This is a genomic window from Olsenella sp. HMSC062G07 (assembly GCF_001811895.1).
GTDB classification, from domain to species: Bacteria; Actinomycetota; Coriobacteriia; order Coriobacteriales; family Atopobiaceae; genus Olsenella_F; species Olsenella_F massiliensis.
In genome coordinates this window covers 97,344-147,869 of the sequence record NZ_KV806951.1, presented here as the reverse complement: position 1 = coordinate 147,869, position 50,526 = coordinate 97,344, and the positions used below count along the sequence as shown (strand labels likewise).

At 68.3% G+C, this 50,526-nt stretch carries 44 protein-coding genes, 1 tRNA gene and 1 riboswitch (1 of these 46 cut by a window edge); of the genes, 12 read left to right on the top strand and 33 right to left on the bottom strand.

Annotation, left to right across the window (positions count from 1 at the left end; translation table 11 throughout):
• Window positions 1-65: transfer RNA gene (locus HMPREF2826_RS09560), tRNA-Met, on the bottom strand (it extends 134 nt beyond the left edge of the window).
• Window positions 66-242: 177 nt separating this feature from the next.
• Here HMPREF2826_RS09560 and HMPREF2826_RS03850 point away from each other — a divergent pair.
• On the top strand, window positions 243-929 hold the full coding sequence (locus tag HMPREF2826_RS03850; RefSeq protein ID WP_070639365.1) for a glycerol-3-phosphate acyltransferase: 687 nt from the start codon (window positions 243-245) through the stop codon (window positions 927-929).
• A 101-nt stretch (window positions 930-1,030) separates the two neighbouring features.
• On the opposite strand, the gene HMPREF2826_RS03845 is transcribed toward HMPREF2826_RS03850, so the two are convergent.
• The 17 genes from HMPREF2826_RS03845 to HMPREF2826_RS03765 all read right to left on the bottom strand — a co-directional run bounded on the left by HMPREF2826_RS03845 (window position 1,031) and on the right by HMPREF2826_RS03765 (window position 21,001).
• On the bottom strand, window positions 1,031-1,573 hold the full coding sequence (locus HMPREF2826_RS03845) for a hypothetical protein (protein ID WP_070639363.1): 543 nt from the start codon (window positions 1,571-1,573) through the stop codon (window positions 1,031-1,033).
• 240 nt (window positions 1,574-1,813) lie between these two features.
• The gene (locus tag HMPREF2826_RS03840; RefSeq protein WP_070639361.1) at window positions 1,814-2,665 is read right to left on the bottom strand and encodes a tyrosine-protein phosphatase; all 852 of its coding nucleotides are present in this window, start codon (window positions 2,663-2,665) and stop codon (window positions 1,814-1,816) included.
• Between the two features lie 380 nt (window positions 2,666-3,045).
• Window positions 3,046-4,200: a 3-isopropylmalate dehydrogenase gene (leuB, locus tag HMPREF2826_RS03835; protein ID WP_070639359.1), complete on the bottom strand. Its 1,155-nt coding sequence runs from the start codon at window positions 4,198-4,200 to the stop codon at window positions 3,046-3,048.
• A 1-nt stretch (window position 4,201) separates the two neighbouring features.
• Window positions 4,202-4,729, bottom strand: coding sequence for a 3-isopropylmalate dehydratase small subunit (locus HMPREF2826_RS03830; protein ID WP_070639358.1), 528 nt, complete (start codon window positions 4,727-4,729; stop codon window positions 4,202-4,204).
• Window positions 4,730-4,995: 266 nt separating this feature from the next.
• Window positions 4,996-5,562, bottom strand: a complete 567-nt coding sequence (hxlB, locus tag HMPREF2826_RS03825) for a 6-phospho-3-hexuloisomerase (protein WP_070639356.1) — start codon at window positions 5,560-5,562, stop codon at window positions 4,996-4,998.
• A 2-nt stretch (window positions 5,563-5,564) separates the two neighbouring features.
• Entirely contained in the window at window positions 5,565-6,194 is a 630-nt protein-coding gene (gene hxlA, locus HMPREF2826_RS03820) for a 3-hexulose-6-phosphate synthase (RefSeq protein WP_070639354.1), read from the bottom strand.
• A gap of 283 nt (window positions 6,195-6,477) precedes the next feature.
• A complete protein-coding gene (gene leuC / locus HMPREF2826_RS03815; protein ID WP_070639352.1) occupies window positions 6,478-7,743 on the bottom strand; it encodes a 3-isopropylmalate dehydratase large subunit in 1,266 nt (421 codons plus the stop codon).
• Window positions 7,744-7,777: 34 nt separating this feature from the next.
• Window positions 7,778-9,004, bottom strand: a complete 1,227-nt coding sequence (locus HMPREF2826_RS03810) for an ATP-binding protein (RefSeq protein ID WP_070639350.1) — start codon at window positions 9,002-9,004, stop codon at window positions 7,778-7,780.
• Window positions 9,005-9,041: 37 nt separating this feature from the next.
• On the bottom strand, window positions 9,042-10,697 hold the full coding sequence (gene ilvD / locus HMPREF2826_RS03805) for a dihydroxy-acid dehydratase (protein ID WP_070641094.1): 1,656 nt from the start codon (window positions 10,695-10,697) through the stop codon (window positions 9,042-9,044).
• A 91-nt stretch (window positions 10,698-10,788) separates the two neighbouring features.
• The gene (ilvA, locus tag HMPREF2826_RS03800) at window positions 10,789-11,985 is read right to left on the bottom strand and encodes a threonine ammonia-lyase (RefSeq protein WP_070639348.1); all 1,197 of its coding nucleotides are present in this window, start codon (window positions 11,983-11,985) and stop codon (window positions 10,789-10,791) included.
• Window positions 11,986-12,059: 74 nt separating this feature from the next.
• On the bottom strand, window positions 12,060-13,763 hold the full coding sequence (gene ilvB / locus HMPREF2826_RS03795; RefSeq protein WP_070639345.1) for a biosynthetic-type acetolactate synthase large subunit: 1,704 nt from the start codon (window positions 13,761-13,763) through the stop codon (window positions 12,060-12,062).
• 95 nt (window positions 13,764-13,858) lie between these two features.
• Window positions 13,859-14,878, bottom strand: a complete 1,020-nt coding sequence (gene ilvC, locus HMPREF2826_RS03790) for a ketol-acid reductoisomerase (RefSeq protein WP_070639343.1) — start codon at window positions 14,876-14,878, stop codon at window positions 13,859-13,861.
• Between the two features lie 85 nt (window positions 14,879-14,963).
• Window positions 14,964-15,470: an acetolactate synthase small subunit gene (gene ilvN / locus HMPREF2826_RS03785; RefSeq protein WP_058270649.1), complete on the bottom strand. Its 507-nt coding sequence runs from the start codon at window positions 15,468-15,470 to the stop codon at window positions 14,964-14,966.
• A 5-nt stretch (window positions 15,471-15,475) separates the two neighbouring features.
• A complete protein-coding gene (gene ilvB / locus HMPREF2826_RS03780) occupies window positions 15,476-17,188 on the bottom strand; it encodes a biosynthetic-type acetolactate synthase large subunit (RefSeq protein ID WP_070639341.1) in 1,713 nt (570 codons plus the stop codon).
• Window positions 17,189-17,190: 2 nt separating this feature from the next.
• Window positions 17,191-18,726, bottom strand: a complete 1,536-nt coding sequence (locus HMPREF2826_RS03775) for a 2-isopropylmalate synthase (protein ID WP_070639339.1) — start codon at window positions 18,724-18,726, stop codon at window positions 17,191-17,193.
• Window positions 18,727-19,144: 418 nt separating this feature from the next.
• On the bottom strand, window positions 19,145-19,816 hold the full coding sequence (locus HMPREF2826_RS03770) for a phosphoribosylanthranilate isomerase (RefSeq protein ID WP_083307233.1): 672 nt from the start codon (window positions 19,814-19,816) through the stop codon (window positions 19,145-19,147).
• Window positions 19,817-19,840: 24 nt separating this feature from the next.
• Entirely contained in the window at window positions 19,841-21,001 is a 1,161-nt protein-coding gene (locus HMPREF2826_RS03765; RefSeq protein WP_070639337.1) for a pyridoxal phosphate-dependent aminotransferase, read from the bottom strand.
• 297 nt (window positions 21,002-21,298) lie between these two features.
• Here HMPREF2826_RS03765 and HMPREF2826_RS03760 point away from each other — a divergent pair, with 297 nt between their 5' ends.
• The 4 genes from HMPREF2826_RS03760 to HMPREF2826_RS03745 all read left to right on the top strand — a co-directional run bounded on the left by HMPREF2826_RS03760 (window position 21,299) and on the right by HMPREF2826_RS03745 (window position 26,183).
• On the top strand, window positions 21,299-22,339 hold the full coding sequence (locus tag HMPREF2826_RS03760; protein ID WP_070639335.1) for an aldose epimerase family protein: 1,041 nt from the start codon (window positions 21,299-21,301) through the stop codon (window positions 22,337-22,339).
• Between the two features lie 118 nt (window positions 22,340-22,457).
• Window positions 22,458-23,822, top strand: coding sequence for a PFL family protein (locus tag HMPREF2826_RS03755; RefSeq protein WP_070639333.1), 1,365 nt, complete (start codon window positions 22,458-22,460; stop codon window positions 23,820-23,822).
• A gap of 7 nt (window positions 23,823-23,829) precedes the next feature.
• Complete coding sequence (locus tag HMPREF2826_RS03750; protein ID WP_148138324.1) at window positions 23,830-24,972, top strand: serine hydrolase; 1,143 nt, start codon at window positions 23,830-23,832, stop codon at window positions 24,970-24,972.
• 95 nt (window positions 24,973-25,067) lie between these two features.
• Window positions 25,068-26,183: a serine hydrolase gene (locus HMPREF2826_RS03745; RefSeq protein WP_070639330.1), complete on the top strand. Its 1,116-nt coding sequence runs from the start codon at window positions 25,068-25,070 to the stop codon at window positions 26,181-26,183.
• Window positions 26,184-26,640: 457 nt separating this feature from the next.
• Here HMPREF2826_RS03745 and murB read toward each other — a convergent pair whose 3' ends face one another.
• Window positions 26,641-27,588, bottom strand: coding sequence for a UDP-N-acetylmuramate dehydrogenase (gene murB, locus HMPREF2826_RS03740; protein WP_070639328.1), 948 nt, complete (start codon window positions 27,586-27,588; stop codon window positions 26,641-26,643).
• Between the two features lie 245 nt (window positions 27,589-27,833).
• A riboswitch (FMN riboswitch) is annotated at window positions 27,834-27,982 on the top strand.
• A 5-nt stretch (window positions 27,983-27,987) separates the two neighbouring features.
• On the opposite strand from murB, the gene HMPREF2826_RS03735 reads away from it, so the two are divergent.
• From HMPREF2826_RS03735 to HMPREF2826_RS03715, 5 genes are all read left to right on the top strand, one after another.
• A complete protein-coding gene (locus HMPREF2826_RS03735) occupies window positions 27,988-28,572 on the top strand; it encodes an ECF transporter S component (RefSeq protein ID WP_070641090.1) in 585 nt (194 codons plus the stop codon).
• 44 nt (window positions 28,573-28,616) lie between these two features.
• Entirely contained in the window at window positions 28,617-30,422 is a 1,806-nt protein-coding gene (locus HMPREF2826_RS03730) for an ABC transporter ATP-binding protein (protein WP_070639326.1), read from the top strand.
• Window positions 30,422-31,225, top strand: coding sequence for an energy-coupling factor transporter transmembrane component T family protein (locus tag HMPREF2826_RS03725; protein ID WP_070639324.1), 804 nt, complete (start codon window positions 30,422-30,424; stop codon window positions 31,223-31,225). Before HMPREF2826_RS03730 ends, HMPREF2826_RS03725 begins: the two co-directional genes overlap by 1 nt.
• A gap of 202 nt (window positions 31,226-31,427) precedes the next feature.
• Window positions 31,428-35,159, top strand: coding sequence for a phosphoribosylformylglycinamidine synthase (locus HMPREF2826_RS03720; RefSeq protein ID WP_070639322.1), 3,732 nt, complete (start codon window positions 31,428-31,430; stop codon window positions 35,157-35,159).
• Between the two features lie 93 nt (window positions 35,160-35,252).
• Window positions 35,253-35,783 (top strand): hypothetical protein, encoded by a 531-nt coding sequence (locus HMPREF2826_RS03715; RefSeq protein WP_070639320.1) that lies wholly within the window; start codon window positions 35,253-35,255, stop codon window positions 35,781-35,783.
• Window positions 35,784-35,846: 63 nt separating this feature from the next.
• On the opposite strand, the gene HMPREF2826_RS03710 is transcribed toward HMPREF2826_RS03715, so the two are convergent.
• A complete protein-coding gene (locus tag HMPREF2826_RS03710; protein WP_070639318.1) occupies window positions 35,847-36,722 on the bottom strand; it encodes a PPK2 family polyphosphate kinase in 876 nt (291 codons plus the stop codon).
• Between the two features lie 420 nt (window positions 36,723-37,142).
• On the opposite strand from HMPREF2826_RS03710, the gene HMPREF2826_RS03705 reads away from it, so the two are divergent.
• Entirely contained in the window at window positions 37,143-37,361 is a 219-nt protein-coding gene (locus tag HMPREF2826_RS03705) for a hypothetical protein (protein ID WP_058270633.1), read from the top strand.
• A 63-nt stretch (window positions 37,362-37,424) separates the two neighbouring features.
• Here HMPREF2826_RS03705 and HMPREF2826_RS03700 read toward each other — a convergent pair whose 3' ends face one another.
• From HMPREF2826_RS03700 to yedF, 13 genes are all read right to left on the bottom strand, one after another.
• Window positions 37,425-38,105 (bottom strand): MogA/MoaB family molybdenum cofactor biosynthesis protein, encoded by a 681-nt coding sequence (locus HMPREF2826_RS03700; RefSeq protein ID WP_246824680.1) that lies wholly within the window; start codon window positions 38,103-38,105, stop codon window positions 37,425-37,427.
• A 2-nt stretch (window positions 38,106-38,107) separates the two neighbouring features.
• Complete coding sequence (locus HMPREF2826_RS03695; protein WP_070639315.1) at window positions 38,108-39,172, bottom strand: molybdopterin-binding protein; 1,065 nt, start codon at window positions 39,170-39,172, stop codon at window positions 38,108-38,110.
• 24 nt (window positions 39,173-39,196) lie between these two features.
• On the bottom strand, window positions 39,197-40,165 hold the full coding sequence (gene moaC, locus HMPREF2826_RS09775) for a cyclic pyranopterin monophosphate synthase MoaC (RefSeq protein ID WP_070639314.1): 969 nt from the start codon (window positions 40,163-40,165) through the stop codon (window positions 39,197-39,199).
• Between the two features lie 3 nt (window positions 40,166-40,168).
• A complete protein-coding gene (moaA, locus tag HMPREF2826_RS03685; RefSeq protein WP_070639312.1) occupies window positions 40,169-41,134 on the bottom strand; it encodes a GTP 3',8-cyclase MoaA in 966 nt (321 codons plus the stop codon).
• Entirely contained in the window at window positions 41,127-42,239 is a 1,113-nt protein-coding gene (locus HMPREF2826_RS03680; RefSeq protein WP_070639311.1) for a sulfate/molybdate ABC transporter ATP-binding protein, read from the bottom strand. The genes moaA and HMPREF2826_RS03680 overlap by 8 nt, the downstream gene beginning before the upstream one ends.
• The gene (gene modB, locus HMPREF2826_RS03675) at window positions 42,239-42,916 is read right to left on the bottom strand and encodes a molybdate ABC transporter permease subunit (protein ID WP_070639309.1); all 678 of its coding nucleotides are present in this window, start codon (window positions 42,914-42,916) and stop codon (window positions 42,239-42,241) included. Before modB ends, HMPREF2826_RS03680 begins: the two co-directional genes overlap by 1 nt.
• Window positions 42,917-42,929: 13 nt before the next feature.
• Window positions 42,930-43,802 (bottom strand): molybdate ABC transporter substrate-binding protein, encoded by an 873-nt coding sequence (modA, locus tag HMPREF2826_RS03670; protein WP_070639307.1) that lies wholly within the window; start codon window positions 43,800-43,802, stop codon window positions 42,930-42,932.
• A gap of 102 nt (window positions 43,803-43,904) precedes the next feature.
• Entirely contained in the window at window positions 43,905-44,957 is a 1,053-nt protein-coding gene (locus HMPREF2826_RS03665; protein ID WP_246824679.1) for an XdhC family protein, read from the bottom strand.
• Window positions 44,954-46,012 (bottom strand): selenide, water dikinase SelD, encoded by a 1,059-nt coding sequence (gene selD / locus HMPREF2826_RS03660; RefSeq protein WP_070639305.1) that lies wholly within the window; start codon window positions 46,010-46,012, stop codon window positions 44,954-44,956. Before selD ends, HMPREF2826_RS03665 begins: the two co-directional genes overlap by 4 nt.
• A 4-nt stretch (window positions 46,013-46,016) precedes the next feature.
• Complete coding sequence (gene yqeB / locus HMPREF2826_RS03655; protein WP_070639303.1) at window positions 46,017-46,823, bottom strand: selenium-dependent molybdenum cofactor biosynthesis protein YqeB; 807 nt, start codon at window positions 46,821-46,823, stop codon at window positions 46,017-46,019.
• 13 nt (window positions 46,824-46,836) lie between these two features.
• Complete coding sequence (locus HMPREF2826_RS03650) at window positions 46,837-47,073, bottom strand: putative Se/S carrier protein (protein ID WP_070639301.1); 237 nt, start codon at window positions 47,071-47,073, stop codon at window positions 46,837-46,839.
• A gap of 4 nt (window positions 47,074-47,077) precedes the next feature.
• A complete protein-coding gene (locus HMPREF2826_RS03645; protein WP_070639299.1) occupies window positions 47,078-48,274 on the bottom strand; it encodes an aminotransferase class V-fold PLP-dependent enzyme in 1,197 nt (398 codons plus the stop codon).
• A gap of 19 nt (window positions 48,275-48,293) precedes the next feature.
• Window positions 48,294-48,905, bottom strand: coding sequence for a sulfurtransferase-like selenium metabolism protein YedF (yedF, locus tag HMPREF2826_RS03640; protein ID WP_070639297.1), 612 nt, complete (start codon window positions 48,903-48,905; stop codon window positions 48,294-48,296).
• Between the two features lie 120 nt (window positions 48,906-49,025).
• Here yedF and yqeC point away from each other — a divergent pair, with 120 nt between their 5' ends.
• Complete coding sequence (gene yqeC, locus HMPREF2826_RS03635; protein WP_070639295.1) at window positions 49,026-49,721, top strand: selenium cofactor biosynthesis protein YqeC; 696 nt, start codon at window positions 49,026-49,028, stop codon at window positions 49,719-49,721.
• Window positions 49,722-50,526 lie beyond the last annotated feature (805 nt).

Here is a 50,526-nt window from a genome sequence, read left to right as displayed (position 1 = left end):
CAGGATTTGAACCTACGACCTCCGGGTTATGAGCCCGGCGAGCTACCAGACTGCTCCACCCCGCAATATCTGGGCACCTTTCGGCGCAAGAAAGTAATATACGGGTAGATGCCAAAAAAGTCAAACGTCGTCACTCAGCTATGAATCTGTCTTCACAATAGCGGCAGACACGCACGTCCGAACGAGGCTCTCGTTCTCGTCCGCCGCCATGTCGCCCCAACCCGCGCTGTAAGGAGCCTGCCATGACCCTGCCCGTGTCCCCCCTGACCGTCGCCTGTGCGAGCCTGCTTATGGGCTATGTCTGCGGCAGCTTCCTGACGGCCGACGTCGTCTCGCGCGCCGTGGCAAGAAAATCAGCCTTTGACCTGGGGGTCGGTAACCCCGGCATGGCAAACGTGGGCCATGAGCTGGGCACGAGGGCGGCGCTCGTCGTGCTGGCGGGCGACGTCCTCAAGTGCGTGCTTGCCTGGACGTTGGCACGCTGGCTCTTTACGCCCCAGGCAGAGCTCGCCGGGCTCATGGCGGGACTGGGCTGCACGCTGGGACACAACTACCCCCTGTGGCACGGCTTTACGGGCGGAAAGGGCGTCACCACCACCTGCTCGGCCATCATTCTGGCAACGCCCCTCTGGGGCGTCCTTGCCTGCCTCACGGGCTTTGCGGCCGTGCTGGCCTCGGGATATCTGTGCGTGGGCGCCGTCGTGATAGCGGGAGCCTATCTTATCCTGACGCTCGTCTTGCACGGGCCCGGATTGGAGGCGCTCGTTGCTCTGGCGCTGGCGCTTCTCATGACGCGCGCGCACTGGTCGGCGCTCGTGGCCACCGCCCGCGGGACCCAGCGTCCCGCAAACCTGGCCATAAAGCTGCGTGCACGCCTGGGCATGCCGCCCCTCAGGGGCGGACGAGGACAAAACGGCGCGGCTAGCTAGCCGCGCGAAGGCCCTGACGCTCACAGCCTGCGGGCGGCCGCGAACGTGGTCGCCCGCTTTATCACCCTCGCCGGTCTCCCCGTCCCTCGCCCGCTCCCTCGTTACCCTCGCCTGCGGTCCAGCGCATCGAAGCGATTGATGCGCGAGAGAATCTGCTCAAGGTCGAGCATGCCCCAGATGGTCACGGGACGCGACTGACGCCGCGCCCTCACCCGAATGTTGTCGAATCCCACGGCCATGCTTGACCCTCTCCACTCCATGTGCGTGATGTCCTCGTAGCGGATGGTCCGCATGCCTCCCACGAGCGGACGGACGCGCAGGTAGCTGTCATAGGTTGCCACCTCGTGGCGGTGCAGCATTATCCAAAGCGCCAGCACGACACAGATAAACGACCCAAAGAAGCCCAGGACGACGGGGGCGCCCACGTCAAACGCGCCGACGTCGCAGAGCCACACCAGCAACGACCCCAAGATTCCCATGAAGAGCAAGAGAATGACCATCGTGTGCGTGAGCGAGTTGGAGATGCGGTACGTGTCATGATGACGATGATGTCGCTCGGCGATGTCATCGAGCAGGGCGCTCTCAAGGGCGGCAACGACTATGGGCGTGCCCAGCATGGGGACAACAAAAATCAGGCTACCCATACAGGCTCGCATCAAGCTGACGACCCGCCGTGGTGGCGGATGCCTTCGACGGGCGCCGCGAGCAGGCGAGATGATGCGTCGTCATGACGTTCTCGCAGATCCTGGCTCTGCAGCTTTTGGCTCTGACCATCACGACGCGTCCCGTCTTTTTCTCGCGCACGGGCGCCTGCCCTGCGCCCCCGCAATCATGCCTACCGGAAAAGTATCCTATACCTGAGGCTCTTTCATACCAATACCTCACTACGCGCCGACAAGGTGATGACGAACGGTGTCCAGCTCACGAGCGTCACACCCACAGGCAAGCAGGTAGCCGCGCACGCTGCCGTACCGCCGCAGCAACCAGTCGATGACCGCGTCCATGACGCCCGCGAGCATAGCGGCCCCCCAGTCATCCTCCTCCTGAGACGGCTCTTCGCCCCGCACAAGCCTCTCGACGAGCGACGGCGGCGCAAAGGAGTAGAGATAGTCGCGCAACAGGTCTTCTCGACTCACCTCGCAAAGCCCCAGAAGCAGGAGTGAGACGACGCCCGTGCGGTCCATGCCGGCGGCGCAGTGGAAAAGGACGCACTCGTCCTCGTCGGCAGACGCGAAGAACGACATGAGCTCGCGGACGGCTGAGTGATTCTTCAGCATCGCAAGGTACCCGCGCATCAGGTAGCCGCGCTCGTCATCGGGCAGGTCCGGTTCGCCCTCCCGCAGGTTGTACGCGTGAAGCTGCACGTTGCGGTAGCGGACGCGCGGTTGGGAGCCCAGCAGGTCAGGCGCGTGCTCAAGCTCCCAGGAGCTGCGAAGGTCCGCGTCAGCCGCGACCCCGTAGGCGCACAGACGCCGTGCGTCATCCGCGCTGACGGCACAGGTGTCGCCGGCGCGAAGGAAGCGGTGAAAGCGCGTGGGGCCGAATGGCGTGTCATAGCCCCCCAGCTCACGGACGTTGGCGCAGGTGGCAATCGTCAGAGCGTGCGTGGCGGGGTCGGGCGGGCCGATGGGGTCGAGGCTGGCGGTCCCGTGACCAGGGACGGCGGCCCCGCGACCAGGCGCGGCGCCAGAATCCAAGCCGCTGACGGCCTCGAGGGCAGGGTCCTGCGCGTCCACGACCTGCGGGGGTGCAGCCTGCGCGCCCTCAGCCGACGAATTCGCAGCCTGCGCGCCCTGTTCAGCCCCAGGCCGCTTTGTCGCTGACGCGCAAGACGACGCCCGCCCCAGACAAGCGTCACGCAGCGCCCTCAGACATCTCCACGTCATGATCGCGGCACCCTTCCCTCGCTCCGGCACATCGCAGACGGCGCCGTTACAATGGGCCGGATGTTCGGCACCCTCCGCCTAAAGTGTACGTTGCGAAGGCTACCTTTTGCGTTTGCCCAGGACTCGTTTTTTACGACCCGTCCAAACGTACACTTTGAGACGACACCCGGCGCCATGCGAGCAATCTTGGACCCCGCGAGCTGGGCCTCTGCGAGCTGGGCCCCGCAATCTTAGGCCCCCAGCGCGCCCGCCCGCAGCGCGAAGGCCTCCAGGATCTTGTCCCCCATGGCGGCGGTGCCCAGCAGACGCGAGGCGTCCGTCGTCTCGTCGGCGAGGTCGGCCGTGCGCCAACCGGCGGCAAGGACGTCCTCGACCGCGCCCGCCACAGCGTCGGCCGCCCCATCCATCTGGAAGCTGTAGCGCAGCATGAGCTCGACCGAGAGAATCTGCGCGATGGGGTTGGCGACGCCCTTGCCCGCGATGTCAGGGGCGGAGCCGTGGCTGGGCTCGTAAAGCGCCGTCCCGTCGCCCAGCGACGCCGACGCGAGCATGCCCAGCGATCCCGTGAGCATGGAGGCCTCATCCGAGAGGATGTCGCCAAAGGTGTTCTCCGTCACGAGCACGTCAAACTGGGCCGGGTTGGCCACCAGCTGCATGGCGCAGTTGTCGACGAGCATGTCCTCGCCCTCGACGTCCTCGAACTCGGCGTTGAGGCGATGGTTGACCTCGCGCCACAAGCGGGAGGTCTCGAGGACGTTCGCCTTGTCGACCGACGTGACCACCTTGCTGCGGCGGGCGGCGGCCTCATAGGCCCAGCGCAGCACGCGCTCTATCTCGAACTCCGCGTATTCGAGGGTGTCGATCGCCGTCTGCCCCTTCGTCCCGTCCCTGCCGGCGCCCTCCACATCGACCTGGCGCTCGTGCCTGCCAAAGTAGAGGCCGCCCGTCAGCTCGCGGACGATGAGGAGGTCCACGCCGTCGAGCCGCTCGGGACGCAGGGGCGAGGCGCCGCGCAGCGCGTCGTAGATGCGGACGGGGCGCAGGTTGAGGTACAGCCCCAGATTCTTGCGGATGGCAAGAAGGCCCTGCTCGGGGCGGACGGCGCCCGGCGTCGGATCGTCCCATCGTGGCCCGCCGACGGCGGCGAGGAGCACGGCGTCGGCCGCCTGGGCCGCCGAGAGCGTCGCGGGGGGTAGGGCCGTCACCCTCTCGCCGGCCGCGCGCGTCGCGTCGATGGCGGCCCCGCCGATGAGCTGGCGCTCGCAGTCGAACGTGACCCCAAAGGCCTTGCCCACGGCATCGAGCAGACGCTCGGCCTGCTCCATGATCTCGGGGCCGATGCCGTCGCCCGGCAGGGTGCAGATGCGGTACGTGGTCTCTGACATGCTAGTCCCCCTCACCCGTGCCGGCCGCTGCCGAGCGCCCCGCCATGACGCGCCTCGTACGGGCGACGAGGCCGCCGTCGCTGATGATCTCCTGGATGAACGGGGGAAAGGGCTGCGCCTGGAAGCTCGCGCCCGTGGTCTCGTCCGTGATGAGGCCCGCGTCGGCGTCGACGGACACGACGTCGCCGTCCCTGATGGCGTCGACGGCCTCGGCGCACTCCATGATGGGCAGGCCGATGTTGATGGCGTTGCGATAGAAGATGCGCGCAAAGCTCTTGGCCACGACCACGCTCACGCCGGCAGCCTTGATGGCCACGGGGGCGTGCTCGCGCGAGGACCCGCAGCCAAAGTTCTCGTCGGCGACAATGATGTCGCCGGGACGCACGCGATCGACGAAGCTCGCGTCAAGGTCCTCGAGGCAGTGACGCGCGAGCTCGGCGGGATCCGAGGTGTTGAGGTAGCGGGCCGGAATGATGACGTCGGTGTCAATGTCGCGGCCATAGCGGAAGACGGTGCCCTTGAACTGCACGGCGGAGTCCCTTCCTAAAATGGTGAGCGGACGGTCCCATCGTAGCTCAGGTGAGGGGCCACGCCTGCCTCCGTGCCCAAAGCCGGAAGGCTTGTTGCCTAATCGCAACACTCCCCCTCGTGCCACAGATGCCCTGGCATGCCCTCGAGGCACCTCGGGGCACCTGGCTGTTTCGTATGCTGCGAGAAGCGCGTCCAGCAGGCCGGATTGAAGATGTTGACAGCCGCCTGGGCGTCCTGGACGCCTTCCGCGTTTTCCTGCGTTCCCTACTCCATGTTGGCGTGCCGATAGTCCATCTGATCCTGGCTCTGGTCGAGCGCCCTCTTGAGGTCAACGACCATGGCATCGTAGACGAGCCAGGTGAGCTGCTCGAACGAGCTGCCGTTAGGCTGTATCGAGGGAGCCTTCTCGACAGTTCGTTTGCCGCTGCGCGACGAGGAGCCAGGGATGGTGATGTGAGCGTCCGCCATGCTGCCGATCGTTGCCTCGGGGCTGATGGTCACCGTGGCAATCTTCGCACCCTCGCGCTTGGCGATCTTGACATCGTTGACCATTCCCTTCGTCGTCCCGGAGCCCGATCCCACGATGAGCAGGTCGCCCTCGCGGATGGAAGGGGTGGTGGGGTCGCCCACAAAGTGGACGTCAAGTCCCAGGTGCATGAGCCGGTTCGAGAAGGCCCTTGCCACAAAGCCCGAACGGCCGGCCCCTGCCACGAACACCCGCCGCGCCTCAAGGATGAGGCCCTCGACCCTCTCGACCTCCTCCTGGCTCACGAGGCCGGCGTCAAAGGTGAGCTCCTCCAGGATGGCTGCGAGATTCTTGCACGGCTCCATGGTTATGCCTCCATTGCCTTCTTGATCGCCTTCGCCTCCGCCACGGGGTCGTCCGCGTGGGCAATGGCGCCGCCGCAGATGACGATGCCCGGACCAAGGGCAACATACTGGTCGATGGTCTTGCTGGTTATGCCACCGGCGACGGCCACCTCGGCGCGACGCGCCGTCGCCGTCATAACCTTGAGATCGTCAAGGGGGGTGCGCCCGAGAGCCTGGGCGTCCGTCCCCACGTGCACGGCCAGGACGTGGACGCCCATCTTTTCGCATTCCCTGACGCGACCAGCAAGGTCGGGGACGCAGATCATGTCGACGACGCTCTTGGTGCCGTGCGCGTTGGCAGACTCGACGGCGCCCTTGATGGTGGCGTCGTCAGTCACGCCGAGCACGGTGCAGTAGGCGGCGCCGGCGTCATAGACCATGTCCGACTCGAACCTGCCGCCGTCCATGATCTTGACGTCGCACAGGATCTCCTTCTCGGGGAAGGCGGCGACAAAGCGGCGGATGGCCTCAAGGCCGTAGCGCAGCATGAAGGGGGTCCCCATCTCGATGATATCGATGGAGTCGCGGACCTTGTCCGCGACGGCGAGGGCCTCGTCGAGCTCGAACTCGTCAAGTGCCAGCTGAAGCTTCATAAGCTGATCTCCCTTTTCCTGTGCCCCTGTGGTACGGCCGGCAGTGTGGGGCGGCGCACTTTCAAAGATGGCGCCGGCGTCGCGCCTAGGACGTACTGTACGCCTGGGCGAGCTCGGCGGTCAGCTCGTCGTCACGCGAAAGTCCGGTGTAGGTGACGATGGCGTCCTCGATGCCATGTTCCTTGACGTGGGCCACGAGCCCGGGTCCCTGCGCATCCTCGGGCTCGTCGCCAGAATCTTGTCCTCCCGCGGCAAGGGCACCCCTGAACTGCGCGCAAGCCTCCTAGCTCAGGTCCGACGGCAGGGCGATGTGGCCGGCGACGGCCGACGCGGCGGCGACGGCCGGCGAGGCGAGGTAGACCTCGGACGTGGGGTCGCCCATGCGCCCGACGAAGTTGCGGTTGGTGGTGCTCACGCAGCGCTCTCCCGCGGCGAGGATGCCCATGTAGCCGCCCAGGCAGGGACCGCAGGTGGGAGTGGAGACCACGCAGTGCGCACCCACGAACACGTCCATGAGCCCCTCATGGACGCACTGAAGCCACACGCCCTGCGTGGCGGGAATCACGATGCAGCGCACGCCGTCGGCAACGGTGCGGCCGCGCAGGACCTCGGCGGCGGCACGCATGTCCTCGATCCGCCCGTTGGTGCAGGAGCCAATGACCACCTGGTCAATGCCAATGTGGCGGCTCTCGCTCACCGGGTGGGTGTTGCTGGGAAGGTGCGGCCAGGACACCGTGGGCACCACGTTAGCGGCATCGATATGAACGGTGCGCCGGTAGCTGGCCTCGGCATCAGGATGATATTCGACGATGGGACGCGTGCTGCGACGGCTCACGTACTCGCGGCAGACATCGTCCACCTCGAAGAGGCCTGCCTTGCCCCCCGCCTCGATGGCCATGTTGGCGATGGTGAGGCGCCCCTCGACGGACAGGTCGCGGATGGTGCTTCCCGTGAACTCCAGGGCGCAGTACAGGGCGCCGTCCACGCCGATGAGGCCAATGAGGTGCAGGATGAGGTCCTTGGCGCTTGAGCCTGCGGGCAACGTGCCCTCCACCTCGACCCGCAGCGTCTCGGGCACCTTGAACCAGGCTCGGCCCGTGGCCATGCCCACGCCGGCGTCCGTGGACCCCACGCCCGTGGAGAAGGCCCCGATGCCCCCGTAGGTGCAGGTGTGAGAGTCGGCGCCGATGATGAGGTCGCCCGGGACCACGACGCCGAGCTCGGGCAAAAGCGCGTGCTCGATGCCCATGCAGCCCTGCTCAAAGTAGTGCGTGATGCCCATCTCGCGGGCAAAGTCGCGCGTCACCTTGGTCTGCTCGGCGCTCTTGATGTCCTTGTTGGGCGAGTAGTGGTCAGGGACCAGGATGACGCGGTCGGGGTCCCACACGCCCGCGCCGATCTTGCGCACCGTCTTGATGGCGATGGGGGCCGTGATGTCGTTGGCGAGCACCCCGTCGAGGTCACATTCGATGAGCTGTCCCGGGGCGACCTCGTCGAGTCCCGCGTGGGCGGCAAGTATCTTCTCTGCCATGGTCATGGGTCGTGTCATGATGTGCGTCTTTCCTCTCCTGTCGTGTGGGGCGCTAGGCGCCCCGGGCGACCAACGAGTCAACGAACTGCCGGGCGCCGCGGGCGGACCTGCCCGCCCGCCTCGTCGCAAAGCGCTCGGCCAGAAGGTCGAGCTCGCCCTCGTCCATCGTGACGCCCGCGTCGTGGGCGAGCTTGCGAACGATGTCAAGGTAGGTGGCACGGTCGGGCTTGGTGAACGTGACGTGCAGGCCAAAGCGGTCGCTCAGCGAGATGATCTCCTGCATGGTGTCGTTAAGGTGCACGTCGTCGCCGTCGCGGTCCGAGAAGCTCTCCCGCACCAGGTGCCGGCGGTTGGAGGTCGCGTAGATGGCGACGTTGTCGCTCTTGGCCGAGACCGAGCCCTCCAGGATGGCCTTGAGGGCGGCAAAGTTGTCGTCGTCGCACGAGAACGACAGGTCGTCAATGAAGATGACGAACTTGAGCGGGTTGCGCGTGAGCTCCTCGAGAATCTGGGGGATGTCCCTCAGCTGCTCCTTGCGGACCTCCAGGATGCGCAGACCCCGGGGCGCGAGCTCGTTGGCGACTGCCTTGATCGTGGAGCTCTTGCCCGTGCCGGCATCCCCCGTGAGCAGGATGTTGGCCGCGGGCCTGCCCGCGAGGAGCGCCATGGTGTTGTCAAGGATCTGCGCGCGCTCGCGCTCGTAGTCCACGAGGTCCTCAAGGCGGATGGGGTCGGGATAGCGCACCGGCTCGATCTGGCCTCCGTCGCCCACCGCAAACACGTGGTAGCGGGCGTAGATGCCAAAGCCCTGGGTGCCCAGGCGGGCCCTGCGCGCCGCATAGGCGTCCGACAGGCCCCTCCCTGCCGCATCGCCGGGCTCGAAGGAGGGAAGGAGCCCCCCATCGACCCCTGCGGGAAGCTCCCCCACAAGGTCCGCGGGAGCAAGGCGGCACACGCGCTCAAGCGTCCTGAGCTCCGCACGGAGGGCCGCCTCCATGCTGGGAGCCACCTCCTCGCCCGCGCCGACGAGCCTCAGGTAGGCGTTCTCGTCCTCGAGCGTCGCGTTTCGCACGTGCGCGGCCAGACAGCACGACCCCGTCTTATACAGGCGGCTCACGAGCTCGCCGTAGCGAGAGACCCTCAGGTCCCAGCTGGCCCCCGACGTCACGGCCTCCAGGCAGGTCGTGACGCCCGCCACCACGGGGTCCGTAAGGAGTCCCCTGAACACCGCCAGTGCCGAGAGCCGCCAGCGCAGCTCCTGCAGCTCGTCAGTTCCCATGCGCGTCACCTTTCCCTGGCCCGTGCCCGCCGCATCGCTAGTTGAGCACCGCGCCGGTGGCGCCGGAGGACACCAGGGCGGCATAGCGCCTGAGATAGCCCGCGAGCGGCTTCTGCTTGGGGACGAAGGAGGCAAGGCGCCGCTCGAGCTCTTCGTCGGAGACCCTGAGCTCCAGCCTGCAGTTGGGGATGTCGATGGAGATGAGGTCGCCCTCCTCGACGACGCCGATGGCGCCGCCGCTCGCGGCCTCGGGCGACACGTGACCTATGCAGGCCCCGCGCGTGGCGCCCGAGAAGCGACCGTCCGTGATGAGCGCCACGCTCTCGCCCAGGCCGCGCCCCATGATGGCCGAGGTGGGGTTGAGCATCTCGCGCATGCCGGGGCCGCCCTTGGGCCCCTCGTAGCGAATGACGACGATGTCGCCGGCCTTGATGAGGCCCTCGTCGATGGCCTCCTGGGCCGCCTCCTCACTCTCGAACACCCGGGCGGGACCCTCGTGGACGAGCATCGAGGGTGCGACGGCGGAGCGCTTGACCACCGAGCCCTCGGGGGCGAGGTTACCCCTGAGCACGGCGATGCCGCCCGTGGGCGAGAAGGGGTTCTCGACCGTGCGGATGACCTCGGGATTGGCATTGTGGGCGTGGGCGATGCTCTGGCCCACCGTCTCGCCCGTGACGGTCAGGCAGTCACGGTTGATGAGGCCGACCCGGTCGAGCTCGGCCATGACCGCCGGAACGCCGCCCGCCTCGTCGAGGTCCTCCATGTAGGTGGGACCGGCCGGCGCGAGATGGCAGAGGTTGGGCGTCCTCTCGCTGAGCTTGTTGGCCAGCGAGAGGTCGATCGTGAAGCCGCACTCGTGGGCGATGGCCGGCAGGTGGAGCATCGTGTTGGTGGAGCAGCCGAGGGCCATGTCAACGGTGAGGGCGTTCTGGAAGGCCTCGCGCGTCATGATGTCGCGCGCGCGGACGTTCTTGGCGAGCAGGTCCATGACGGCCATGCCCGCGTGCTTCGCCAGCTGGAGGCGGCGTGAGTGCACGGCGGGGATGGTGCCGTTGCCGGGAAGGCCCATGCCAATGACCTCGGTGAGGCAGTTCATGGAGTTGGCCGTGTACATGCCCGAGCACGAGCCGCAGCCGGGACAGGCCTTGCGCTCAAACTCGCGCAGCTTCTCCTCGTCAATCCTGCCCGCCTTGTACGCCCCCATGGCCTCGAACATGGACGAGAGGCTCGTCTTGTGCCCGTCGATGCGTCCGGCGAGCATGGGTCCGCCCGACACGAAGGTGGTCGGAAGGTTGAGGCGGGCGGCGGCCATGAGCAGGCCGGGGACGTTCTTGTCGCAGTTGGGGATCATCACGAGGGCGTCAAAGCCGTGGGCAAGCGCCATGCACTCCGTGGAGTCCGCGATGAGGTCGCGCGTCACGAGCGAGTAGCGCATGCCCTCGTGCCCCATGGCAATGCCGTCGCAGACGGCGATGGCCGGAAACACCACCGGCATGCCGCCGGCCATGGCGACGCCCATCCGGACCGCCTCGGTGACCTTGTCGATGTTCATGTGGCCGGGCACGACCTCGTTGAAGGAGCTCACGATGCCCACGAGCGGGCGGTCGATCTCCTGGTCGGTCCAGCCGAGCGCATTGTAGAGGGAACGGTGCGCGGCCGCCTGGGGTCCATGCTTGATGGGATCGCTCTTCATATGACGCTCCTCGCTCTTCATGTGGCGCTCCTTTGTGGGCTTGTGGATGAACGTGCGCTGCGCTGCGGGCGATTATCGGCGTGGGGCGGGCTCACACGAGCCCGAAGCCCTCCTCGACGAGCTTGGCGCGAATCTGGTCGATCTGCGCCTGGTCGCGCGTCTCCATGCCCACGCGCAGGGTGCAGCTCGAGATGGGCAGGTCGGGATTGGAGAGGTCGTAGTCAACGGAGACGACGTTGGCGCCCAGTCTGGCGATGATGCCGCTCACCTGCTGGAGCTGGCCGGGCTTGTCCGTGAGCTTGATGGCCAGCGTGACCTTGCGCCCGCTCATGGCGAGTCCGCGGTTGATGACGCGCGAGAGGATGTTGACGTCGATGTTGCCCCCGCTGATGACGCAGACGACCCGCTTGCCCCCAAGCGGCAGCTTGTCAAACATCGCTGCCGCGACGGGGGCGGCCCCGGCGCCCTCGGTCACGATCTTCTGGCGTTCCATGAGGTTGAGGATGGCGGCGGCGATCTCGTCGTCCGAGACGGTCACGACGTCATCCACGTACTTCTGGACCATCCTGAAGGTGAGCTCGCCGGGGTTCTTGACCGCGATGCCGTCGGCAAAGGTGGTGGCCGCCTCGGAGGCCTGCCAGCTCCCCGCCCTGAACGACTGGGCCATGGCCGAGGCCTCCGCCGCCTGGACGCCGTACACCTTGCAGCTGGGCTTGAGGCTCTTGACGGCGCAGGCGACGCCCGAGATGAGCCCGCCCCCGCCGACGGGCACGACGACGGCGTCCACGCCCTCAAGCTGGTCCATGAGCTCAAGGCCGATGGTGCCCTGCCCCGCGATGACGTCCTCGTCGTCATAGGGGTGGATGAACGTGGCGCCCGTCTCGTGCTGGAGGCGCACCGCCTCGTCGTGGGCGTCGTCATAGGAGCCCTTGACGAGCCTTACCTCCGCGCCGAGGCGGCGCGTGTTCTCGACCTTCATGATGGGGGCGCCGTCGGGCATGCAGACGATGGAGCGCACGCCCAGCTGGGTCGCCGCGAGCGCGACGCCCTGGGCGTGGTTGCCGGCGCTGCAGGCGATGATGCCACGCCCCAGCTCCTCGGGGGGAAGCTGGTTAATCCTGAAATAGGCTCCTCGCAGCTTGAACGAGCCCGTCACCTGGAGGTTCTCGGTCTTGAGGTAGAGGTCGCCCACCTCGCCCACAAGGTTGGGTGCCGCGATGAGGTCGGTCCTGCGGGCGACGCCCTTGAGGACGTAGGCGGCATGGTAGATCTTGTCGAGTGACAGCATGCGCTGACGCTCCCCTCTCTCTGTCGCGCGTCGGCGCGGGCATGCCCGCGCGACGGACGCGGTGACGGTGTTTCTCACACGGCCAGGAAGCTGGTTATGTGCTGACCGGCGGGAACCATGGGACGGACCATCTCGTCGGGGTCGAGAACGGCGTCGATGACGTAGCCGTGACCGCAGGACAGGGCCTCGCCCAAGGCGTCCTCAAGCTCGGTCACGCTGCTCACCCGACGTCCCGAGAGGCCGTAGGCCTCGGCGAGCCTGATCCAGTCGGGACCGCGGTCGAGCGTGGTCTCGGCGTAACGCCGGTCGTAGATGAGCGTCTGCCATTGGTGGACCATGCCCAGCACGGCGTTGTCATAGACCACCGTGATGACGGGAAGCCCGTAGTGCTCCACCGTGGAGAGCTCGTTGCAGTTCATGCGGAAGGAGCCGTCCCCCGTCACGTGCAGGATGCGCCGGGCGGGATTGCCCACCTGCGCCCCGATGGCGGCCCCCAGCCCAAAGCCCATGGCGCCAAAGCCGCCCGAGGTCAGCAGCTGGCCGGGATGGCGAAAGTGAAAGTGCTGGATGGCCCACATCTGGTGCTGGCCCACGTCCGTGGCCACGATCGTGTCCTCGGGAAGCAGGCGTGCGATGGTCTCGTTGATCTGCTTGGGGGTCAGATGGTCTCCGCCCTCCTCGTAGAGGGTCTCGGTCGCAAACGAGAAGACATGCTCCTTCCACGTCGCATGGTCCTGCTGGTCAAGACGGTCGTTGACGAGCTCGAGCACGCGGCGGGCGTCGCCGAGCACGTGATGGTCGCAGCGGATGTTCTTGCCCACCTCGGTGGCGTCGATGTCTATCTGGGCTATGCGCGCCCGGCTCGCGAAGGTGGCGGGCTTAAGGGCCACGCGGTCCGAGAAGCGACACCCCACGGCCACGAGCAGGTCGCAGTCGTCCACCGCCCGATTGGAGGCCTGTGACCCGTGCATGCCGATCATGCCGGTGGAGAGGGGGTCATCCCCCGCGAAGCCGCCCCCTCCCATGACCGTGATGGCCACCGGCGCGTCCACGCGGCGGGCGAAGGCGAGAAGCTCGTCCTGGGCGCGGGAGCGCACCACGCCTCCGCCGCAGACGATCAGAGGCCGCTCGGCGCCGCGGATGAGATCGATTAGCCCCTCGACGTCGGCAAGCGAGGGCTCCGGCGCTTCGATGCCCCCGAGCAGGCGTCGGGAGAGCGGGTTGGGAAGTTCCGTCACGCGATGCCGGGCGAGCGGCAGGGGCTCATAGGGGGCCCGGGCGCTCGTCACGTCCTTGGTGACGTCGATGAGGACGGGGCCCGGTCGTCCGCTGCGCGCGATGAGGAAGGCCTGGCGCACGACGTTCGCAAGACGGCTGACGTCCTTGACGACCCGGTTCCACTTGGTTATGGGACGGGTGATGCCGGTGATGTCAACCTCCTGGAACGAGTCCTTGCCCAACAGCTTGCTCGAGACGTTGCAGGTGATGGCCACGAGGGGGGAGGAGTCCATATAGGCGGTGGCGATGCCGGTGGTAAGGTTGGTGCAGCCGGGCCCCGACGTCGCGAGACACACGCCCACCCTGCCGGTGGAGCGCGCGTAGCCGTCGGCCGCGTGCGCCGCGCCCTGCTCGTGGCTCACGAGGTAGTGCCTGATGTCGGGCGTCTGGTACAGGGCGTCGTAGACGTCCAGGATCGTGCCTCCGGGATACCCAAAGACGACGTCGACGCCCTGCTCTCTCAGACACTCGACGAGAATCTGCGCTCCTGTGAGCTCCATCTGTCCCCTCTTCCTGTCGGTCTCGCGCCTTGGCGGCCGCGGGCCCGGGCGTCAGCCGAAAGGCGGCCACCCGGGCCGGACGGCCCCTGGTGCCCCTAGTTGTTGAGGAGCTTGTCCTTGTCGTTCCAGGCGTACATCTGGCGAATCTTTCTGCCCGTCCGCTCCATGAGCGTCTCGGCCTGGATGCGGCGCATCGCCTTGAAGTGGACTTGGCGGCTCTCGTCGGACATGTCGAGCAGGAACTCCTTGGCGAACTCGCCGTTCTGGATGCGCCTGAGGTTGTCGCGCATGCCCGCGCGCGCCGCGTCCGTGATGACGCGGGGGCCTGCGGTGTAGTCGCCGTACTCGGCGGTGTTCGAGATGGAGCTGCGCATGCCCGCGAAGCCGCTCTCGTAGATGAGGTCGACGATGAGCTTCATCTCGTGGATGCACTCGAAGTAGGCGTTGCGCGGGTCGTATCCCACCTCCACGAGCATGTTGAAGCCGGACTCCATGAGATCGGTCACGCCGCCGCAGAGCACGTTCTGCTCGCCGAAGAGGTCGGTCTCGGTCTCGGTCCTGAAGTCGGTCTCGAGCAGGGCGGCACGTGCCCCGCCGATGGCGGCGCCATAGGCGAGGGCGAGGTCAAAGGCGTCTCCCGTGGCGTCCTGGTGGGCGCAGACGAGGCAGGGCGTGCCCTTGCCGGCCAGGTACTCCGAGCGCACGGTGTGGCCGGGCGCCTTGGGGGCCACCATGATGACGTTGCAGTCGTCACGGACTTCGATGCAGCCGTAGTGGACGTTGAAGCCGTGGGCAAAGGCGATGGTCTTCCCGGGAGTCAGGTTGGGCTCGATGTCGCGCCGATACATGGCGGCCTGATACTCGTCGTTGATGAGGATCATGATGATGTCGGCCCACCTTGTCGCCTCGGCGTTGGAGACGACCTCGAGGCCCTGCGCCTCGGCCTTGGCCGCAGACGCGGACCCCTCGCGCAGGCCCACCTTGACCTCGACGCCCGAGTCCTTGAGGTTCAGAGCGTGCGCGTGTCCCTGGGAGCCGTAGCCGATGACGGCGACGTGCTTGCCGTCGAGCCTCGAGACGTCGCAGTCCTGCTCGTGAAACATCCTGAAATCCATTGCCTGCTTCCTTTCCTTGTGGGTGCTCTCTGACGCTATCGTGACGCCGCCCTGATGCCCGGCGGCGGGGGTGCCGGCCGTGTGCCTAGATGTTCGACACGTTGCGCATGACGGTGCCTCCCCGCTCGAGCGAGACTACACCCGTGCGGCACACCTCCAAGATCGTGAAGTCGCGCATGAGGTCGATGAAGTTGTCGATGCGACGGGTCTGTCCCGCGATGCGAAAGACGATGGCGTCGCGGGTGTAGTCAACGACCTTGGCGTGGAAGGCGTTGGCCGCGTCGAGCATCTGCGAGCGCGTCTCGTCGCGGTTGCTCACCTTGATGAGCAGCAGCTCGCAGCTGATGGAGTCGTCGGGGTCGAACTCCTTGAACGAGATGACGTCGGGCAGCTTGGCCAGCTGGGCGACGAGCTGGTTCTTGGCACGCTTTTCGCCCACGAACTGCACGGTGATGCGCGAGAGCTCCTCGGTCTCGGTCTCGGACACCGTGAGGCCGGTGATGTTGAACTGGCGACGACGGAACATGCTCGTGACGCGGTTGAGCACGCCGTACTCGTTGCGCACCATGATGGCTATGCTGTAGCTCCTCATGACCCTCACCTTCCCATCCGTGCCTGGACGTCATCCATGGTGACGATGAGCTCGTCCATGGAGGCCCCGATCCTGAGCACGGGCGTCACGAACTCGTCCGGGTCGATGGGGCATTCGATGAGCGTGGGCCCGTCCTGGGCGAGGGCGCGTGCGAGCGCCTCCTCGAACTCCCCCACCGACGTCACGCGCGTCGCCGCGGCGCCCGCCGCACGGGCCATGGCGATGAAATCCGCCTTGTGCGCGATCGTCGTGGCGGCGTGACGGGAGCGCTTGAAGAGGGACTGCATCTGCCTGACCATGCCAAGGACGCCGTTGTTGAGCAGAACGACGACCACGGGCAGGTCGTTGTCGGCCGCCGTGATGAGCTCCACCAGGTTCATGGCAAAGGAGCCGTCGCCCGTGACCAGGATGGCCGGGCCCCGCGTCCCGAGCGCCGCACCGATGGCGGCTCCCAGGCCAAAGCCCATGGTGCCCAGGCCCCCGGAGCTGATGAAGGTGCGCGGGCGGGAGAAGGCGAGTCCCTGCGCCGCCCACATCTGGTGCTGGCCCACGTCCGTCACCACGGGAACCTGTGCGGGGCGGCGCCGGTTGATGGCGGCCATGGCATTCTGCGGCGTGAGACCCTCTCGGCAGTCCTCGCCCGCGCGCTCCCGCGCGACGAGCTCGCTCACCTGCTCGTCCCAGGCCTCATGGGTGGCGTTTGTGACGAGCGGCAGGAGGCGCTCGAGGACGAGACGAACGTCCCCCTGGACCTCCACGCGGTCCTCGAGGGTCTTGGAGAACTCCGAGGAGTCCACGTCCACGTGGACGACCCTGCCGCTGGGGGCGTAGGTCGCGCGGTCGCCCGTGGAGCGGTCGTTGAAGCGCACGCCCAGCGCGATGAGGCAGTCGCACGCGCTCATCGCCTGCGTGCTCGCGGCGTGGCCGTGCATGCCCTCCATGCCCAGGAAGCCCTCCGTCCGCGTGGGTATGCCCGAGACGCCCATGAGCGAGCAGCCGATGGGGGCGCCGATGCGCCGTGCCAGGCTCACGACCTGCTCGCCCGCCCCGGAGGCGACGGCCCCGCCCCCGAAGTAGACGAAGGGCCGCTCGGAGGCGTTGATGGCGTCAGCGGCCGCGCGCAGGGCCTCATCCGACGGCTCGAGGGGCGGCCGCGCCCCGACGGGCGGCAGCTCCTCAAAGGGCACGAGGGCGCGCTGGACGTCGGCGGGGACGTCCACGAGGACGGGCCCGCGACGACCCGAGAGGGCGAGCTCAAAGGCCTCGCGTAGCACCTTCTGGAGGCGGGAGGCGTCGCGGACGAAGTAGTTGTGCTTCGTGATGGGCAGGGTGACGCCCGTGATGTCCAGCTCCTGGAAGGCGTCGGTGCCGATCATGGCGTTGCTCACGTTGCCCGTCACGGCGACGAGCGGGATGGAGTCCAAGAAGGCCGTCGCGATGCCCGTGACCAGGTTCGTGGCACCGGGACCAGAGGTGGCGATGACGACGCCGCAGCGTCCCGTGGCGCGGGCGTAGCCGTCCGCGGCATGACAGCCGTGCTGCTCGTGCGTGGGCTCCACCAGACGCAGCTGGTCGGCGTGGTCCATGAGCACGTCAAAGATCTCGAGCACCGTGCCGCCCGGGTAGCCGAAGACGGTGTCCACCCCTTGGTCGATGAGGGTCCTTACCAGGACCTGCGCCCCCGTGAGCTCTCTCGTTTTTTTTGCGCCCCCGGCCATCCCTACGCCTCCTGCCTTGAGCGTGCGGTCAAGATCATGCGGTTGATGGCGTTGACGTACGCCTTGGCGGACGAGACGACGATGTCGTTGTCGGCGCCGCGTCCCGTGAACGGCGTGCCGTCGTCGGCCTGCACGCGCACGGTGACCTCGCCGATGGCGTCGATGCCGCGCGTCACCGACTTGACCGAGAACTCCTGGAGGTCGCCGTGGACCGTGACGACCTGGTCGATGGCCCGGTAGGCGGCGTCAACCGGGCCGGTTCCCGTGGCGCACGTCACGCGGGTCGCGCCCGTCTCGTCCGTGACGGTCGCGGTGGCGGTGGGCACGAGGGGGTCGCCGCACGACACCTGCAGGGCGTCGAGCACGTAGACGGCCCTGGTCTCGCGGTCACGCTCCTGCACCATGGATTCGAGGTCCTCGTCAAAGACCTCCTTCTTCTGGTCGGCGATCTCGAGGAAGCGCTGGTACACCTCGTCAAAGTCCTGTTCGTCAAAGCTGTGGCCAAGCTCTCCCAGACGGTGGCGCAAAGCGGCGCGGCCCGAGCGGGCCGAGAGCACGATCTCAGAGCCCGCCGCACCGACGTCGGCTGGATCGATGATCTCGTAGGTGTCGCGGGCCTTGAGCACGCCGTCCTGGTGGATGCCCGAGGAGTGCGCGAACGCGTTGGCGCCGACGATGGCCTTGTTGGCCTGCACCTGCATGCCCGTGATGCGGCTCACGAGGCGCGAGGCGCGGGTGAGCTCGGTGGTCACGACGTCGGTGTGCCCGTCGAGCTCCTCGCCGTGCATCCTGAGCGCCATGACGACCTCCTCGAGGGCGGTGTTGCCCGCCCGCTCCCCCAGGCCGTTGATGGTGCACTCGACCTGTCGGGCGCCGTTCTTGACGCCCGCAAGGGCCAGCGCGGTGGCCATGCCAAGGTCGTTGTGGGTGTGAACCGATATGGTCACGTCCTCGATGCCGCAGACGTTATCGGCGAGGCCCTTGATGCGACGCCCGAAGTCGTCGGGCAGCTGGTAGCCGGTGGTGTCAGGGATGTTGACGACCGTGGCGCCCGCCCTGACGACGGCCTGGATCACGCGCTCGAGGAAGGCCTGGTCGGCACGGCCGGCGTCCTCGGCGTAGAACTCGACGTCCTGCACGTAGCGCTTGGCGTAGCGGACGCAGTGGACGGCCCGCTCGACGCACTCGTCCTCGCCTATGCGCAGCTTCTCGGCCAAATGCTGGGGCGAGACGCCCAGCCCCGTGTGGATGCGCGGGCGCCTCGCGGTGCTCAGGGCCTCCGCGGCGCGGTCGATGTCCCTCTCGACGGCGCGGGTCAGGCCCACGACGACGGCGTCGTCGCCCGCCAGGCGCCCAATCTCCTGGACGGAGCGAAAGTCGCCGGGACTCGAGACGGGAAAGCCCGCCTCGATGACGTCAACGTGCAGACGCAGGAGCTGCTGGGCTATGATGAGCTTTTCCTCGGTGTTCATGGAGGCGCCCGGCGACTGCTCGCCGTCGCGCAGCGTGGTGTCAAAGATGGCTATCTTGCGGGTCATGTCTCTCTCCTCCGGTCGCGTCTTCGTGCAAGGGGGCGATGCTGCGTTGCGATGAAGAACGGCGCGCATGACGGGGTGTCGACAAGGAGCCGGACCCTTAGGCCAGCACGCCTACGCTAGGAGGAGGCCCGCGAGGGGCGAAATAATCTCAGAGGTGGGAGCGATGGACGCGAGGGCGCGGGCGACACCCGTCGGCGCGACAAGGGACGCGGCCGCAACGGCACGCGTGACCTCCTTGTGTGCCCAGGCGCTATGACCCATCATGCCGTCCGTTTCGCTCAAAGCCGACCCCGACGGTCGGCTTGGGGGCACTATCCCATGTGCGAGGCGTCCCGCGGGCGTGAGCGCGCGGCGATTTGCACGAACGTAACAATATGCGAAGACGCGCTCCTTCGGGGCCGGCCGCCTTCGGGGCCGACTATCTCCGCGATGACAGCGCCCTGACCGCCGCCACGGCGGCGACCATCTTGGCGGGGTCTTTCTCGCGGTTGGTCTCAAGGGAGCTGTTCATGTCAAAGCCCCAGGGCGCAAGCTCCTGTGCCGCCCGGCCGACGTTCTGTGCGCTGATGCCGCCCGCCAGGACGTACGGTCGCGCGACCTCGCGGGCGAGCGCCCAGTCAAAGGCGACGCCCGCGCCCCACCCCCCACAGAGCAGGACGAGGTCCGCGATGCTCGCGTTGGCCCGCTCCACGTCCTTGAGACTGCGCAGGGAGACGGCCTGGATGATGGGGATGTCCACGAGCTCGCGCAGAAAGGTGATGTAGGGGTTGCCCTCCGTGCCCTGAAGCTGGATGACGTCGAGCATCTCGTCGGACAGCTCGGCCACGAACCCAAGCGGCTGGTCATAGAAGACGCCCACGGCGGGGATGGTGGGGGCAAGCGCCCTCACGAGCTCCTTGAGTTGGTCGCGGTCGACGCTGCGGGGCAAGCTGGGCCAGTTGACCGTGAACCCGCAGAGGTCGGGGGCGGCTGCGTTGACGGCCGCGACGTCCTCGCGACGGCTCATGCCGCTGAGCATGACCCGCGCGTAGGGATCCTGGCTGTACAGGACGTCGTGCGTGATGATGGTGGTGGTCCTGCGTCCCAGCATGTGCGCCTCCCTCGTCGAGGGCCCCTAGAGGCCCGCCGCGCCGATGGCCCTCACTGCCTCGCGGATCTTGTCGGGCGGCAGCACGAGGGCAAAGCGGACGTACCCCTCACCATGAGGTCCAAAGCTGGATCCCGGCGTCACGATGACGCCGCTCTTCTCCATGAGCTCCATCGTGAAGGCCGAGGAGTCCGTGCGCCCGCCCGGAAGCTTGGCCCACACGAAGAGCGTGCCGTGGCAGTTGGGCCGCTCCCAGCCCAGGGCCTCGAGGCCGTCGCAGAGCGCGTCGCGACGCTCCTGGTAGGCAAGGCGCTGGCGCTCCACGCCGTCAAGCGGCCCCGTGAGGCAGGCGATGGCGACGTCCTGCTCCACGAAGAACATGCCAAAGTCCACCTGGCTGCGAAGCTTGCGCGTCGCGGCGACGACGTCGGGGCGCCCCACCAGAAACGACAGGCGCACGCCCGTGACGTCAAAGGACTTGGACAGCGAGAGAAACTCCACGCCCACGTCGAGGGCGCCGGGATAGTCGAGGAAGGACCCGCCGCGCGGGCCGTCGAAGACGACGTCGGAATAGGCGTTGTCGTGAACGATCACGATGTCGTGGGCCTTGGCAAAGTCGATGATCTGCCGGTAGAGCTCGGGCGTGCCCACCGACCCCACGGGATTGGCGGGCAGCGAGACGATCATGTACGCCGCGCGGTCCGCCACGTCGTCGGGAATGGTCGTGACGTCGGGCAGAAAGCCGTTCTCCTCGGTGAGGGGGTAGTAGTGGGGCGTGGCGCCCGCGAGGAGCGTGCCCGCCCTAAACACCGGATAGCAGGGGTCGGGAATGAGGGCGACGTCGCCGGGGTCCGCCAGCGCGGCGCACACGTACTGCATGCCCTCCTGGGTGCCCCGGCAGCTCATGACCATGTCGGGCGTAATGCCTGACACGTGGTAGCGCCTCTCGTAGTAGGCGCAGACGGCCTGAAGGAGCTCGTCCTTGTCGTGCAGGGAGTACTTCCAGTTGGCGTCGTCCTTCGAGGCGTCCACCAGCGCCTGCTTGATGTGGGCGGGCGTGTCGAAGTCCGGCGTGCCCACCGAGAGGTCAAACACCGTGCGCCCCTCGGCCTCAAGCTCGCGACGCCTTTGATTGAAGTACGCAAAGACCTCGTCGCCAAACAGGTCGACCCTTTTGGAAAACCGCATCGTGCCCTCTTTCCCCCGGCGGGCCGCCAAGCCCGCCGTCATGTCGAACGCTTCCGTTGACATTGTGCTACGAGACCGCACCGGGTGCACGAATGCGTCAAAAAAGCGGGGACGCGCCTTGGGGCGGCCTGCCCGCTTTCTCCCCTTCGCCGGACGGCGCCAGACGCAGGGCGGCGGGTCGCCCGCCTCCTGACGATGGGTCGTCTCCCAACGCATCGGTCGCATGCTAGCATCTCATAAGGTCGCACTGAGCCGTCCGCGGGCCGGCCAGCGGCGGCGCCGGGGAGAGGAGACCTCATGTCTGCCCATGCCAGGAGCTTTGGAAGCGCGCGGGACGGTCAAGGGGTGCGCCTCCTGACGCTGGAGAACGAGGGCGGCATGCGCGTCTCGGTGACGACCCTGGGCGCCATCCTCCAGGAGGTGTCCGTGCCCAACGGCAATGGCGGCGTCACCGACGTCACGCTGGGCTATGACGACGCTCACGGCTATTTGAGCCACGGCGGCTCGCTCGGCGCCGTCATCGGCCGCAACGCCAACCGCATCGCCGGGGCGAGCTTTGAGCTCGGGGGGACCACGCACCGCCTTGCCAAGACGCACGGCGCGCATAACCTCCACTCGGGCCCCCACGTGTGGCGCGAACGCGCCTGGGACGTGGTGTCGGAGCCCGCGACCCTGCCCGACGGCAGCTCGTCGGTGTGCCTGGGGCTCACCAGCCGTGACGGTGACCAGGGGTTTCCGGGCTCGGCCCGCGTGACGGCAACCTACGCCTTGCGTCTTGACAACCGCCTGGAGCTCACCCTGCGCGCGGAGGTGTCGCGCACCACCATCGTCAACCTCACGAGCCACGCCTACTGGAACCTCAACGGGCACGCGGCCGGCTCGGCACTCGGCCATCGTCTGAGCCTGGACGCGTGCGCCTACACGCCGACCGACGACGAGCTCATCCCCACCGGGCGCGTCGAGCCCGTGGAGGGGACCATCTACGACCTGCGCGAGCCCACCGTCCTTTCCACGCGCCTCATTGACCTTCCCCAGGGATACGACACCAACTTCTGCCTTGACAACGGTGAGCGCTTCGAGCGGGCGGCGACCCTGGTGGGAGACGAGACGGGCATCACCATGGAGCTCTTCACCGACGCCCCGGGCCTTCAGCTCTACACCGGCGGCGGCCTTGACGCCCGCGGCAAGGGCGGCGCGCGGTACGGCGCCTTCGGGGGCATCGCCCTGGAGCCCCAGTTCTACCCGGACGCGCCGCATCACAGGAACTTTCCCCAGCCCGTCTACGCGCCGGGCCACCCCTACCTGCTGCGCATCGCCTGGGCCTTTGGGCTCGCGTGACGCGCGCCTCGCGGCTGACGTCCCGTCACAGTTGGCAGGCAGGTAAACGCCGTCGTCGCCCGCTGCCCCTTGCGCTAGCATGGGTGTCATCCCAACGAAGGACGACGTGAGGACGAGCATGGCAATCACCCCCGACGAGGCGGCGGAGACCAATGCGATGGTCTCGCAGCACAACCTTGACCTGCGCACCATCACCATGGGCATCTCGCTGTTCGGCTGCGCCGACGAGAGCATGTCGCGCATGTGCGCCAAGGTCTATGACCGCATAACCCGCACCGCCGAGGGCCTGGTGGACGTGGCGGCGGACCTCGAGCGCGAGTACGGCATCCCCATCGCCAACAGGCGCGTATCCGTGACGCCCATGGCGCTGCTGGCCGCGGCCTGCCCCGACGCGGACCCCACGCCGCTGGCCCATGCCATGGACCGCGCCGCGGAGGCGCTCGGCGTCGACTTCATGGGCGGCTACTCGGCCCTCGTCCAGAAGGGCATGGGCGACACCGACCGACGCCTCATAGACTCCATTCCCGAGGCGCTCGCCGGCACCACCCGCGTCTGCTCCAGCGTCAACGTCGCCAGCCTGCGCGCGGGCATCAACATGGACGCCGTCCTGCTCATGGCCCAGAAGATGATCGAGGCGGCTCGCCTGACCACCGACACGGACTGCTACGGGGCCGCCAAGCTCGTCGTGTTTGCCAACATGGTCGAGGACTCCCCCTTCATGGCCGGCGCCATCCATGGCCCCGGCGAGCGCGATGCCGTGATCAACGTGGGGGTCTCGGGCCCCGGCGTCATGGCCGCCGCCCTCGGGGAGCTCTCGCCCGACGCCGACCTCATGCAGGTGGCCGAGCAGATCAAGAAGACCGCCTTCAAGATCACGCGGGCCGGCGAGCTCATGAGCCGCGAGGCGGCACGACGGCTGGGCGTCGAGAAGGGCATCGTGGACCTCTCGCTGGCCCCCACGCCTGCGGCGGGGGACTCCGTCGCCAAGATTCTCGAGACCATCGGTGTGGGCGAGTGCGGCGGACCCGGCACCACCTGCGCGCTCGCCCTGCTCAACGACTGCGTCAAGAAGGGCGGCGTCATGGCCAGCTCGAGCGTGGGCGGCCTCTCGGGCGCGTTCATCCCGGTGTCCGAGGACGCGGGCATGATTCGCGCCGCTCAGGACGGGGCCCTCTCGCTGGAGAAGCTCGAGGCCATGACCTGCGTCTGCTCGGTGGGCCTTGACATGATCGCCATCCCGGGCGACACGCCGGTGGAGGCCATCGCGGGCATCATCGCCGACGAGATGGCCATCGGCGTCATCAATGCCAAGACCACGGCCGTGCGCCTGATCCCCGCCATCGGTCACGCCGAGGGCGACACCCTCGAGTTTGGCGGCCTCTTTGGCAGCGCGCCGGTCATGCCCGTCAACCGGCACGCGGGCACGATCTTCGCCCGGCGCGGCGGGCGCTTCCCCGCCCCCCTCAACTCGCTCAAGAACTGAGTCGGTCGTGCCTGCAAGGCGAAGAAGGCGCCGACCCGACGACAACCCCCGCCCGAGAGGCCGCCGGGAAGTTGACCTCTCGGCCATCCTCGCCGACGTCGTCATGTTTCCCATCCTCGCGGCGCGCAGGGTCTGGCGCCTGGCACGGCGGCTGCGTCGGCGGGGCGGACGGGTGCGCCGTCACGTTGCCGCAGCCCTCGCCGTTGCGGTGGCCCTCGCGGCCCTTGCCCTCGCGCTCGGCATCGCGGCTCTGGCGCGGGGCTGCGCCTCTCCCCCGCCGCCCCAGGCTGCGCAACCCGCCGCCGCCGACAGTGCCAGCCAGGTCACGGCCAGCACCTCTGCCACGTCGGCCGACATTGACGTGGGGTCCGCCCGGCTTCATGTCACGAGCTCGCTCGGGGGCATCGACGAAAGCCGTCTCGACCCCGTCGTCGAAGCGCTGAAGGGCCTCTCCGACAAGGGCATCAACGTGAGCCTCGACCTCAGGACGCTTGACGGCAACGTGACCATGGGCTTCAGGACCAACACGAGCTACTACACCGCGAGCAGCATCAAGGGCCTCTATGTCTGCGCCCTCTTCCAACAGCTCGTGGACACCGGCCAGGTGCCCCTGTCGGACGTGGAGGAGCGCGCCCAGGCCGCCGTCATGTGGTCGGACAACGCCTCGTACGGGACTCTGCGCAGCCAGTACGGGACCGAGTTCTTTGCCAGCTGGCTAGACGCCGCCGACATCGGGCTGGGAGCTTACGGCACCCGCAAGGAGTACGTTGACCAGCGCTATCCCCAAAGCACGCCCGAGCAGCTGCGCGGGGCCTGGGAGGCCATCTGGCGCTACCTTTCGAGCGGCAGGGGCGCGAGCGCGACCCTGAGGTCCTTCTTTGAGCAGCGCGAGCGCAGCCCCATCAAGGACGCCCTGGGGGATGAGGCCAACGACTCCGTCATCACGCTGTCCAAGGCCGGATGGTTTCCCCTCACGGAGGAGCAGGGCGTCTCTCCCGCGGCCAACGACGCGGGCGTGGTGGTGCGCCCGGGCGACAACGGCAGGTCCTACGTCGTCGCCGTGATGTCGGACTCCTCCGAGGACCTGGAGGCGCTGGAGCAGCTCGTCAAGGCGCTCGACGACTATGTCTGCGGGGACTGCGGGAGCTGAGCGCCCCTGGCCAAGGCTGAAGGCGCACGACGCGAGACAGACGCGGCGGCATGGGCGACGCGGACGGCCACACACGAGGGCGGGGAGGCCCGAACATGGGACAGGACGATGTCACGCAGGGCAAGCACGCCGCGCCCCGACGCACGCAGCGGCGGTCGGCGACAGGCCTCGCGGTGGCGGGGGCGCTCCTCGCGCTGGCCGCCATGCTCGTCGTCGCGGGCGTGACGCAGGGCGTCATTCCCCTTTTGTCACGTCAGCCGCAGGGACGCCCCGCTGCGGGCGACGCGAGTCCTGCGGCGCGGAAGCCCGCTCCTAACGGCGGCGCGTCCTCTGACGCGACGACGGGCGCGAACGGCGTGCCGGACGGCTCAAAGGCCGAGGGCGCTGCGCAGCCGGACCAGACGGACGGCCCCGCGACGCTCGCGGACCAGCTTCCCAGCGAGGCGCGCCCCGTCAGGGCCGCCATCGATGCAGACGGCGGCAGCGACGCCCTGGCGTCAAGCGACGGCTACGCCAAGCTCACCCAGGCCGTGGGAGCCCTAGAGGACCGGGGGCACTCCGTGAGCTTCTACCTCAAGGACCTCAGCTCCGGGGCCACGCTCAGCTACCAGCCGGACGTGTCGCGCTATCCCGCCAGCAGCATCAAGGGTCCCTACCTCGTGGCCATCTACGAGACGATGGTAGAGACGGGGCAGGTGGACGGCGCGTCCGTCTCGGACCTGGCGCAGAGCCTCATCCTGAGCTCCGACAACGACGCGTTCCGCGCGCTGCACCGACGCTTTGGCGAGAGCATCCTGGGGACCTGGCTCAGGGGCTTTGGCTTTGACACCACGGGCTTCGGGGGCACCAACCCCTACACGACCTACTACTATCCCTACGTCACGGCCCGCCAGCTGGCGCGCATCTGGGAGCACATGAACGAGTACCTCTCGAGCGGCACGGACGGCGCCAACTACCTGGCGTCGCTGTTTGCCAGGCGCGACGAGTCGCCCCTGGCCATGGCAGTGGGGCCGCTCTACGGCAGCTGGGGTAAGGCCGGATGGTATCCCAGCCACGGCGCGCTGGGCGCCGCACCCGCAACCGTGGACGCCGGCGTGGTCTTTGCGGGACCCAGGCCCTACGTGGTCGTGGCCATGAGTGACGCCCCGAGCGACTTTGCCGCGTTGGCCCTGGTGTTCGCCGGGCTTGATGCGGCCCACGACGACCTGTAGCGAGAGGGCTTCGCATGGGCGACAGGCGGACCGCCCGCCCGCGGCCTGTCGCACCTATAGGTTTGGGGGCCGCGGCGTGCCACACTTATAAGTTTGAAGGCAGCACCGCCACTCACCTATAGGTTTGAGGGCGGTGCCGCCACGCACCTATAGGTTTGAGAGGACGGATGAGACAGACCTATAGGTTTGAGGAATCGTTGCGGCGTTTGCCCAGGTAGAAATTCTCTTTTTTCCTCAAACCTATAGCTCTGCACGGGAGAGACCCTCAAACCTATTGGAATCCGCGCGTGCCGCCCTCAAACCTATTGGAATCCGCACGTGCCGCCCTCAAACCTATTGGAATCCGCACGCGGAGCCCGCAAACCTATTGGAATCCGCAGGCCTATAGGAACCCGCGCGCGGGAAGGCCTCCCCATCCGTCGCCGGCGGGCGCAGACGACGCCCTGGCAGGTGGCGGCTAGCCCAGGAAGCGGACCTCGGGCTCAAGGCGCACGCCAAACTGGCGCTCGACCTCGTCCTGGACGTGCTCGATGACCGCATGGACGTCCGCCGCGGTGGCGCCGCCGTTGTTGACGACGAAGCCGGCATGCTTGGTCGAGACGCCCGCCCCGCCCACGCAGAAGCCCTTGAGGCCCGCGTCGGTGATGAGCTTGCCGGCAAAGTGCCCCTCCGGGCGCTTGAAGGTGGAGCCGGCGCTCGGCAGCTCAAGGGGCTGCTTCTCCTCGCGGCGGCGCGTGAAGTCATCCATCTTGGCGCGAATCCGGTCCTGGTCGCCCTCGCGCAGCCGGAAGGTGGCCGAGAGGACCACGAGCCCCTCGTCGCGCACGCGACTCTTGCGATAGCCCATGTTCATCTCGTCCGCCGAGAAGGTGCGCAGCGAGCCGTCGGGCAGCAGGCACCACACGGACTCGAGGACGTCGGCAACGCAGCCGTCGTAGGCTCCGGCGTTCATGAAGCAGGCGCCCCCCACGGAACCTGGGATGCCGCAGGCAAACTCCAGGCCCGTCAGGCCCAGCTCGCAGGCCATCTCGGACGCCTCGCGCAGGGGCACGCCCGCCTGGCACACGATGCGCTCGCCGTCTGTCGTCACGTTGACGAGGCCGTCGGTGCAGCCGATGATGACGCCGCGGTACCCCTCGTCCGACACGAGCAGGTCGCTGCCGCAGCCCAGGACGAAGAAGGCAGTGTTGGCGAGCTTGCAGGCCTCGACGGCCTCGCGCAGCTCGTCCACGTCGTCCGGCGTCACGAAGAGGTCGGCGGGGCCACCAACCTCGAAGGTGGTGTGCCTGCTCATGGGCTCGTCGGTCGCGACGTTGTCCTCCCCCACGATGCTGCGAAGCTTCCAGGTGAGCTCCCGCAAGTGGTCCGGAACGTCCTGCGAGCCCGTGAGCGCGCCCTGATTCATGCCCGTGTCACTCCCCTCAATCGGTCCGTCGTGCGGGGCAGGCCCTGCGCACGTCTGCTTGCAGTATACCAACAGCCGAGGGGCCAGGCCCGCGAAGAGGGGGCCGGAGGCGCGTCCGTTCGCATCCGTTCGCGTCCGTTCGCATCCGTTCGCGCCCCTCGCGGGGCGTCGCTTTTTGCGAGTCGGCCTCGGACCGCTGGCCCATGTCCTTGTTGCCTCCCCGTCGTCTCGTGCTATAGTTGGCAACGCAGTTTCAGGGCGGGGTGAAAGTCCCCACTGGCGGTAAGCGTGCGTCACCGTGTTGCGCGCAAGTCCGCGAACCGCACAGAAAAGAGCGGTTGACCTGGTGAGATTCCAGGACCAACGGTCACAGTCCGGATGGAAGAAACGGAGGCCATCATGGCACGCAGCACTACCGTCATGCGTCACGACACCCACTCCACGACAGACCAGGCCAACGGCTGGTCAACGAAGCGCATCGCCGTCACGGCGCTCTTCTGCGCGGTGGCCGCCATCGCGACGCTGTTTCTGGAGTTTCCGATCCTGCCGGGCGTGAGCTGGCTCAAGTACGACCCCTCGGGCATCGTCGCGCTCATCGCCGGCTTCGCCTTTGGGCCTGCCACGGGCGCCGTGGTGTCCGTGATTCCCTACCTCGTGCACCTTGCCACCGCAAGCGGCATCTACGGCGTCATCATGGCGGTCCTCGCCACCTTCTCGCTCGTCATGCCCGCCGCCCTCATCTACCAGCGTGACACCACCTACCGGGGCGCCGTCGTCGGCATGGTCGTGGGGACCGTGGTCTGCATCGTCGCCTGCATCGTGGGCAACGTCATCGTGACCCCCTTCTACACCGGCATGCCCACCGACGCCGTCCTGGGCCTCGTCGTGCCGGCCCTCCTGCCCTTCAACCTCGCCAAGATCGCCATCAACTGCGTCGTGACGGGCATCGTCTACAAGCCCGTCATCAAGGCCCTCGGCAACTAGCCCACGGCAGGGACGCCCGACCCGACACGAACGGTCCGCCTCACATGAAACCCGCGCCCGTCACACACGACCCCCTTGCCCGCATCGCGCACGCCACCCTGCTCTACGAGGGCGGCGTGCGCGCCCTCGACGACGTCTCCCTGACGCTTCGGCGCGGCGAGAGGGTCTGCGTCCTGGGTCCCAACGGCTCGGGCAAGTCCACGCTCGCGGGCGTCCTGGCAGGCCTGCTCGCGCCCGACGAGGGCACGGTCGCGCTCGCCGGCGAGCGCGTCCTGGACGACGGCAGGGTGGACGTGGAGGCCTATCGGCGCGCGCGCAGGAGCCTGGGCCTCGTGTTCCAGAACCCCGACGACCAGATCGTGACGTCCGTGGTCGAGGAGGACGTGGCCTTTGGCCCGGAGAACCTCGGCGTCCCCTCCGAGGAGATCGGGAGGCGGGTCGCCCGGGAGCTCCATCGCGTGGCCATGGAGGATTACGCCCAGGCCGACCCCACGCGCCTCTCGGGCGGGCAGAAGCAGCGCGTGGCCATCGCCGGCGCCCTGGCCATGGAGCCGGCCCTGCTCGTGCTCGACGAGCCGGGGGCCCTGCTGGACGTGCGCGGCAGACGCTCCATCCTCAAGGTGATGGACCGTCTGAGGGAGACGGGCACGACCATCGTCCACATCACGCACTTCATGGAGGAGGCCCTCGCCGCCGACCGCGTCATCGTCATGCTACGCGGGCGGATCGCGCTGGAGGGCGCCCCTCGCGAGGTCTTTGCCCGTCAGGAGGAGCTGCGAGCCCTAGGGCTGCGCGAGCCCTGGACGGCGCGCCTTGCGACGCGCCTGTCCGAGCTGGGCGTTGACGTGACCTGGACCTGCGACGACGACAGCCTGCTGAAGGACCTCGCGCGGACGTCGCGCTCCCTCAGCTGCACGATGCCGCCGCCCCCGCAGGCGTCCTGCGACTTTGCGGCCGAAAAGACGGACCCCGTCATCGCCCTTGACGGCGTGAGCTTCTCGTACCGGGACGCCTCGCAGGGCTCGCGCCCCGCCCTTGACGACGTGACGCTGACGTTTGCGCGGGGCCGCACCACCGCCGTCATCGGACAGACGGGATCGGGCAAGTCAACCCTGCTGCGCCTGCTCTGCTCCCTCGAGAGGCCTGACGCCGGTCGCATCGTCATCGACGGCATCGACACCGCAGACCGGTCCCGGCGCCGCGAGCTCCTGAGCAGGCTGGGCTACGTGATGCAGCGGCCCGAACGCCAGCTCTTCGCCGAGACCGTCCTGGAGGACGTGAGCTTTGGCCCCCGAAACCTGGGCCTGGACACGACTGAGGCGCGCAGGCGCGCAGAGGGCGCGCTCGAGCAGGTGGGCCTTGCCGAGCTTGCCGCAAGCTCCCCCTTTGAGCTGTCGGGCGGGCAGCAGCGGATGTGCGCCATCGCCGGCGTCCTTGCCATGCGGCCCGCCATCCTCATCATGGACGAGCCCACGGCCGGGCTCGACCCGCACAGTCGCGAGCGAATCATGAGCATCCTGCGCGAGCTCAACAGGCGGGGCGTGACCGTGGTGCAGGTGACCCACTCGCGCGAGATCGCGGTGCGCGCCGACGAGGTCGTCGTGCTCGACCAGTCCCGCGTCATGATGCACGGCTCGCCGCACGAGGTGTTCTCGTACCAGAACGAGGCGCTGCTGCGCGAGTCCGGCCTGGGCATCCCCACGTCGATGCTGTGGGCGCGCAAGCTGCGCGAGGAGGGCGTCAGCTGCGCGGACGAACCCCTCACCATGGACGAGCTCGCCCGCTCCGTGGCCTGCGGCCTAGGACGTGCGACCACGCCGCGTGGCGTCGAAAAAGGGGGCGAGCGCTGATGGCGCTTAGGCTGGGCATCGGCCAGTACCTGCCGGGCAGCTCGCCCATCCACCGCCTTGACCCGCGCGTCAAGGTCACGGGGGCCCTCGCCCTGATGGTGAGCGTGTTCTTCATCACCGGCCCCTTGCAGCTCGTCCTGGGCTATGCCTGCGTCCTGGCGCTCGTCGCCGCGGCGGGGGTGCCCGTCTCGCGCCTCGTCGAGTCCATCAGGCCCATCGTCATCGTCCTTGCGCTGCTCGCCGTCTTCAACCTCCTCTTCATCAGGACGGGAGACGAGCTCTGGCGCTGGGGGGCACTCTCTGTCACCACGGACGGCCTGCGCGTGGCCGTGATCTTTAGCCTGAGGCTCGTCATCGCCGTGATCGCATCGTCCCTCATGCTCCTCACGACCACCCCCACGCAGCTCACGGACGCCTTTGACGCCGGCCTCGCCCCCCTCTCGCGACTGGGCCTGCCGGGGCATGAGCTTGCCATGGTCTTCTCGCTCATGCTGCGCTTCATTCCCACGATCGCCGACGAGGCGCAGGCCATCCTCGACGCCCAGACCCTGCGCGGCGCGCCCCTCTCGGATGGGTCGCTCGCCCGGCGCCTCAAGGCCGTGGCGCCCATGCTCATCGCGCTTCTGGCCAGCTCGATCCATCACGCCAACGGGCTCTCGCGCGCGCTTGACGCCCGCTGCTACGCGGGCGGCGCCACCCGCAGCCACTGGCACCCCCTGCGCATGCGCCGGTCCGACTGGCTCGCGCTGCTCGCCGTCGCCGCCTACGTCGTCGCCCTGGTGGGCCTGGGACAGCTACTCTGAGGAAGTTCGCGCCGAGGCCCGAGCCCCGGCGCGAGCCGGTCGGGTCGGACGCGAGATGGCACGGGGCGGACGTCGGGCGCCATGTTGCCAACAGGGGACGCCGGGCCCTCTCTCTGTGCTCGACGCCGTATCATTAAGACGCCCCCTCGGACGCCCGCGCCGCCGACGCGCGTCACCGCCTCCCACGGAAAGGTAAGCAGTCATGGTCTCACGCGTGTATGTCGAGAAAAAGCCCGGCTTTGACGTCAAGGCCCGGCAGCTCAGACGCGAGCTTGCGGACGTCCTGGGCATACGCGGGCTGACGGGCCTGCGCCTCGTCAACCGCTACGACGTGGAGGGCATCGACGAGGAGCTCTTCCGACGCTGCGTGCCCCTCGTCTTCAGCGAGCCGCAGTCGGACGTCGCGAGCCTCGAGCTGCCCGACGCGCACGGCGCCCAGCTCTTCGCCGTGGAGTTCCTCCCCGGACAGTTCGACCAGCGCGCCGCGTCGGCCAGCGAGTGCATCCAGCTCATCAGCCAGGGCGAGCGTCCCGTCGTCGCCTCGGCCACGCTCTATTACCTTGAGGGGAACCTCTCCGCCAAGGACGTCGCCGCCGTCAAGGGCTATGTCATCAACCCGGTGGAGGCCCGCGAGGCATCCCTCGACGCGCGCCCCACGCTCAAGTCGAGCTACCCCGTGCCCGACGACGTCGAGGTGCTCGACGGCTTTGACGCCCTCTCGCCGGACGAGCTCGCCGCCTTCATCAAGGACCGCGGCCTTGCCATGGACCTGGCGGACGTCAGCTTCTGCCAGGAGTACTTCAAGGGCGAGGGGCGCCCTCCCACAATCACCGAGATCAAGATGATCGACACCTACTGGTCCGACCACTGCCGCCACACCACCTTTGGCACCCGGCTCGAGCGGGTGGCCATAGACGACGCCACGGTACGGCAGGCCTTTGACGCCTATCTTGACATGCGGCGCGAGCTGGGGCGCGAGGGCAGACCCATCTGCCTCATGGACATGGGCACCATCGGCGCCAAGTGGCTCAAGGCGAGGGGCGTCCTTGCGAACCTCGACGAGTCCGAGGAGATCAACGCCTGCACCGTCAAGGTCAAGGTGGACGTTGACGGGACGGACGAGGACTGGCTCTTCCTCTTCAAGAACGAGACGCACAACCATCCCACCGAGATCGAGCCCTTCGGCGGTGCCGCCACCTGCATCGGCGGCGCCATTCGCGACCCCCTGAGCGGGCGGAGCTACGTGTATCAGGCCATGCGCGTCACGGGAGCGGGCGACCCGCTCGCCCCCGTCAGCCAGACCATGCGCGGCAAGCTCCCCCAGCGCAAGCTCGTCACCACGGCGGCGGAGGGCTACTCCTCCTACGGCAACCAGATCGGCCTTGCCACCGGGCAGGTCAGCGAGCTCTACCACCCGGGCTACGTCGCCAAGCGCATGGAGATAGGCGCCGTCGTGGGCGCCACGCCCGCCAGCCACGTGCGTCGCGAGACGCCCGCGCCCGGCGACAAGGTGATCCTCCTGGGCGGGCGCACCGGCCGTGACGGCATCGGCGGCGCCACGGGCTCCTCCAAGGCACACAACGTCGACTCGCTGGCCAAGGACGGGGCGGAGGTCCAGAAGGGTAACGCGCCCGAGGAGCGCAAGCTCCAGCGGCTCTTCCGTCGCAAGGACGCCTGCCGCCTCATCAAGCGCTGCAACGACTTCGGCGCCGGCGGCGTGTCCGTGGCCATCGGGGAGCTTGCCGACGGCCTGACCATAGACCTTGACCGCGTCCCCAAGAAGTACGAGGGACTGGACGGCACGGAGCTGGCCATCAGCGAGTCCCAGGAGCGCATGGCCGTGGCGCTGGCTGCGAAGGACGTGGACGAGTTTTTGGGCTACGCCCGCGAGGAAAACCTCGAGGCCACGGTCGTGGCCGAGGTCACCGCACGGCCCCGCCTCACGATGACCTGGCGCGGCGCCACCATCGTAGACGTGAGCCGCGCCTTCCTCTCCTCCAACGGCGCGCCCAAGCACCAGGACGTCCATGTGGTCGCCCAGGGCAGCTGGCAGCCCGTCTGGGAGGGGCGCACGCTCGAGGAGCGCCTGCGGGCACTCGTGACCGACAAGAACGTGGCCTCCAACAAGGGCCTGGCCGAGCGCTTTGACGCCACCATCGGCGCCGCGAGCGTGCTCATGCCCTTTGGCGGCGCCACACAGCTCACGCCTGCGCTGGCTATGGCGGCCAAGCTGCCGACGGACGGCGAGACCACCACCTGCTCGGGCATGGCCTGGGGCTTCAACCCCTTCCTCACGAGCGCGAACGCCTTCACGGGCGCCTATCTTGCGGTGGTGGAGAGCCTGTGCCGCCTTGTCGCGACGGGCTTTGCGCACGAGGACGCCTACCTCACCTTCCAGGAGTACTTTGAGCGCCTGCGCGACGTGCCCGAGCGCTGGGGCAAGCCGGTGGCGGCCCTGCTCGGAGCCCTCATGGCCCAGCGCGACCTGGGCGTGGGAGCCATAGGCGGCAAGGACTCCATGAGCGGCTCCTTTGAGGACCTGGACGTGCCGCCCACCCTCGTGTCGTTTGCGACGGCCCTCGGCACGGTGGGGTGCGTGACCTCGCCCGAACTCAAGGGCGCCGGGCATCGGCTCGTCCTCGTGAGGCCCGCCTACCTGGATGACGGCATCACGCCTAGGTCCGAGTCGCTCCTTTCCGCCATGTCGCTCGTCGAGAGGCTCATCCACTCCAAAGGGGCGCTCGCCGTCTCGACGCCGGGCTACGGCTGCCTTGCCGAGGCGCTCTTCAAGATGTGCGTGGGCAACCAGCTTGGGATGCGCCTCTCGGACGACCTTGACGAGGGCGAGCTCTTCTCGCCCGCCTACGGGAGCTTCGTGGTCGAGCTTGCCGAGGGGGCTACGGTCACCTCGCCGTGCGCCGACGACGTCGAGCTGCGCGCGCTGGGCGAGACGACGGCCGCCTACGCACTGGTCGTCGCAGGCCAGATGATCGACCTCGCCGGCCTGCAGGAGGCCTGGGAGGCGACGATGGAGCCCGTCTTTGCCTATCGCAGGGCCGGCGAGCCGGAGGAGCCGGTGAGCTTTGACGCCTCGCGACGGCACGTCAGCCGGCCCGCTCCGCTCGTCAAAACTGCGCGCCCCCGCGTCGTCATTCCCGTCTTTCCTGGCACCAACTGCGAGTTTGACAGCGCCCGCGCCTTTGAGCGAGCCGGCGCCGAGGCCCATGCGCTCGTGATCAACAACCTCACGCCCGACTCCGTCGCCCAGAGCACCCAGGCCCTTGTGGACGAGATCGCGCAATCCCAGATCCTCATGATCCCGGGCGGCTTCTCCGGCGGGGACGAGCCCGACGGCTCGGCCAAGTTCATCACGGCCTTCTTCCGCGCGCCGCAGGTGACCGAGGCGGTACGCGACCTGCTGCAGGCCCGCGACGGCCTCGTGCTGGGCATCTGCAACGGCTTCCAGGCGCTGGTCAAGCTCGGGCTCGTGCCGTACGGGGACATCGTGCCCATGACCGCCGACTGTGCCACGCTCACCTTCAACGCCATCGGTAGGCACCAGAGCAGGCTCGTCTTTACGCGCGTGTCCTCCAACCTGTCGCCGTGGCTGTCGCGCTGCGAGGTCGGCGACGTCCACCGCATCGCCGTCAGCCACGGCGAGGGCCGCTTCGTGGCACCCGAGCCTCTGATCAGGGAGCTGGGAGAGAGGGGGCAGATCGCCGCGCAGTACGTTGACGCCCAGGGCCTGCCGTCCATGGACCTCTCGGTCAACCCCAACGGATCCGCCTGGGCCATCGAGGCCGTGACGAGTCCCGACGGGCGCGTGCTGGGCAAGATGGGCCATAGCGAGCGCAGCACGCCCGGCACCTTCAAGAACGTCCCCGGCGAGCATTACCAGCCCATCTTCGAGGGAGGCGTGGCATACTTTAGCTAGGCGCCCGACAGGCGGGGCGACCGAACACGCAGAGACCGACCGCGACGCGTCCCGCCCTTCGCGAGGCGCGTCGCCCCTCTTGAGGAGATGCGCATGGCAGCGAACGACAGACGTCCCGACCCCGACATGCGACGCCGCACGCCCCAGCGCGGCAGGGCCAACGTCAAGGGCGAGCTCATCCTGACCGCGATCATGTTCGCGGGCGTGTTTGCCATCACCCTCGTCCTTCGGTTTGTTCTGCACCTTAACAACGTCTACGCGCCCATCTTCACGGCCGTCATCGCCGCCATCATCGTCTTCTACGCCTACCGGCGCACCCAGAGGCAGCGCTGGGAGCGCGAGAACGCGGATGCCCAGAAGACCGTCAACCCCATCATCGAGCGCTATGCCGCCAGCCGCAGCCCCCGCCAGCTCATGCGCGACTATGCCGCCTGGGCCAAGGACGCGCACGATCCCGATCTTCAGCTGCAGTTTCTTCAGCTGATCGTGGAGACCCTCATCAAGGACGGGCACCCTGCCGAGGCGCGCACGATGCTGGGACGGATGGAGGCCTTTGCCCGCGAGAGCGGCAACGACAAGAACTTTGCCGGCTACAAGGCGGACGTCGAGGGCCGCCTGCGGTAACGGAGACGCCGACGGCGCCCCGCGGCCGACATGGCGTGACGGCCAGCCATGCCGTGGCGGCGGTCAGCGCCCCTCGCCCGTCAGCCGCTCGCGACTCCGCGCCAACGTGTCCTTGGCCTCCTTGGGCAGCTCGGGGTAGTGAGGGTCGATCTGCTCCAGCACGTCCACGATCGCCTCGCTCACGACCCAGCGGGCAAACCACTTCTGGTCGGCGGGAACCACGTACCAGGGGGCATGCTCCGTCGCGGTGGCGTTGATGGCCCTCTCGTAGGCGTCCATGTAGTGAGGCCACAGCTCGCGCTCGTCGATGTCGCCCGCCGAGAACTTCCAGTTCTTCCTCTCGTTGTCGATGCGCTCCAAAAAGCGCTCCTTCTGCTCGTCGAGCCCCACGTTGAGGAAGATCTTGAGGACGCGGTAGCCGTTGTCGTAGAGGTACTCCTCAAAGTTTGCGATCTGCTTGTAGCGCCGCTCGAAGAAGGTGTCCCTGCCGTCGTTGAGGCAGCGCTTGGGCATGGCATAGCCCTTCCAGATGTCATGCACGCGCACCACGAGGACGTCCTCGTAGTACGAGCGGTTGAACAGGCCCATGAAGCCGCGGGGCGGAAGGTGCGTGACGGCACGCCATAGGTAGTCGTGGGCGAGCTCGGTCTGGCTGGGCTGCTTGAAGGAGTGCACCACGACGCCCTGGGGGTTGACGCCGCTCATGACGCGCTTGATGGTGGAGTCCTTGCCGGCCGCGTCCATGGCCTGCAGGAGGATCACGAGTCCCTCGCGGCCTTCGGCATAGAGCTTGTCCTGCAGCTCTCCCATGCGCAGGGTGTTCTGCGCGGTGAGCTCCTCATACCGGGGCTCCTCGTCCTTGTCGATGTCGAGGGAGGTCCTGACGTCATCCAGCGAGAACCGGCCCTTGCCCTCAAAGCGAAAATCCTTGATATTCATGATCTCTGACCTCCCGTTGGTCGATTCTGACGGACGCCCGCGAGCCCCCGGTCCCGGCCGTTCCTCTGGCGAAAACAAGAACAATATGCATATTAATGACTTATTTATACTACTGCTACAGGGGGACCTCCCTTCAAGTCAGCATTACTCGGGCAAATAGGGTAAAAATTGGCTATTTTGGCCGAGTTGTGCCGACTTTTTGCGACCCCGCCTCATGACACATGAATATGGGCGCCTGCACCTTCCACATTTTGCCGGACAAGACGGTGCCCCTGGATAGAAGGCGCCCGCCCGAGGACCCCTGACGCGGGAGCCAGGGTGACGGTCAGGGGCATGTGGTTTGCCATCTTCGGCATAGCCCACGCGCGTCAACGGTATAAGCCCTCATAGGAACCATCATGACCGGGAACGAGGCACATCATGGCAAGCGTGCTCATAAAGGACACCACGCGCGAGGAGCGGGAGCGCATCGTGCGCCGAGGGCTTTCCTGCGGGGACGCCACCGGCTGCGACAGCTGTTCGGGCTGCAGCATGGGCGTGGGGTCGATCGACGCCATGTATCAGCCCTACATTGACGGCAAGCTGGAGCTTGCTGAGGTCAACATGCTCCACGCGGCCACGAGCTACACCCACGGCTAGACCGCCGCGCCCACGCCAAAGCACACGTCGCACCAGGGCAAGGGCAGACGCGGACGGCGACGCCTAGGACGTCATCGACGCGCAGTCGACCGGGCCTTCGCGCAGGATGCGCAGCCCGTGCCCGATGGGCCCGATGACGGCCCGTATGTTCTCGCAGGCGGCCCTGGGACTGCCGGGCAGGTTGACCACCAGGGTGCGTCCCAGCGTGCCGGCCGTCGCACGCGAGAGGCAGGCGCGCGGCGTGATGGCCATCGAGGCGGCACGCATGGCCTCGGGGATGCCGGGAACCAGGCGGTCGCAGACGGCGCACGTGGCCTCGGGCGTCACGTCCCGCGGCGAGAGTCCCGTGCCGCCGGTGGTGAGCACGAGAGCCACGTCCTTGGCCGCCTCGCCCCGAATCGCGGCCTCTATCCGCGGGCGCTCGTCGGGAACGACGCAGTACCCGACCACCTCATAGCCCTCGGCCTCAAGCAGCGCGAGCAGGGCGGGGCCGCTCGCGTCGGCCCTCTGACCGCGCGAGGAGCGGTCGCTCACCGTGATGACGGAGGCCGTCTGGCGCCGACCGGGCACCGCGACGTGAGACCCCGCCCCGGCAAGGGGCGTCACCGTGCCAGCAAACCCCGCCGCGACGTGGGGCTCTGGCTCGCCATGAGATGTTGGCTCGTCAGGGGGCTCCGCGGCGTTGGGGTGCTCCCGTGCCTGGCGTCCATCAAGGTCTCCCATCTTGGGGTCGATGTCGCGCATCCTCACTCCTTTGACTCAAACGGGCAGTTGGGGGCAAGGGAGAACCTCCCCCGTATGGCGAGCCCTCCCTCCCCCAGCTCGGCAAAGTCCTGCTTGGTGAGCTCGACGCCCGCCGCGATGCGCGGCAGCACGAGGTCAAACACCGTGGACGCCGCGTACATGACGCAGCCGGGCAGGCCCACGACGGGCGTGCCGGGCCCACAGACGCCCTCCTTGCCAAAGTAGCCCAGCAGCATCATGGCGCCGGGCAGGACCGGGGCGCCGTAACTGACGATGCGCGCGCCCGCACGCCTGATGGCCCCGGGGGTGTTGTCGTCAGGGTCCACGCTCATGCCTCCCGTGCAGCAGATGAGGTCAACCCCCTCCCGCCGGGCCGCGCCTATGGCGGCCGCAAGATCGTCCGGGTCGTCGCCCGGCCGCGTCACGCTCGTGCAGCGGATGTTGAAGGCGGCGAGCTTTGCCTGGACCACGGGCGTGAACTTGTCCTCGATGAGACCGCCCTTGACCTCGGAGCCCGTCGCGATGATGGCGGCCGTCCGCAGCTTGAAGGGCTCCACCGCGAGAAGCTTCTCGCCGTGGGCGGCCCGTTCGGCCGCGGCAACCTGCTCCTCACGAACGACCAGGGGAATCACGCGCGTCCCGGCCAGCTCGTCGCCCGCGCGCACGGCAAGGTTGCCCTTGCGCGTGGCCACCATGACCTCGTCGGTCGCGTTGACCGCCCGCAGGCGCTTCGCATTGACGAGCAGGACGCCGTCGCAGGCCGCGCGGATGGAGATCTTTCCCTCGCGAGGAGCGCCCGCCCGCACGGTGTTGGGGCCCAGGCACAGGGCGGCCATGCGCTCGGCCGCGTCATCCTCGTGGAGCATGCCCACAGCAAGCTCCCACACGTACAGATGCTCCTTGCCCATAGAGAGGAGGACGGGGACGTCCTCTTCCGTGACCACATGCCCCTTCCTGAAGCGCGGCCCCTTGTAGCGGCCCTGCCCGCCCTCGCCGCCCACCACGATCTGAGTCATGTCGTGGCAGAGCACGTGCCCCACCGCATCAACGGTCTTGACCAGCTTCATGTCATCCTCCTTGCCCGTCGCCCGTCAGCGTCGCGGCGCCTCGGGACCCTCGTCCAGCACCCGTATCGCGTCGCCCGCCCGCACGACGCCCCCGCGCGCGACCACGCAGAAGACGCCGTCGGTGGGCATGACGCACATACCCACGAGACGGCGGATCTCGCAGTCGTTGTGGCAGGTCTTACCTATCTGCGTCACCACGAGAAGGGCCTCGCCGACGGCCAGCGTCGTCCCCACCGGCAGCTCCCTGACGGCGATGCCCCTGGTGAGGATGTTCTCCGCAAAGTCGCCTGCGGCGAGGACGGCGCCGCTCTCGCGCATCCGATCAACCGACTCGTCCGCCAAGAGCGAGACCTGCCGGTGCCAGGAGCCGGCATGGGCGTCTCCCTCTATGCCGAGACCCACGACGAGGCGCAGCTCCCCGACGGGGCGCTTGCGCTCGCCCTTCCGCTGCGAGACGCAGGTGGCCACGACGGTGCCTGCGACGCCGGGCGCGGCTCCCTTTGCGACGCCATGCCAATCCTCACGCGGCGGCACCACGAAGTGCCCGGACTTGCCCCCGTCCTTCTCGAGCAGGCGGACGTCGCGCACCACCATGTTGCGCTGGTGCGACTTGCACATGTCGTAGATGGTCAGACAGGCGACGGACGCCGCCGTGAGCGCCTCCATCTCGACGCCCGTCTCGCCCAGGCAGCGGCACCACGCCTCCACGGCCACGCCGTCGTCCTCGGGCGTGCAGCGGACCTCGACGCCCGTGAGCGCGACGGGATGGCACAGCGGGACGAGCTCCCAGCAGCGCTTGGCCGCCATGATGCCCGCCACCTGCGCCACGCCAAGCACGTCACCCTTCCTGGTGGTGCCGGCGCGCACGAGGGCGAGCGTGTCCTCGTTCATGAGGACCTTGCCGGCGGCGCGGGCCACCCGCTGGGTCCTGGGCTTTTGGGAGACGTCCACCATCCGCGCGTGGCCCTCCTCGTCAAAGTGCGTGAGCGCCATAACTCAACCCCCTATCTGGTTCATGCTTCGTGGCGTGGCGCTCGCATGGGCCACGCCCAGGTGATGGCGCGCCGGCTTGGCGGCGATTCCCTGCCTCAGGGCCGCGACGAGCTCGGGACCCGAGAGGCCGCGCAGAGAGATCTCCGCGCGCGAGTGCAGGCAGGGCTTGAGCATGCCGTCAGCCGTCACCCTGATACGGTCGCAGGTCTTGCAGAAGCCGTGGCTCACGGGGCGAATCAGGCCTATGGTGCCGCGCCACCCCTCCCTGCGATACAGCTGCGTCACCCCGTCTTGCCCCGCGGGCACCAGGCCGGCCACCTCGTCCACGACGACGTCGGCCGAGACGAAGCGCTCCCTGGGCCACGAGGCGCACGCGCCCATGGGCATGAGCTCGATGAAGCGCACGCTGGCGACGCCCAGCTCCCCGTCGGCGCCGTCACGGGCGAGCTCGGCGAGCGGGACGATGTCCTTCTCGTTGACGCCCCCCAGAAGGACGCAGTTGAGCTTGGTGGGACCCAGGCCCGCCTCGCGCGCCGCCCTGAGGCCCGCCAGGGCGTCCTCGAGCGACCCGCAGCGCGTCATGGACCGGTAGCGGTCCGCGTCAAGGGTGTCCAGGCTCACGTTGAGGCGGTCGAGACCAGCGTCGCGCAGCTCTACCGCCAGGGGGGCCAGAAGGGTGCCGTTGGTGGTCATGGCCAGCTCCTCGACGCCGGGCACCTCGGCGAGCATGTGAACGAGCCTGACGATGCCCCTGCGTACCAGCGGCTCGCCCCCGGTGACGCGAACCTTGCGCACCCCCAGCGTCACCGCCGCCCGCACGATGTCGCGCAGCTCCTCAAACGTGGCCATCTCGCCGTGGTCCCGGCGCGGGACGCCTCCCTCCGGCATGCAGTAGACGCAGCGGCAGTTGCAGCGGTCCGTCACCGAGAGGCGCAGGTAGCGAATGTCTCGCCCCCGTTCGTCAAGCATCTGGCACCACCTCGGACAGCGGCATCACGTGCTCGGGCCTCACCAGGACCAGCACGTTCGCGGGGCGTCCCAAAGACCGCCAGCGATCCTTGTCAAGCTCATGACGCAGCAGACCTCCCGCCGGCGTGCGCAGCATCACGATCGTGGAAAACGTTGACTCGATGACGCGGTCCACGGCGCACGAGACGCAGTTGGCCTCGCCCGCCGGCACCTGGGCCCCCTCGCCCGCCGGCGCCTGGGTCCTCTCGCCCGCCGGCGCGACGTCAAGGTAGTGGGCACGCAGGCCCACGTGGGTCACGGGGCCGTCGCACGGCAACGACGTGCGCAGCGTGACTCCCCACTCCTCGCAGGCGAAGGCGTCCGGCCCCACCTGACGGGCCCGGCTCACGTTCTTGCAGCCGCTGATCAGGGCGGCACAAAGCGAGCGCGGGCGAGAGAAGAACTCCTTCACCGTGGCCTTTGGCTCTGACCTTCCGCGCGTGATCGTGCAGACCGTGTCGCACAGACGAAAGACCTCGTCACGGTTGTGGGACACGTATACCGCGCCCCCGGCGAAGCCTTTGAGCGTGTCGGCGAGCTCAAGCTCAAGCTGCCAGCGCAGATACTCGTCAAGCGCCGAGAAGGGCTCGTCCAGAAGGAGGAGCTCCGGGTCGCTCGCCAGGATGCGCGCCATGGCGCAGCGCTGCTGCTGACCGCCCGAGAGGGACGACGGTCTGCGTCCCTCAAGGCCCGTCAGCCGCATGGCGGCAAGCTCGCGGCGGGCCCGCGCCAGACGCTCCCCCTTGCTGGCGCCCACGGCGCCGCACGCGGCGTTCTCGAGCACCGTCATGGTGGGAAAGAGGGCGTAGCTTTGGAACAGGTAGCCCACGCGCCGCCGCTGCGGCGGAAGGTCAATGCGGCGCTCGCTGTCAAAAAGCACGCGGTCGCCCAGCACGATGCGCCCGCAGTCGGGGCGCTCGATGCCGGCGATGCACTTGAGCGTCATGGACTTGCCGCAGCCCGAGGCGCCCAGCAGGGCCACGACCTCATGCGAGCTCTCGACCGTAAACGACACCCGCAGCGTGAAGTCGGAAAGGGCCTTCGTGATGTCAACGACAAGCGCCATCAGACGGCCCCCCTTTGCGCGGGGCGCACGCGCGCGTTCAGGTAGTTGAGGGCGAGAAGCACGACCGACGATATGGCCAGGTTCACCAGGACCCACCTGAGCGCCAGGGCGTCGTCGCCGGTGCGCCAGAGCTGATAGACCGTCGTGGAGACGGTCGCCGTGATGCCTGGCGTATAGCCGGCGATCATGGACGTGGCGCCGTACTCGCCCAGGGCGCGGGCGAAGGCGAGCACGGCGCCGGCGACGATGCCCTGCCGACAGCAGGGCATCTTGACGCGCCAGAAGATCCACGTCTCGGACTTGCCGAGCGTCCTGCCCGCCTGGGACAGGGTCTCGTCAAACGCCTCGAAGGCCCCGCGCGCCGTGCGGTACATGAGCGGAAAGCTCACGACGACGGTCGCCAGGATGGCCGAGTACCACGTCATGGTGAGCCTCGCGCCAAACGCGTCCATGAACCACGCGCCCACGGGGCGCCGGGGACCAAGGACGATGAGCAGCAGATAGCCCACGACCGTGGGAGGGAGCACGAGGGGAAGCGTGAGGACCACGTCCAGCGCACCCTTCACGAGGCGCGGGGCGCGCGCCACCACGTTGGCAAGGCCTATGCCCACCGCATAGACGACCGCCGTCGAGAGGGCGGCGATCCTGAGTGAGTTGAGAAGTGGATACCAGTCCATGGAAGGCCTCGACCTACGCCGTGGCAAGAGGCGTGAAGCCGGCCTTCTCGAACTGTGCGGCCGCAGCGGCCGTCCTGAGGAACGCGAGGAAGGCCTTGGCGAGCTCCGGCTGCGGCGCGTCCTTGAGCGCGGCGGCCGGATAGATGACGCGCCCGCACAGGGACGAGTCGGCCTCCTCGACGACCTCAAGGCCCGCGGCGTGCGCGTCCGTCTTGTAGATGACGCCGCAGTCCACGGCGGCCTCGGACAGCTGCGAGGTGACCTCCTTGACGTTGGAGCCGTAGGTGATGCGACCGGCCTGGGCGAGCTCGTTCTCGTCCAAGCCGAGGTGCTCGAGGATCTGCTGGGTGTACTGGCCCACAGGCACGTCGGAGTTGCCCATGCAGAGCTGGATCTGACCGGCCTTGAGCTTGTCGGCCATGTCGGAGAAGCCGCTGACGCCCTTGGGGTTGCCCTTGGGGACGCAGAGCGTGACCTTGTTCTCGAGCAGGTCGACGCGCGTGTCGTGATCCACGAGGTCGATGCCCTCGTTGCCCTTCTCGGACTTGGCGTCCAGCTGGTTCATCTGCTTCTGGGCGGCAGAGACGAAGACGTCGCAGGGGGCGCCCTCCACGATCTGCTTCTTGAGGGTGCCCGAGGAGTCAAACGTGAAGACGACCTCGGACCCGCCCTCGGAGGCCTTGAAGAGGTCGCCGATGGCCGTGAGCGCCTCGGTGAGCGAGGCGGCCGCAAACACGATCAGCTTGCTGGAATCGCCCTTCGACGAGCCGGCGTCTGAGGGGTTGGTGCCCGCGCCGCCCTGGGCGCAGCCGACAAGGCCGAGACCGGACGCCGCCACGAGGGTGCCGACGAATGAGCGCCTGCTGATGCCAGACGAAACGTTCATGATGGTTCCTTTCAAGAGGTGGTGCCTATCCTTGGGTGAAGCGGCCGCCGTCCTGCTCATGACGCCTGTCGCAGGGCGCGGCTTCGAGGCGTGCCGTGCCTCCTAGGACTCCCCCTTCCTCGCGTGCGCCGCATGCGGGCGCAGCTCCCTTGGCCGTAGCTCCGCGCGGCAGCGAATCATCTCCGCCGCGATCGAGACGGCGATCTCGTCGGGGGTGACGGCGAGGATGTCCTCGCCCACGGGCAGGTGGACCGCCTGGGCCCAGGCGTCGCTCACGCCGCGCTCGACGAGCGTCCTGCGGACGAAGGCGGCCTTGCCGCGACTGCCGATGCAGCCCACGTAGGCCGGCTGCGCCGGGGCGACCTGCCGAAGCACCTCCAGGTCCGCCACGTGCCCATGGGTCATCACGACGACGTAGTCGCGCCTGGTCACATGCACGAGTTCGCTCACGTGCCCAAAGTCGCCACATACCACGCGCTCCGCGCGCGGGAACAGCTCGGTCGTGGCAAGCTCCGCGCGGTCGTCAAAGACGGTGACCCTGAACCCCACCCCCGCAAGGACCGGGCAGAGCGCCTGTCCCACGTGCCCGGCCCCAAAGACGTAGGCCATGGGATCGGCACCGATGGGCTCGCTGTAACGGCGGCGCGCCTCGTCCCACAGGGGCAGCTCGATCGTAGCCCGCAAATCGCCCGGATCGATGTCACTGACGCTCGTGAGGCTGACGCGTGGGCGTCTCTCGTCCGACCAGTCCTCGTCGATGACGGATGGCTCGTCTTGCCGCCCGCGCTCAAGGAGGTCGGCCAGGAGGCGGGTCTCGTCTTCGGGCCCAAGGGAGCGACGAACGGACAGGAGGGCATCGCCCCCGCAGGCCATGCCCGTCTTCGCGTGCGTCAGCCATTCCAGCGAACCCGACGCCGTCCCCTCGAGCACGGCCCGGCAGCGGTCCATGGCCATCTGCTCCACGCGCCCGCCGCCGACCGTACCCAGCCAGCTCCCGTCCGAGAGGAGCGCCATGCGCGCGCCCGCCCCGCGGGGCATGGAGCCGCGGGTTGCCAGTACGCCGGCCAGGGCGAAGGGGCGCCCCGCGCGCGCCTCCTTTAGCAGGCGGGCGACGAGGACAGCGTCGCGCAGGGTGCCGCTCGAATCCGTCATCATGCGCGCTCGCCCCCCTGCGTAAGGCGGATGCGCCGCCCGCCCGAGCGCTCCTCCATGCGTCCTATGACGCGCGCGCACGGCACCCGACCGTCCCGTTCGAGCTCGCCCACGAGCGCCGGGGCGTCGGCAGGGGCGACGGCCAACAACAGGCCGCCGGAGGTCTCGGGCGAGAAGAGCACGTCCGTCAGGTCCAGCGGAAGGCCCTCCGCCTGAACCTGGTCCTGCGCATAGCGGCGGTTGCGATACATGCCCGCCGGCAGCAGGCCCAGGCGGGCCCAGTCGCGCACGCCGGGCATGAGCGGGACGGCGCAGACGTCGAGAGTGGCGTTTAGGTCCGCGCCCTGGGCCATCTCGAGCAGGTGACCCATCAGCCCGAAGCCGGTCACGTCCGTGGCGGCATGAACGTCGTGGCGCACCATGACGTCGCGGGCATAGCGGTTGAGGGTGAGCATCGAGCGCTCCGCCCGCTCCACGTCCTCGGGCGCGGCGAGCCCCGCCTTGGCCACCGTCGTGATGACGCCCACGCCGAGGACCTTCGTGAGCACGAGCAGGTCGCCGGGACGCGCCCCGGCGTTCGTGAGCAGCCGTCGGGGATCCACGAGGCCGGTCACGGCCAGGCCGTACTTGGGCTCGCTGTCATAGATGGAGTGACCGCCCGCGATGACGGCGCCCGCCTCGTACACCTTCTCGTAGCCGCCCCGCAGGATCTGGTGGACGACCTCCTTGGGCATGTCCTGTGGCACCGTCAGGATGTTAAGGGCCACCTTGGGCTCGCCGCCCATGGCATAGACGTCCGACAGGGCGTTCGTGGCGGCAATGGCGCCGTAGGTGTAGGGGTCGTCGGCGATGGGCGGGAAGAAGTCGGTGGTCGCCACGATCGCGACGTCCTCGGAGACCTGATAGACGGCCGCGTCGTCGCTCTTGTCAAAGCCCACGAGCAGCCTGGGGTCGCGCCGCACGTCCAGGCCCTCGAGCAGGCGGGCGAGCTGGCCGGCGCCCACCTTGGCCCCGCAGCCCGCGCACTCGGCGAGCTTGGTGAGTCTGACATCGTCCATGGCGCTACCCCCTGAGCCTTCCCGACAGGCCCGCGACGGCCTCGAGCACACCGCCTGCGACGGCGCGGGCCTTGTCCGAGCACGAGAAGCAGTGCCCCCGCTTGCAGCGCGGGTCGATGTCACCCGACTTCATGCCCTCGACCACGGGGACGCCCTCCTGGAGCAGCCCCCTGAGCACGCCGTCTATCGTGGCGAGGAGCGGCTTGCCGTCAACGGTGGCGACAAGGTCGCCCTGCCTCACCGTGTCGCCTATGCTCATGAGCGGCTTGAAGCTCCCGGCTGCGGGGGCGCGCAGGACGCGGTCGGCGGCGTGTCCGCCGACAAAGCCCGGCACGCCCGTGTTGGGGATGGGCGCGCCATCATAGATCACGCGCCCCAGGTAATGGCCGCGCTTTGTCTCGATGGCGGCATGGCAGTCCGCCGAGGAGTCATGCCCCGCGTGAAAGCCAGGCCCCACGCCGATGACGATGGGTGCCATGTCCTTGGTGGTGCCGACGTTGCGCTTGGCGATGATGGCATCCACCAGGACGTCGGGGGCAAGGGCGGCGATGCAGGCACCCTCGCCGTCAACCAGCACCGCGACGTCACCCGCGCGCACGGTCGCACGCGCCTGCCCCACGTCCGCGCACCGGCGGGCAACCACGTCCTCGACCGTCGCCTCGCCCAGGCGGACGGCCTCGGAGAAGCTCACGGTCCGGCGGACCGCCGTGGGCACGGCCACGTCCAGCATGATCACGTCGCATCCCGCACGGTGCAGCCGAATCGCTATACCCGTCGCAAGGTCGCCCGCGCCTCGCACAACCACCAGCATCCCTGACACCTCCTCAAAGCTCCAGATCGTACAGACCCGCGACCACGAAGCCGTGGCGCGCCGCCTCCTCAAAGTCACCCCGGACCTCGGGCGGCATGGCCCAGGCCAGCCCGCAGTCCGCGCGGATGGCGGTGGGCGTCGGGATGAGCCGTCCCGCCACCCCCCGCTCGCGACAGATGCGCTCGGCTTCGAGCGCCTCGTGCGTGGAGTCAAACGCGGCCACCGTCCGTGCCTCGAGCCTTCGTCCCATGGCGCTATGCCCCCCTCGCCAGCCTGCCCAGGGCGTCGAGCGCGTAGTCAACGTCCTGGTCGCTCGTGAACCACCCAAACGAAAAGCGCACCGCCCCCGTCCTGGAGGTGCCGAGCGCCCGGTGCATGAGCGGCGCGCAGTGGGCGCCCGCCCTGACCGAGATGCCGTAGCGCTCCTCGAGCGCCAGGGCGAGCGCCGACGACTCCCATCCCCCCACGTTCAGGGCGAGCACGGGCGCATGGTCCCGTCCCGGCAAGCTGCCGTCAAGCAGGGCGAGGTCGCGCGGCAGGCCGCCATACAGCGTGCAGCCTCCCAGGGAGCGCACGCCCTTTGCAAAGCGGCGCACCAGGGCAAGGTCGTGATGATGCACCCGCTCGACGCCAAGGTCGTCAAGCCATGCCAGCGCGGCGGAGAGGCCCGCGATGCCATGGGCGTTCAGCGTGCCCGCCTCAAGGTGCTCGGGCCAGGCCTCAGGCATCCTCTCGTCAAACGAACGCACGCCCGTGCCGCCGCGCAGCGTGGGCATGACCTCGACGCCGGGCCTTGCAATCAGGCCGCCGGTGCCCTGAGGCGCCATGAGCGCCTTATGTCCGGTGAACGCGAGCAGGTCGGCGCCCAGGGCCTGCATGTCAACGGGACGCGCGCCCGCCGTCTGGGCGCAGTCCACCAGCAGGAGCGCGCCGGCACCGTGGGCTATGCGCGCGACGGCGGCGACGTCGCACACGTCGCCGGTGAGGTTGGAGGCATGGGTGCAGGTCACCAGCCGCGTGCCCGGCGTCACGAGGCGAGCCAGCTCGTCAAGGTCCAGCGCGCCGCGCTCGTCCGCACCGACGACGTCCAGGTTGACTCCCCTCTCGTCGCGCAGGGCAAAGAGGGGCCGCAGCACGGAGTTGTGGTCCCACGCCGTCGCGACCACATGGTCGCCCGGCCTCACCGTGCCCAGGATGGCCAGGTTGAGTGCCATCGTCGCGTTGGCGCACATGATAACGCGCTCGGGCCGGGCCCCGTTGAAGAGGCGGCAGACGCGTTCGCGCGCGACCATGACGGCGCGGGCCGCTCCCAGCTCGCGCCCGCCCGCCCCGCGCCCGGAGCTGCCGAGCGACCCCAGGGCGCGCACGACCTCCTCCGTGACGCAAGGAGGCCGCACGACGGAGGTTGCGGCGCAGTTCAGATAGACCCGACGTCGGCTCTGCGGATGCATGGCGACAGCCCGACGCGCCCTAGAGCACCGTCACGCCGGGGTTCTCGGCAAAGACCTTGGCGATCTCGTAGAGGTTCGTCACGCCGCCCACGGCGAGCCGCTCGCGGATGCCATAGAAGTCAAGGCAGGTGCCGCAGGTCAGGATCTGGGTCCCGCGCGCCTCGAGCTCGCGGATGTCATCCAAGGACTCACTCCCCTCGCAGGTGAGGCGTGCGCCGCCGTTGTAGAAGAGCGCCAGGCGCGGCACCTGATCCTGATGGGCCAGGGCGTACAGAAGCCCCTTGACCAGGATGCGTCCCAGCTCCTCGCTGCCGCGCCCCATGGTGTCAGCGTCAACCACGATCACGGCGTCGCCGCGACCGGGAATCTCGCAGAAGTCGGCGGCCTCGGCCGACGCGGAGGCGCTCTGCTCGACGGGGGCGTTCGGCGTGAGGGTGAGGGTCGTCTCCTGGCCCTGCGCGACCGTCGTCAGCGCACAGCCCTTCTCTGCGGCGAGGCGCGTGAGATTGGCCGAGGCGACGTCGTCGTTGACCAGGATGTCAAGGCTCTCGCCCGGCTTGAGCTTGGGCAGGGCCTCAAGGGCGAGGACGACGGGACGGGGACAGGCTAGGTTTCTCGCATCGATATGCATGTGACATCCCCTCCTTGTGCCGGGGACCAGCGTCACGCCGGCAGTGGCTGATTGTTATAGTTACAGAACTATAACGGTCTCGCACACTTACCATATACTAACAAACAGTTAGGTAACCTTATGAATTTATATAGGTCGCTGCGAGTGGCGCCGGGCGTCACGTCAGTGGTGGGCAGCGGCGGAAAGACGTCGCTGCTGGCACGGCTCGCCCGCGAGCTGCCAGGTTCCGTCATCCTCACCACGTCCACCCACATCCTTCCCTTTGACAACATGCCCCTCGTCACGGATGGCGACGCGCGGTCCGTCGAGGAGGCCCTGAAGTCGTCTCGGGTCGTCTGCGTGGGGTCGCCTGAGCGGGAGGGCAAGCTCGCCGCGCCGTCACTTTCCGCCGCGGAGCTGGCGAGGCTGGCCGACTACGTCCTCGTGGAAGCCGACGGCGCTCATGGGCGGCCCCTCAAGGCGCACGCGGACTGGGAGCCCAACGTGCCCGCAACGACACGAACGACCATCCTTCTCGTGGGTGCGAGCGGATTTGGCAGACGCATTGCCGAGGTCGTGCACAGGCCTCAGCTTATCTGCGAGCGGCTGGGGGTGGACGGCGGCGATGTCGCGACGCCCGAGCTCATGGCTCGACACCTCGCGTGGGAGATGAAGCGGGGGGTGGTCACGCCGGACGTCGTGCTGGTGAACCAATGCGACGGCGAGGGACGCAGGGACGAGGCCGCCCGTTTTGGCGAGGAGCTCGCGCGGCTCCTCAGCGTCGCCGACGCAGGTGCCCACACCCCCCGCGTGATGGGCGTCTCTCTGCTGGGGTGACGTGTTCGTGCGGCATGTGGCCGCGGGTGACCGCAGGGCCGGCCTTGAGGATGCGATTGACCTTGGCCGCCATGCGACGGATGGGGAGGCCTCCCCGCGCGTCGCGAGCCGCCCGGGCCTGCGCCGGGGGTCTCCGGCCTGGCGCCGGGGGGCATTCCTATAGGTTTGCGGGACCCGCCCACCGGTTCCTACCGGTTCCTATAGGCTCGCGGACGACACGCGCGGGTTCCTATAGGTTTGAGAGTCCCGCGCGCGGATTCCAATAGGTTTGAGGGCGGCACGCGCGGATTCCTATAGGTTTGAGGGCCTCTCCCGTGCAGAGCTATAGGCTTGAGGAAAAAGGAGAATTCCTACCTGGGCAAACGCCGCGACGATTCCTCAAACCTATAGGTCTGTCTCCTCCGGCCTCTCAAACCTATAGGTGCATGGCGACGCTGCCCCCAAACGTATAGGTGCGGTATATCGTAGGCCTCAAACCTATAGGTATACGCCTCTGGCTTCTCAAACTCATAGGTGCGTGGCAGCGTGGCCCTCAAACCTATAGGTACGGCAGGTCGTAGTCCGTAAACCTATAGGTGCGGCGGGTCACGGCCCTCAAACCTATAGGTGCGACACGACGCGGCGCACAAGCCCGGGAGACGGCACCGACACCGGCACGGACGGGCCGCACGTCCGCCCGAAGACGGCGGTGCATGGGGACGTGAAAGGGCGAGGCCGGGGGTCACTCCCCCCGGCCTTCGTCGAGCGCTACGATCGGGACCGCCCCCACGACGCGCGCTGCGGCCCCCACCCATGTTGCGCGTCG

Excerpts from the sequence above, each read along its gene's own strand:
- HMPREF2826_RS03850 (WP_070639365.1), top strand. The coding sequence starts at position 243 with ATGACCCTGCCCGTGTCCCCCCTGACCGTCGCCTGTGCGAGCCTGCTT.
- HMPREF2826_RS03845 (WP_070639363.1), bottom strand. The coding sequence starts at position 1,573 with ATGGGTAGCCTGATTTTTGTTGTCCCCATGCTGGGCACGCCCATAGTC.
- leuB (WP_070639359.1), bottom strand. The coding sequence starts at position 4,200 with ATGTCAGAGACCACGTACCGCATCTGCACCCTGCCGGGCGACGGCATC.
- hxlB (WP_070639356.1), bottom strand. The coding sequence starts at position 5,562 with ATGGAGCCGTGCAAGAATCTCGCAGCCATCCTGGAGGAGCTCACCTTT.
- hxlA (WP_070639354.1), bottom strand. The coding sequence starts at position 6,194 with ATGAAGCTTCAGCTGGCACTTGACGAGTTCGAGCTCGACGAGGCCCTC.
- leuC (WP_070639352.1), bottom strand. The coding sequence starts at position 7,743 with ATGACACGACCCATGACCATGGCAGAGAAGATACTTGCCGCCCACGCG.
- HMPREF2826_RS03810 (WP_070639350.1), bottom strand. The coding sequence starts at position 9,004 with ATGGGAACTGACGAGCTGCAGGAGCTGCGCTGGCGGCTCTCGGCACTG.
- ilvD (WP_070641094.1), bottom strand. The coding sequence starts at position 10,697 with ATGAAGAGCGATCCCATCAAGCATGGACCCCAGGCGGCCGCGCACCGT.
- ilvA (WP_070639348.1), bottom strand. The coding sequence starts at position 11,985 with ATGCTGTCACTCGACAAGATCTACCATGCCGCCTACGTCCTCAAGGGC.
- ilvB (WP_070639345.1), bottom strand. The coding sequence starts at position 13,763 with ATGGAGCTCACAGGAGCGCAGATTCTCGTCGAGTGTCTGAGAGAGCAG.
- ilvC (WP_070639343.1), bottom strand. The coding sequence starts at position 14,878 with ATGGATTTCAGGATGTTTCACGAGCAGGACTGCGACGTCTCGAGGCTC.
- ilvN (WP_058270649.1), bottom strand. The coding sequence starts at position 15,470 with ATGAGGAGCTACAGCATAGCCATCATGGTGCGCAACGAGTACGGCGTG.
- ilvB (WP_070639341.1), bottom strand. The coding sequence starts at position 17,188 with ATGGCCGGGGGCGCAAAAAAAACGAGAGAGCTCACGGGGGCGCAGGTC.
- HMPREF2826_RS03775 (WP_070639339.1), bottom strand. The coding sequence starts at position 18,726 with ATGACCCGCAAGATAGCCATCTTTGACACCACGCTGCGCGACGGCGAG.
- HMPREF2826_RS03770 (WP_083307233.1), bottom strand. The coding sequence starts at position 19,816 with ATGCTGGGACGCAGGACCACCACCATCATCACGCACGACGTCCTGTAC.
- HMPREF2826_RS03765 (WP_070639337.1), bottom strand. The coding sequence starts at position 21,001 with ATGCGGTTTTCCAAAAGGGTCGACCTGTTTGGCGACGAGGTCTTTGCG.
- HMPREF2826_RS03760 (WP_070639335.1), top strand. The coding sequence starts at position 21,299 with ATGTCTGCCCATGCCAGGAGCTTTGGAAGCGCGCGGGACGGTCAAGGG.
- HMPREF2826_RS03755 (WP_070639333.1), top strand. The coding sequence starts at position 22,458 with ATGGCAATCACCCCCGACGAGGCGGCGGAGACCAATGCGATGGTCTCG.
- HMPREF2826_RS03745 (WP_070639330.1), top strand. The coding sequence starts at position 25,068 with ATGGGACAGGACGATGTCACGCAGGGCAAGCACGCCGCGCCCCGACGC.
- murB (WP_070639328.1), bottom strand. The coding sequence starts at position 27,588 with ATGAATCAGGGCGCGCTCACGGGCTCGCAGGACGTTCCGGACCACTTG.
- HMPREF2826_RS03735 (WP_070641090.1), top strand. The coding sequence starts at position 27,988 with ATGGCACGCAGCACTACCGTCATGCGTCACGACACCCACTCCACGACA.
- HMPREF2826_RS03730 (WP_070639326.1), top strand. The coding sequence starts at position 28,617 with ATGAAACCCGCGCCCGTCACACACGACCCCCTTGCCCGCATCGCGCAC.
- HMPREF2826_RS03725 (WP_070639324.1), top strand. The coding sequence starts at position 30,422 with ATGGCGCTTAGGCTGGGCATCGGCCAGTACCTGCCGGGCAGCTCGCCC.
- HMPREF2826_RS03720 (WP_070639322.1), top strand. The coding sequence starts at position 31,428 with ATGGTCTCACGCGTGTATGTCGAGAAAAAGCCCGGCTTTGACGTCAAG.
- HMPREF2826_RS03715 (WP_070639320.1), top strand. The coding sequence starts at position 35,253 with ATGGCAGCGAACGACAGACGTCCCGACCCCGACATGCGACGCCGCACG.
- HMPREF2826_RS03710 (WP_070639318.1), bottom strand. The coding sequence starts at position 36,722 with ATGAATATCAAGGATTTTCGCTTTGAGGGCAAGGGCCGGTTCTCGCTG.
- HMPREF2826_RS03705 (WP_058270633.1), top strand. The coding sequence starts at position 37,143 with ATGGCAAGCGTGCTCATAAAGGACACCACGCGCGAGGAGCGGGAGCGC.
- HMPREF2826_RS03700 (WP_246824680.1), bottom strand. The coding sequence starts at position 38,105 with ATGCGCGACATCGACCCCAAGATGGGAGACCTTGATGGACGCCAGGCA.
- HMPREF2826_RS03695 (WP_070639315.1), bottom strand. The coding sequence starts at position 39,172 with ATGAAGCTGGTCAAGACCGTTGATGCGGTGGGGCACGTGCTCTGCCAC.
- moaC (WP_070639314.1), bottom strand. The coding sequence starts at position 40,165 with ATGGCGCTCACGCACTTTGACGAGGAGGGCCACGCGCGGATGGTGGAC.
- moaA (WP_070639312.1), bottom strand. The coding sequence starts at position 41,134 with ATGCTTGACGAACGGGGGCGAGACATTCGCTACCTGCGCCTCTCGGTG.
- HMPREF2826_RS03680 (WP_070639311.1), bottom strand. The coding sequence starts at position 42,239 with ATGGCGCTTGTCGTTGACATCACGAAGGCCCTTTCCGACTTCACGCTG.
- modB (WP_070639309.1), bottom strand. The coding sequence starts at position 42,916 with ATGGACTGGTATCCACTTCTCAACTCACTCAGGATCGCCGCCCTCTCG.
- modA (WP_070639307.1), bottom strand. The coding sequence starts at position 43,802 with ATGAACGTTTCGTCTGGCATCAGCAGGCGCTCATTCGTCGGCACCCTC.
- HMPREF2826_RS03665 (WP_246824679.1), bottom strand. The coding sequence starts at position 44,957 with ATGATGACGGATTCGAGCGGCACCCTGCGCGACGCTGTCCTCGTCGCC.
- selD (WP_070639305.1), bottom strand. The coding sequence starts at position 46,012 with ATGGACGATGTCAGACTCACCAAGCTCGCCGAGTGCGCGGGCTGCGGG.
- yqeB (WP_070639303.1), bottom strand. The coding sequence starts at position 46,823 with ATGCTGGTGGTTGTGCGAGGCGCGGGCGACCTTGCGACGGGTATAGCG.
- HMPREF2826_RS03650 (WP_070639301.1), bottom strand. The coding sequence starts at position 47,073 with ATGGGACGAAGGCTCGAGGCACGGACGGTGGCCGCGTTTGACTCCACG.
- HMPREF2826_RS03645 (WP_070639299.1), bottom strand. The coding sequence starts at position 48,274 with ATGCATCCGCAGAGCCGACGTCGGGTCTATCTGAACTGCGCCGCAACC.
- yedF (WP_070639297.1), bottom strand. The coding sequence starts at position 48,905 with ATGCATATCGATGCGAGAAACCTAGCCTGTCCCCGTCCCGTCGTCCTC.
- yqeC (WP_070639295.1), top strand. The coding sequence starts at position 49,026 with ATGAATTTATATAGGTCGCTGCGAGTGGCGCCGGGCGTCACGTCAGTG.